A 57671-nucleotide genomic window follows, 5' to 3' on the forward strand; every position below is an offset into this window, starting at 1 on the left:
GTTTTTTATTGGGATTATATTTAATGGGTAAGGCTCTAGTAGTTGCATTACAATCTGGTTAATTCTGTAATAACTGCGAAGCTATTGCTTGATCAACAGTATACTCATATTCGTCAACGCCAGTTTGTTCATATACGTCATGCTCATCTAAAAAATAGTTGCTATATTAATGTCGTTGGTCCTGATTTTAATAACTCCGTTTTAATTCCCAGTGAATGCAAAGGTTAACGCACCAGATGCGTTAATAGCATTAGGTAATTAATCTCAATACCGTGTTAACCCTTCTAGGGTTATTATGGCAAAAAGTTAAAGTGGGTTGAATTTATTGCTAATAAATAGACTGCCGTATATGCAGTCTATTTTTTTGTTGCCATTTTTAATTGCGCATTTCGAATGATGATTCATCAAGAAACATATTTGACTTTATGTTTTCTGTAAATTTATCTGCTCTCGCTTTAATGTTATCTATGTTGTAATCTATTTTTTTATTGTCTGTTTGAATATTTATTTCATCGCTAATTATATATTCTATGTTTGATTTAAGAATAAATTCATCATGGTTTTTGTTGAGGTTTTCTTCAATAAACATATAATATATAGCTTTGGTTTTATCTTTAATAACACCTTGTGATCCATCAGTGTATGCTATAGATAATGTAGCAGCTGCTCGTGAATAACCTAAGTTAATTGCTTTAAAACACCATTCTAATCTCTCATCTAAGCTTAATATGTTCTTATAATAAAATAAGCTTGTCATAGCTGGTGCATATCCATGATTAGCTGCTGTTAATAAGTGTTTATATCTTGTTTCTTTAGAACTTAACAAGCTTATTGTTCTTGTCAATGTGTATCCACCTAAAGGTATTGCTTTTTCAAATAGCTTATTGTATCTATACTGATTATAGAATGGAATTATTTGCCATAAAGGTGACTCTCTGAGTAATAACATACTCATGGCTTTACCGCTTCCATTCGCTGCTTGTTTATTCCAAATTGATATGGCCTTATCTTCCCATGCCTGATCACAAGGCCAGCTTAAATAGCTACACGGACTGCCATCTCTAGGCACAAGTCTATCCATTGCCCAAGGATTCCCCTTTTTCGCTGCTTTTAAGAATGTATGACCAGCTTCAAACATTTTATCTGTTCGATACTGTGATGCGCCAAGCCAATATGTTGCTTCTATATCGCCACTGTTAGATAGAGACTCAAAAATAGGCATTGCTTGCTTATATTCTCTCTGATTGAATAGTTCAATACCATCGCTCAAAGTATTTGCTCCAGCTGAAAGAGAATAAAATGTAGTTATAAATGCTAAATATTTAAAGGAGTAGGTCATGTGTCCCCCAATCAATTTCTTTGTAACCTAGTTTATAAGCATGTGATACTTTTATGTAGTCTTCTCTGTTTAATGTGACGTAATCAATGATGGACTGTTTGGAATATCCTCTCGTTCGTGATGGAATATAGAATAGGGTCATTTTAGTTGTACCTATTTCTAAGAGTGATAAAAATCTACCGAAGCAACTTTTAGCTTGCCTTAAATATAAGTCACGTTCATTTGGATTATCGAATGAATTATAGTTCTCTTCTTTTCCTCTTAAGAAAAAAAGGTGAAGTTCGATTAAATTTATTTTGTAAAATGTCCACTTTTCATTACTATCTAAATTTTTATTGCTGTTCATGCGTTGCACTGCATTTTCAAATTTCCTTATTCCAGATTCTCTTTTTCCATGCAGTATTTCTCTCAGTATTAATAGAATTGCATTTCGTTGTGAGTTGTTTTTATCAGCAGATATTCTCACTTCTTCAATATCTCTTTTACCTAGTTTCCACATGTTAGGCTCTTGATATACTATAAGCGAAGTTAATAGCTTAGATAATGTTTCTGCTGGCATGTTTTTTATCCATGCCTTATTCTTCTTATATTCCTCTTTGTTTATGAATTCAGCAATAAGATGTGAATTCCTTTCTCTCATAGATTCTCTATCTAATTCTAAAAGCATGTTATATGGCATTTTTGCGACTTCTGCAAAAGTGAACCCAAACGAAATAGATATTGCTATAATTGTGTTAAATAAGCTAAATGAACTGATACCATCTACTTCTTCTTCATCAAAGAAGGCGAAACGGTGAAAGTCATCTCTGCTCATCAATTCCATTAGCGCAATGAAAAGATCATCTATAGCATCGAAATTAACTTCAGTTGAAATCTTACCACCAAGTCCAACACCTTTAGTTAAGCCTAGATTAAATATAAAAATCAATTTTCTATTATGAACTGCGATTTTAAAAAATAACTCGCAACCGACACCCATGGTCGCTCTTACACCAGCACCAGCTTTTATTATGTTAGTAGCGGCTGTATTTTCATCTTTCTGCCAATTAAAGGCTGCTTCTAAACATCCACCAACTTCAATACCAGCAAAAGTCTTCGTATGAGTTGCAAAACCGGATCTTAGTTCCTTTCTATTCATTGTCTGATTTCGAGCTATAACTTCGGTGAAACTGGTATCAATGCTGTCGCTTCCACGTACACCAAGTTTACCATCTCGCCTGTCATTTATTGTGAGCTCTGAGCTGAGGTGTACACTGGCTGCGATAGCGCCATATATTTTGCCAGTAAAGACAAATGTAAATAGACCAAGTGAAACTTCTGCTTTTTCAAAACTTCCGTCTGGCTTTCTTTTTAAGTATGGAACCATAAACTCACTTTTTTCTTTATCTGGAAAAGTAAGCTTTAATTCTTGTGTAGCTGTCGCTAAATTTACCCCTGTTTTGTAATCCGCTTTGACTCTTAAAGAGGCAGTACTCGGCCCAAATAAATCATTATCTGCTGCTACTGACCCTTCTGAAACAAAACGAAAAAATTGTGCGCCACCATTCGTTTCATATTGACCTTTTACACCAAAAAGATCGAACTCATCTTTTGTCCAAGGAAAAAGAGTGTTTTCTGGGATGTTATCTGGCCCTATGTATGCGCTATTTTCAGCAAATTTGAATTCATAATATTTAACTTCGTTGTTATTTTTAATTTTATTTACTAATTGAGCTGAGTCACTAGCAATTCTGCCATCTCCAGTTGCACCACCTGCTGATGGCACTTCATACTTTTTGCTGCAACCTTTGTTTTTCGATTTGTTATCACTTAGTATAGGGCAATTACTTCTAATAAATAGCCTTGATAAACAGTCAGATGCAAGGGAACATTCGACTATAGATATATCATTATTACCTGAATCAGGTAATATGTTATTGTTTAGGTTTATCGGTAGCCATGATTTTAGATTTAGAATAACATTGTTAGGAAGTTTTTGTTGAATAACACCATTGTATGAAGGTGAGTAATTATGAATTGCATACTCTAACAGTGGCGATTCTTTTTTTAGTTCAATTGTTTTTTTTATATTTTTTATGTCTTCATCAAGAATTGATACATATAAAAATATTTTCCTTATATGCTGAATGTAGTCTTGATTTTTTTCAATTATGGTGCTGAATTCTTTAATTCTAATAACGATGGTCTTTAATATAATAAGTCTTAGAGCATAAATAGAATAATACCCTAATTGGATTTCATTTGAATGGACCATTTTTTCCAGAAACTCAAGTAAAATGCTGATGGTTGAGTTTTCTTTGAGTGCTATATCCCTGAATTGTTCAACTTCTTTATGACCGGAAAATAATTCTTTTTCATTAAGTATTTGTTCTAAAAGCACRAAGCCATTACTGTTTATGTTCTTTAAGCATTCGATGAATTTTGCTTCATGACTTTTAATACCGCTACTTTTAAGTAATAGAGTAAATCTAATTCCAACGTTTTTACTTAAAAGACTTGTTGCATTTGGATGAATACGATCTTTCCATTTGCTATAAAATTTATTTGCTTTATATAAATCAATTATTTTTGACTCATGGTTTAATCCACTTTCATCTAATTCAATATTCAATCCAACTTTGTTTTTATATTTTAGTAACTTACTGAGGCTTTTTTCTACATTAAGTTGTCGTTTGGATGTGTAATAGCCTCCAGCACTAGAAAATTGATAGGTGTCATCACTATTCCCTATGAAAATTTTAGTTGCATTTGTTTTTGCTTTGTTTTCAAATTCTTTAATTTTTTCAGCAATCTGTCTTTTTATTATTTGTTGAAGGTTTATGATTTTATTTTTATTTTTTGTGTTTGCTCTTAAAATTTGTTCTCTTTTATTCGCTATTATTGCGCCATTATATGTTGCTACAAATTTGGTGTCTTTATCTCCAAACTCTTGCTCAATCTTTGATAAATCTATTTTGTGTTTTGCATTTATGCTTTTTGTATTTTCGTTGGCATCAATTATGCCTATAGATTCATCATTAAATGGAATATCTAGTAGCTCTTGATAGATTACCATTTCAAGCCATTTTTCTTTTAAAAGAGCTCTCTTGTAATTTATCTTGTCTCCGCGCTCTAGGAATCTTTCGTGAACAACGCTATTATATTTATCTAAAATTCCAAGCTTGGAAAAATTTTTCAACCTTGTTTCTTTATCACCAATATTGGCATCTCTACATAATTTGCTTTCTTGAAGTACACATTTTTTACCTTCTTCTGTAAGAAGTAAATATTCGGATTTTCCGCTATTAGGGTGTTCTGGAATGTAAAGCGCATCAACAATTAGTTTTTCCTTTGCTTCACATAAAGCGGATGATAGGTATTTGTCATTAAGCTCTGGAGATGCGTCTCTTTTATCCACTTTATGATCGGGTAGTTTTGATGTTACGATTGTATTTCCATCAAAAATAGAATCAATGTTTTTTATTTGCTGGCTGTTCAATGATTGAAGATTACTGACTGAAGTATTGAATTTTAGAGCAAGTTCACTAAGTGTATCTCCTTTTTGAATTATGTAAGTGTTTTTCAAAATATCAGCTCCTTGATCATTTCTGGGCTAAAGCAATTTCTTGTATTTGAGTTTGTTATATCTATTTTAAATATAAGGTTTTTATTGATTTTGTTTGAAGCGTTTTTCGATATATAAATACGGTTTGCGTAGCAAGTAAAGTGAGTTATTATATCTTCAGTCAATTTGCTTAGCGCTTTATATAATGCTTTAGGTGAATAGTATCTGACTAAATATAATTTGCCATCATTACTGTAAGTAGTAATGTTATTCTTAAATTGTTCAATTACTTCCTGATGGGGGGTATCTACATATTGATAGATTATTCCGCTATTACCCCAAGTTTCATTGTGGTTCCATTTTTCCCATATATAGCAATCTGGTGTAACTTTTATCCAAAGTGGACTTAATGTTATTTGTGAAGCCCATTCTGTGCCAGAATAAAGGGAACCATACTCATAGTTATATTTCTCAAGAATAGGCTCAATATTCCCTATTCTAATGGAGTCGATTATTAAATAATAATTAGCCTGTTTCATTTATTTACACTTACATTCTTTATTAGGACAACTACCGTCATTTTTCTTCTGACATATCTCCGTAAGTGGAATATCATTTGCGGCTATAGCTTCAAGGTGAGCAGTCATTTCGGGAGTAGGTATGGTGGCTAGAGCTTGCGGGTCACTTGTTTCGCCATAACCGTTATTATTACCTCCAGCTGGGCCGCTACATTGTTCACCGATGAGCACAGTTCCATTACCTGCAATAATTTTACCACCGTGTGAGGTTGAATCGCCCATGCGTGCGGCTGGTTTACCATTAATGAATACACCTGATGATCCTGATGAAATGCTATCTGGTGGACCGATACATACAAGTTTGTCACCTTTACGTGCAGCTGGCATTCCACCTATAAATACGTTTGGTGAACCCACAGCTACGGGCCCACCGACGTGAGGGATTTTCCCAGTACGATCAGGGCATGTATGATAACAGCCAATAAATGCGGCGGGTTTACCCAAAGTAAGCCTCTTTCATTAAATAATAACGATTTAAACAATTATAAAATTTTATCAATCTAATGGAGGGCTAACAATTTTGCAGTGAGGGATTTTTAATAATAAGATTATTTTATGGATTTATATCGCAAATTTTTGAAATGTGTAATTAACAAGAAAGGTAATTAAAATAATTGAAGTTCTATAGTATAGATATCAATAATCACCTTCCATGGTGATATTGTTTAGATCTATTGTTTATTTAGCTTTTATTATATTGGTCCACATCAAATAGCTTATCGCGGATTGCCCAGAAACGACCGCTCTTCCTGGCGATAATGATTTCAGGTGGGCGCAATCTGTGTTCATTACTCGCGACTTTTGTTGGTGCTGTATCAGTAAAAGGGCGGTGCCTATCGACTAAATGTGGATTAATGAATTTTTTCAAAAAAGTTTCTTTTTGGCCTTTATTTGAAAGTGTCCAAATTTCACTGATCTCAGACCCTTCATCGCCAATATAAATAACTTTAAGCTGGGGTTTACCGAACTTATTCTTTCCTGGCTCTAAGCGCAAATCATGGCATTTCATGATCATGGCATCTTTAAGTTTTAATGCATCACGCAGTTTTTTATCAGGATCTACCATAACCGCATCGCAAAGGTGGCAACGCCTTGCAGCAATATCATTATCTGCACCACATTCTTCACAGTATTTGGCGCGGAAGCGGTAGCCACATTCTTCGCGCTCGCCTGTTTCGTCGTCTTCAAAATAGCCTTGGCAGCGACGGCCATAGTGTTCAATCAAAAAACCAGCAGGGTCTAGCTTACCCCAAAAGCTGTTTTTAAAACCGCAGGCAGGGCAGGGAACCATGATGACTTCACTATCACTGTTTGGCTTGGGATCACCAACATCAGGTTGAAATAAGTCGTAGCAGTTGCCAGCGTACTCTAAAACGAGGCATTCCTTTTTTCCTTCAAATAAGCGAAGACCACGCCCGACAATTTGTTGATACAAGCTAATTGACTCGGTTGGCCGCAAAATAGCGATTAAGTCGACATGTGGTGCATCGAACCCTGTTGTCAGTACAGACACATTTACAAGATACTTTATTTCTTGTTGTTTAAAAGCCGTGATAATACGGTCGCGTTCTTCGATGGGGGTATCACCCACAACCAGCGCTGCGTTTTCATTGGCAAGGTAACCCATGATCTCTTTGGCATGATTAACCGTTGATGCGAAGATCATGATACCGCGACGATCTTTAGCATATTCAATAACTTGATCTATGATCATCGGGGTAGCACGTGCTGATTTCTCAATAACGCTATCGAGGTCGGCTTCTTTGTAATGGCCGTTCGCGGAAGGTGTTAGACTTGAAAAGTCATAGCCCATTACAGCCATATCCATCATCTTAGGTTCGGTTAAGAAGCCTTCATCGAGTAGGTAACGAATAGGCAGTTCAAAGATACAGTCGCGGAAAAAGCGGTCTTGCTCGGTACGGACTTGACCACGAGTATGGTATTTGTAAATCCAGCCCATGCCGAGTCGATAAGGTGTTGCCGTTAACCCAAGGATCTTAATCCCTGGGTTAATGTTTTGAAGGTGGCTAATGGCTTTTCGGTATGCGCTGTTTTCATCTTCAGGCACGCGATGACATTCATCGATAACAAGCAGTGAAAATTCATTTTTAAACGCATCTAAGCTATTTGCCATTGATTGCACAGAGGCAAAGACAACTTGCTGATCGGTCTCTTTTCGACCAAGGCCCGCTGAAAAGATAGAGGCTTTAAGACCATAGCTTTCATACTTAGCATGGTTTTGTTCTACTAATTCTTTTACGTGGGTAAGCACTAATACACGTCCACGAGCGATACGTGCAAGTTCAGCAACCACAAGGCTTTTACCTGCGCCTGTAGGTAAAGTGAGCACTGCGGGTGTTGAGTGTTTGCGAAAGTAATGGATGGTCGCTTTGACACTGTCTTGCTGGTAGGGGCGAAGGGTGTACATGTGGAATGGCTGCCAGTATGAAGAAACGCAGCGAGTGTAACATAGGTCCACTGTATAGATGAACAGTGAACCTAAGATGATTTACGATGCAATATGCAAAGAGATTTCTTCTTGCTTGATAGATTTCGTCATCATGCAGAATTGGCGACGTGGGATAAATCCTTGCTTTTCATAGAAGCTGCGTGCGCCTGCATTGCCGATATTCACTTCTAGCGATAGGGCTTTAACACCATTTTGCGAAAGATGTTGTTCTATTTGAGGAAGCAATTGTGTGCCAATTCCTTGTTGGCGCCATTCTGGCTTCAAATAAAATTGATCGATTAAGCCAACTCGTCCGCCATGTTCAAGGCTAAAGCTGTAACTAATAATGATATGACCGACCAGCATTTTGTTACCAGCTTCGTCAGCTTCAATACACCAAGCTTGACCGAGTTCGGGTGTGGTAAGTAGCTGTTGTATAGCTTGTTGAGTTTGCTCTACTTTTTGAGGAAGAGCTTCATAATCAAATAATTCCTCTACTAAATTCAGTAGTTTATCAATAGATGACGTGTTTGGCGCAACAAGAGAGATGTTCATAGTCTGACCTTCATTGTTAGGCGTTCTGCTTGTAGTTATACGCGAATTATTAAGGTAAAGGTTACTCTTTTATGACCAATAAATGTCATGAATGTTCTATTTTTTGATGTGTATATCAAAGCTAAGAATATTCTTGCTTATATCAAACGTAGCGTATATCGAGTGAGTTCACACTGAAACAGATGCCGATATCGATAAGTTTTTGATGCAAGTTATAGTCCAGCTTTCTATAATGGCAGCCCATTTTGTAACACGCGGAGCCACCAATGAGGCTGGATAAATTTCTTGGTACGACATTAGGTATTACACGTCGAGAAGCCGGTAAACTACTTAGAGATAAAATGATTGAAGTGAACGGCGCTGTCGTTAAGAGTGCTTCGATGCAAATTACCGACGATTGCGATGTGGAGTTTAATGGTCGCTCATTGGCGTTAACGGGTCCTCAGTACTACATGCTTAACAAACCAGAAGGTTTTGTGTGTTCACATGTTGATGATCACAACCCAACTGTGTTTGTACTGTTAGATATTGTAAGCCCCGAGAAACTGCATGTTGCGGGGCGTTTAGATGGTGATACCACTGGCCTTGTGCTGTTGACTGACGATGGTCAATGGTCACATCGTATTACGTCACCGCGACGTGTGTGTGAGAAAACATATTACGTCGAAGTTGCAGATCCACTTGAAGAGTCTGCCATTGAGTTATTTGCAAACGGTGTTGAATTACGCGGTGAGAAAGACCTTACACGTCCAGCGAAGCTGGAGATTGTTGGTGAGCGTGAAGCGTTCATTACGATTACTGAAGGTAAGTACCACCAAGTGAAACGCATGTTTGCTGCGATTGGTAATAAGGTTGAAGCGCTGCACCGTGATCGCATTGGTGCAGTTGAACTGGATGAAGATCTAGAGCCTGGTGAATACCGTAAGCTGACAGCTGAAGAAATCGAGTCATTCAACAAATAAATCTCGCATTAATTGAGTACATAATTCGTATAATGCGTTAAGCCTTCATCCATCTTTATTGATGGGTGGGGGCTTTTTTATATCGAGCTGTTTTTTACTTAGCCTAAAATAAGAAATGTACTCTTTCTTATAAAGAAAGAGTAATCCTGTAAATATATCGTACAATAGAGAGTTCGCTGATATTTATGCATTGAAAGAGACGGTATGACCAAAGAAGAAACTCAAAAGCTTAGCTTTATGCTGATACTTATCTTAGGCGCAATTTCTGCCTTAACGCCATTGGCGATAGATATGTATCTTCCTGCCATGCCTACAATTGCCCGCGATTTGGCTGTGTCACCTAGCCTAGTCCAGAGCACATTAACGGCGTATACCGCAGGCTTTGCTATTGGTCAGTTACTACATGGTCCATTGGCCGATAGCTATGGACGCAAACCAATCATTATTATCGGTACTATTTTATTTGGTATTGCCGCGGTATTTAGTGCATTAAGTCAGAATATTGTGGAATTGACTTGGATCCGTGCTGCGCAAGGTTTTGCTGGCGCATCTGCCGCTGTGATTGTACAGGCGCTAGTTCGTGATATGTTCGAGCGTGAAGAGTTTGCCCGTACCATGTCTTTTATCACCTTGGTGATGACTGTCGCACCTCTAGCGGCACCTATGATAGGTGGTCACATTGCCGTTTGGTTTGGTTGGCGTGCCATTTTTTGGGTGTTGGCTATTTTTGCGGTGGTAGTATTGCTTGCCGTTGTTTCTAAAATTCCTGAAACGCTACCGAAAGAAAAGCGGTTACCTTTTCACCTCGGCTCAACATTACGAAATTACGCCCGATTATTAACGAATAAAACTGCGGTAGGGCTTATTTTTTGTAGTGGCTTTTCGTTTGCGGGCATGTTTACTTTTTTGACGGTTGGTTCGTTTGTATATATCGATCTCTATCATGTCAGCACTCAAAACTTCGGCTACTTATTTGGCCTTAACGTTGTTTGCCTTATCTTGATGACCAGCATTAATGGTCGAATGGTTAAGCAAAAAGGTTCGCATTGGATGCTGCGCTTTGGCTTGACTGTTCAGTTAGTAGCAGGATTTGGCTTAATTATTGGTCAGTTGTTTGGTTTAGGCTTGTGGGGTGTAGTTGTGCCTGTCATGCTTTTTGTTGGTACTATCTCTATTATTGGTAGTAACACCATGGCTTGTCTACTGTCTAAATACCCCCATATGGCGGGAACGGCTTCCTCTTTAGCAGGAACAATGCGCTTTGGTACTGGTACACTTGTTGGTGGCGCGGTGGCTCTAATGCCTGATGCAACAGTGTGGCCAATGGCATTGAGTATGGCGGCTTGTGCAGTATTATCTGCAGGTTTTTACATCTTTTTATCTCGTGATGCGTAAGTGAAGAAAATGACGCTGTTTTATCAAGAATTATACAAATTAGTGACTGAGGGCTTAGCTGAATTGCAAGCCTCTCAAGATGCAGGAAAAACCCCTGTTAACCCCGTTAGCGAAGCGCATTACATTAGCGCATGGGTAACAAAAGCTATAAAGCAACATCGTTTTGACCACTGTATGGCTAAAACCTTGATGCACTGGCAACAACAAGCACGAAGCATGGGCCAACATGCACAATTACGCTTGTTGTTTGAAAATCTTGCAGAGACTTACGCTGGGGTTATGGATGATCAGCAAGTTGCTCACACCATTACAGATAGCAATTTTCAGGCTTTTTATCAGCAGCTTGAACAGCAAGATTGGCAAGTTACGACTGAATATGAAATTAACCGTAAGGTGAAACACCACACAGATGGACAAGCATCTTTGGTGGTTTGTTGTAAGAAGTTAGACGAAGCCTTTGATGTGATTGAAGGGCAAACTGAGAAGCGCTTAATGAAGCCGCTGTCTATTTTCATTCGTGGCAATACACAGGCGTTGATTGATGCCGCATTTGCTAATGGTCTGTTGCTCTATAAAGTGACTGACTATAAATCAATTGTAAAGTATCACGGTGAGTACATTATTCACCCTGACAACAATGGTAATCATTTACCTGAGTTACCGACGCGTCAGTAATGATTAACCATGTATGTTAAAAGCGGGCTTATCCCGCTTTTTTAATGCCTGCAATTTGGAGAATTTGGGCGATCTAGTGTTACTGCGTTATTGTTTTACCGTCTTTAGCCTGTGCTTTACAGGCTTTAACCAGCGCGAAGGTCATTCCTCTGAATATGAACAGGTGCGCTGGCATCATGGCAAACCAGTAGAGTAACCCCATAAAACCTGCTGGGTGCCACCAAGCACGAATATCGATCGTGCGATGATCGCCATGATCTTCTATCGTAAATTCGAGCCGACCTAGCCCCGGCGCTTTCATGCCGAAGAGCAGGGATAAAAAATGGTTCTTACGGATTTGGATCACTTTCCAAGAATCAATGTAATCACCTAATTTGAGGTTTCCTTCAATTCGGGCGGTACGTTTTAAAGCATTGCCACCGACCAGCGCATCTAGCCATTCTCTAATTCGCCACAATCCATTGGCATAGAAATAGCCATGTTTGCCACCTAGCTGCGTGACGGCATGCCATAAATCTTCAGCACAGGCATCTGTTTTTAATGTATAGCCAGCATGTTTTGGGTAATAGCCAAAGCCTTTATTCCAGCGAGCAAGAGCATCTGGGTCGAAGCCCCAAATTTCACTTCGTACCACTTCTTCTTCATGTGCCAACGCCTCTTCAACGGCTTCATCATAAGTTAATAAATATTGCGGAATTAATGCTTGTATTGCTTCACCGTGAGCCGTTAGATCATGCTGTAAGCCACCGATTAAGGCTTTAGCTATGTCGGTAGGAACAGAGGTAATCACGCGGAGCCATTGCGCGGCTAATTGTGGTGATAAAAATGGCAGCGGTACTATGTGGATATTCTTGCCCATTAGCTTGCCAAGTTGTTTCATTTGCTGTGAATAGGTCAGCGGTTCAGGGCCTGACACATCCAATATCTGGTGGCGGCTAGGCATGAAGTGGAGTAATTCAGTTAAGTAATAAAGCAAGTTTCTAAGTGCAATTGGCGAGTTGCGTGAACGGACCCATTTAGGTGTGAGCATAATAGGTAAGTGATAGACAAAGTCGCGCATGACTTCAAAAGCGGCAGAGCCCGGGCCAATAATAATGCCAGAGCGAAGCTCGGTGATAATTTTGCCTGATCCGCGTAAAACTTCCCCTGTCGCTTTACGTGCAGCCAGGTGTTTAGACTGTCCTTTATCGGGCTGTAGTGCGCCGAGGTAGATCACGCGTTGTACTTGACTTTGTTTAAGAGCTTGGCTGAAGTGACGCGCAACATCGAGTTCATATTCGATAAAGTCGTGGCCATGTGCCATACCATGAACTAAAAAGAACACTGCATCTACGTCTTCGAGTACTGGGGTAAGGTCGGTTTTAAGGCTTAAATCGAGCTCAATAAGTTCGATATTTTGAATATTTCCCCATCCTCGTTTTTGCATGAGTGGCAAGCTTCGTCCTGTGGCTTTTACCTGATATCCGCTATTGGCTAATTCAGGTACAAGGTGACTCCCAATGTAACCCGAAGCACCGACAACAAGAACGGTTTTTATCATTACATCATGCTCCATGCGCGGCCCCAAAAGCCCCAAATAGTGTGTTTATCCGATGCTATCCTTAGCCATCCTAAACAATTAACCAACTGATGAATTATATCTTACTAAACCTTGTAAAATAGGTTGTTATTACAACTGTAGTGGATAAAATTCGACCTGTCTTTCCTTAAGGGGTCCTCCTTAACTTTTCAACCATTCAAGCTGTATGTGAGGCGACTAATGCGTCATCTGGTTATTCAGCAGTTATGTGGCGATTTTCTGCGTCGCTTACTGCTTATTGCTCTGCCTATTGCGTTACAAACCATGCTGTTTTCGAGCCGAAGTTTGGTCGATATATTAATGCTAGGCCAACTAGGTGAGCTAGAAGTTGCCGCTATTGGTATTGCGGGGAAAGCACTTTTTGTTGCGACTATCATGTTATTTGGTGTCACAACAGGTGGTGCTTTATTAACTGCGCAGTACTGGGGAGCGGGCAATCGCTCTGGTGTACAAAAAAGTACGGCACTCACTGTGGTAATGACGACCATTACTGCAAGTATTAGCGGTGGTCTTTTCTTATTTGCACCTGAATTTGTTGTTGGCTTAGCGACAGACTCACCCGAAGTAATTCACTTAGGCGCTGAGTATTTAGCGATTACTTCAGGCAGCTTATTTGCAGTGGCGTGGGGTAGCAGCATGGCTGTTGGTTTACGTGCCATGCACCAGCCAGGGATTAGTACGTTTTTTAGTGCTATCGGCATTGCTTTAAACATGCTTTTAAACTGGCTGCTTATTTTTGGTCATTGGGGCTTCCCGGCAATGGGTATTGCAGGGGCGGCATGGGCCACCTTGATCAGTGGATTAGTTGAAGTCGGCCTGTTATTTACGTATCTGTACGGTAAGAAGCATTTATTGGCATTTGATCTTTCTTTATTAAAAGAGGCTTGCCAGTGGCCTTTGGTTAAACGCTTTTTGACCTTGTCGCTGCCAACCACGTTTAATCACTTGGCTTGGTCTATGGGTATTTTTGTTTACCATGCCATTATTGGTCAAGTGAGTGTGCAAGGTTTAGCGGCTTTGTCGGTGATCACACCGATTGAGTCTTTTGCTTTGGCTATGCTGATTGGGGTGTCAAATGCAGCTGCTGTAATGATAGGTAATCAGCTTGGTGCCAATAAAATGGATGAGGCTTACCAACAAGCATGGGCGGTATCTATTTTCAATGTCGCTTGTGGTGTCGTGATTGCTGTAATTATGCTGCTGACTAAAAATACCGTTTTAGATTTGTTCTCAGCGCTGTCGCCAGAGACGCGCGCACTAACAGAGAACTTTTTCTCGATCTTAGCTGTAATGGTGATTATACGCAGTATTCCAATGACCATGATTGTGGGGGTATTACGTGCTGGTGGCGATATTCGATTCTGTTTTTACCAAGATCTTGCTGCGCAGTGGTTAATAGGGATCCCTATTACCGCGATGATGGCACTGGTGTTTAAATTACCGTTAGAATGGATTTATGCCGCGTTGGTGATTGAAGAGTTAGTGAAATGGGTCGGGTGTTTTTTCCGAGTTCGCTCTAAGGCTTGGATGAATAATCTAGTCGCATAAATGGGTTCAGTCATAAAGGGCTGAGGCAAAAAAAGCCAATATGCCCTAAGATGTTAGTGTGCTGTAAGGCGGATGGTTTTTTTGTAGGAGGTTTGTAAAACCTTGCATTTTAATCGCGACCAAACTCTCAAAGTGCTTCCTCGTTGTCTAGGTTTACGGTAAATTCACTGCCTACATATATTGACAGTATTTTGTTGAAGTGAGTATGGCACCTAGTCTTCTATTGGGTGTTCTACTGGCGTTTAAATTTCGAGGACATAGATGTTACGGCTTGCAGGACTCTGTAAAGGGTACAAAGATGGCAACGAGTATCACTCCGTCCTTCAAGGGGCAGAGTTATCGTTAAAGCAGGGTGAGCAACTGGCTTTAATGGGAGAGAGTGGTTCAGGTAAAAGTACGTTACTTAACTTAATTGCTGGCCTTGATTCTGTCGATAGCGGTGAAGTGTGGGTGGGTGAGACCGCTTTGCATGCTATCTCTGAGCGTGAGCGGACTGCTTTTCGTCGAAATAATATCGGCCTTGTCTTTCAACAATTTAATTTGCTGCCAACCTTATCAACGGAAGATAACATCCGTTTTTGTCGACAGCTAAAAGGGCTTGACGACGATCAAGCACTCTGGCGTCAAATTGTATCCGCACTTGATCTCCGTCCATTATTAGAACGTTATCCCGAAGAAATGTCAGGCGGCCAGCAGCAGCGTGCTGCAATTGCGCGTGCTTTATACATGGAACCCGATATTTTGCTGGCAGATGAGCCAACAGGCAGCTTAGATGAGCGCAATGCCAGTGCCGTGATTCGGTTGTTGACCCAATTGGCGAGTAAACTTGATTGTACATTATTGCTTGTAACGCACAGTGAGCAAGTTGCTTCCCATATGCAAGGTTGTATTCGCTTGCAAGGAGGGCAACTGCATGTCCAATCCAGTCGCTAAGGCGCTCTGGGGGCATTATCGTCGCCACCCGTTCCAAATTTTGCTGGTCTGGTTAGGCCTAACATTAGGTATCGCGTTACTTATTGGTGTAATGGCAATTAACCAGCAAGCTCGTGAAAGTTATCGTCAAGGCGAACAGCTGTTCGATAACCCGTTTCCTTACCGTATTCGCTCACTGCAATCGGGTATGAAAGTCCCACAGGGTTTATATATCGATCTGCGTCGTGCTGGCTTTAAAGAATGCGTCCCGATTGATGAATACCGTATTACGACTGATCAACAGCGTGATTTTGAGCTGCTTGGGGTTGATCCTATTGCGATGTATTCAACGCTGAAACAAACGGGTCCTGCACAATCTCAGCTGTTTGATCTGATTAGTCCTCCATATCCTATTTTAATTGGCGAGCAGTTAGCGCGTTATATTGGCATTGAAAGTGGTGAGATGATCACACTTGATAATGGTAATAAAATTGGCCCATTGATGCTGGTAGAAGACGAACGTATTGGTGGCCCGCGCATGATTGCCGATATGGCATTATTGCGCCAACTAAATAAGAGTTCTGGTTTTACTGCGGTTATTTGCCGTGATCTTTCCACAAAACGTCAAGACGATTTAGAGCAAGCCTTACCATCAGGTGTCACGCTTGAAAAAAATCAAAGTGCGACACTTGAACCTCTGACCAACGCTTTTCACATGAACCTGTTAGCGATGGGGATGTTGTCATTTGTGGTCGGTTTATTCATTTTTTATCAAGCAATGTCTTTGTCGTTATCACAACGACAGCCTTTAGTTGGCGTGCTAAGGCAGTTGGGCGTGTCAGGTTTCCAACTCGCTCGTGCCTTGATTATCGAAATTATGCTGTGGGTGGTCCTTGGACTGCTTGGTGGTAATGCGCTTGGTTTATTACTGGCCCAACAACTATTGCCTTCTGTGGCTGCGACTTTAAGTGATTTATATGGCGCAAATGTATCACTCGCCGTCGAGTGGCATTGGCAGTGGGGGCTCGCGAGTTTAGCCATTGCGGTATTTGGCTCTGTGCTGGCTTGCGGCTGGCCTGCTTTACGTTTGATCAATACACAGCCATCACGCCTTGCGACACACATGTCACTTATTCGCATCAGTGGGCGAGAGTTTGGCTTACAAGCGATTATCTCTTGTTTCTTTATTGGTGCGGCTTTTGCTGTCTATCAATTACCGCACGGACAAACGGCGGGCTTTGTGCTGATCGCATTCATTTTGATCGCAAGCGGTCTGATGATGCCTTTCATTTTATGGCAGCTTTTCCGTTTGAGCGCCAAGGTCGTTAAGGCGGCAAGGTTACGCTGGTTCTTCTCTGATGCTGCTGCAAGCTTAAGTTATCGTGGTGTTGCTGCTATGGCATTCATGTTAGCACTTGCAGCTAATATTGGGATGGAGACTATGGTGGGGAGCTTCCGTTACACCACTGAAAATTGGCTAGGACAGCGCTTAGCCGCAGATATTTATGTCCGTCCACCACTGAATGTCGCCTCACGTCTTGAAACTTGGCTTGAAGAACAGCCCGAAGTGGATCAAGTTTGGCGTCGTTGGCGTAAAGAACTGGATACTCATAAAGGCATTGTGGAAGTGCGTAGCATGGGGGCGTCACAAGGTGAAAAAGAAGCGCTTACTGTAAAAGTCGCTGTTCCTGAATATTGGGCAACAACCCACAATAAGCGTGCTGTTATGGTGAGTGAATCTATGGCACTGCGTGAAAATTGGAAGCCTGGTCAAATTGTTGATTTACCTGCACCACTAGGTAAAAACTGGCTAATAAGTGCTGTTTATTATGATTATGGCAACCCTTATGGGCAATTGATGTTGTCACAGACTTATTGGCAAAAGGTATGGCGGAAAAAAGGCGCAGTCAGTTTTGCAATCCACCTTGGCGAAGGTGTTAAGCCTGAGCCGCTTATGGCACGAATGGGTGAACGCTTTCGATTACAACCAGAACGCGTCCGAAACAATGCTGAATTAATGAATCAGGCAATGCGGGTGTTCGACCGTACCTTTGTGGTGACATCGACATTGGGTAAGCTCACGCTCTTTATTTCAGTTTGTGGGTTATTTGTTGCCACTGTCGCGGGAGAGGTGTCACGACAGCGTCAGTTTGCTTTACTGCGCTGTATGGGAATGACAGGGCGTGAGCTCGCACTATTAGGCGGTGGTCAGTTATTTATTATTGGGCTAATGACAGCATTAATTGCCTTGCCTATGGGCTTAGTGTTAGCGCAATTACTGATTGACGTAATATTAAAGTACTCTTTTGGCTGGACGATGGAACTGTATTTCTTCCCAACGCAATACCTGTTTTCACTGGGAATGGCCTTAGTAGTCTTACTTGCTGCTGGTGCTTGGCCTGTGTGGCGTTTAGTTAAGCGTTCAGCTATTACATCATTACGGGAGTCGTTCTAATGTCTTTAAAATATCTCCTGTGGGCCTTTGGTTTAAGTTTCTTACTAATGGGGTGCGATAAGCCTGAAATAAAATCACCAACGGTCGGGGTGCTAACCCAGTCCTCTACTGATAGTTTTGAAAAAGTAACGCCGAATAACAGGCTACATTTCCCTGAAGATCATGGCGAGCACCCAACTTTTAAAACCGAATGGTGGTATTTAACGGCTAACCTAACGGCTGAAAATGGTGAGCGGTATGGTGTCCAATGGACGCAGTTTCGTATTGCGACGGGCAGCCATGATCAAAGCGGGTGGGGGACTCCACAGGTTTATATGGCGCATGTTGTTATTAGCAGCAATCAGGGAACGCAGCATGCAGAGCGTTTTGCTCGAGGTGGTATTGGTCAAGCGGGTATACAAGCATCACCTTATCGCGCGTGGTTAGATAACTGGACGTGGCAGTCAGCAACAGATAGTCCATTTCCTGGCGTGCTGACTTTTGAAGATAATGGCATGCTTGGCGAATTATCTATCGTTAACAACGGCGAGCTAGTGCTACATGGTGATAAAGGCTATAGCAAAAAGCATCCAGCAGAAGATCGCGCATCGTATTATTTCAGTGCACCTTTTTTGCAGCTTCAAGGCACACTGATGCTCAATGGAAAAACGGTAAAGGTTACTGGACAAGGCTGGTATGATCGCGAATGGAGCAGCAGTATGCTGTCAACTGAACAGCAGGGTTGGGATTGGTTTTCTATCCATTTAGATGATGGCAGTGCTTTGATGGCAGCTCAAATTCGTTCAGAAGATAAAAAAAATTATTCATTTGGCTCGCGCAGTTGGCCTGATGGACGTGTAACAGCGTTAAGCAGTAGTGAAATATATTTAACCCCGATCAGTTACTCGACCATAGATGGAAAAGTATTACCGCTCAAATGGCGTATCGATATTCCATCACAAGATATCAAACTATCTGTTGGGGTCGAAAGAAAACAGCGATGGCTACCTTTTAGCTTCCCATACTGGGAGGGACCAATATTTGTTAATGGTAGTCACAATGGTCGTGGTTTTATGGAATTAACAGGGTATTAGCACACGGGGTGTATTGTTCGAATGTACAGGCAATACACTGTGTACCTATAAGGACAGTAGGAAAGTAACGTGGCAACAATTCAATTTGATGAGCAATCTTTATCACAGCGTTTAATGAATTATCGCCGTGAACTTCACCGTTATCCAGAAGCGGCATGGTGTGAATTTTTTACCACTAGCCGAATTGCAGCGCATCTTGCACATCTCAATTATCAACTCGCCTATTCAGATGAAATCATTCATCGTGATGCCATTATGGGGCGTGATCAAGCACAAATTCCCAAAGCCCAAGAGCGAGCATTACGTTGGGGGGCGGATAATCAAAGCTTAGAATTAATGAATGGCGTGACAGGAGTGGGTGCCGTTCTCGATACAGGAAAACCAGGCCCCGTGTTTGCTTTCCGCTTTGATATGGATGCTGTTGAAGTCATGGAGAGTCATGATGACTCCCATCGTCCGCATTTTTTAGGCTTTTCCTCGCTATCTGACGGTGTTGCCCATGCGTGTGGGCATGATGCACATGTCGCGATTGGGCTTGGGTTGGCCGAAGTGTTGGCTGAAAATCGCGAACAGTTAACAGGTAAATTCAAATTACTTTTTCAACCAGCAGAGGAAGGTTGCCGTGCAGGTAAAGCCATTGCCGAAAGCGGCTGGTTAGATGATGTCGATTACTTATTTGCCGCACATATAGGAATGAATGTGCCCAGTGGCACACTGGTGTGTAACCCGCAGCATTTCTTGTGCAGTTCGAAGTTTGATTTACATTTCACGGGCAAACCTGCCCATGCCGGGATTGAACCGAATGTAGGACGCAATGCCCTCGCTGCGGCTTGTACCGCTGTCAATCAGATGCTGGCAATACCGCGCCATCGAGATGGTATGACCCGCGTTAATGTTGGGCAACTTATGTCGGGTGAAGGGCGTAATGTTATTCCAGAGAAAGCAGTACTCAAAGGCGAGACGCGAGGCGAAAACCGTGAACTCAACTCTTATATGTATCAGCATGTTGAACAAATCGCTCACGCTTCAGCAATGATGCACGGGGTCAATGTCGATATAAAAGCGCAAGGTGAAGCGATAGGCTTGAAAAATGACAGTGCGCTGGTGGATTTACTTTATCAGGTTGGTAGCGAAAGTGGTTTTACTAGCGTGATTAAGAAAAAAGATTTTGGCGCCAGTGAAGATGCAGGCTATTTAGTTGATCGTGTCCAGCAGTGTGGTGGCCAGGCCGTCTATTGCTTAGTTGGATCAGATTTGACTGCGGGCCACCATAATGGCGACTTTGATATTGATGAAACACGTATGTTACCAGCGGTAAAATTGTACTTAAATCTCATTCAGTTAATTACTAAAGAAGTTTAAATCAATGGCCTACTCTGTAGCTATAGAGCTCGAGTAGGTTGTTTATTGTTCTGTTGCATTTTGTTACATTGATTTTTTGAAGCAGGGTATCGCTAATGTTTTATAAGATCGCTATAAATTAATAATATTCGCTGGGTGCTATAAAAAAATCGCGCCAAAAACATGACAAAAGAATAAAGATTATTAATATTACCGCAATGTTTTTTCTTTAGGGCGTTTTTGCTGGTGTTTTAAAGGTGGCGAAATAGAATTGCTTTAACAATTTACGACAAGATGTATTAAATATGCACAAGATGATTACTTCGGAAGTGCCCAATACCGTTAGAGTTGAATCATTACTTAATCCTAGCTTATATGCTGAGCTTACTTTTCTGTTGCAACCCATAGTAATACCGAATAGTGGTGAAATTGTTGCTTTTGAAGCATTGTCTAAAGTCATTTCACAATCTGGTGATCAGCTTAATAACGAAGATTTCTTTGAACTTGCAGGTACTGAGCTATTAAAAAGCTTAGTTATTGCGCAAATCAATTCCTTTAAAAAAACAGTTTATACCAAAAGACGCGCTTTAATTTCTTATAATTTGCCGCTTTGCTGCATGGAGGATGACTGCTTTGTTGAAAAGTTGCTTGCCACTTGCACGCAGAAAATTGCCCTTGAGTTTACGGATTTAAACGTTAATTTAAAATCAAGAAAAATCATGGATAATTTAGCTAAAATTCAAAAAAATGGTCATCAACTATGGCTAGATGACTATCTACATCAGTCAAGAGTTGCAAATTTAACTCTGGGGTATATAGAATGGGATATCATAAAAGTTGATAAATCATACCTTTACTTTAATACGGAAGAAGAGTCGCTATTGCAGTCACTAACATCAGTATTACAAAGTTACGTGAAAAAAGGGGTTATATTTGAAGGGGTAGAAACGGAGTTACAACGACGATTAATCTGTAGAGAGAAAACATTTGCTCAAGGTTACTATTTCTCTTACCCAAGATGCATCAACGAAGTGATACAAAAAATGAAATTTACGCCTTGGAAAGCATTACATAATGAAAGAAGCCAACGAATTGAGTATGCAGGTGAAGCAACACTCCCTGTGTAATGACTCATCACTCACTAATTTTTACTCCATCGATTATAAATTAATTAGAATTAAAAATGCGGTTGGCTTCGTATCGATGAAAGGAGTAATAAATGAAATTGACGGTAAAGGGCTTATTTACATTCCTTGCCATACAAATGTGGCTTGTTCTGTAAAACCGCTAGATAATAAGCGAGCAGAACTGGATGTATTGTCGTTCAAAAAGGAGCACTTTTTACAAATAATACAGGGCTTGAAGCCTTTCATCGTGTACGAGCAATTTTCGAATGCATCACAAATGTACTTTCGATACGACGATGAGTTTGATGAAGAATTTGATAGTTTAATCGCTGTTAGTCATTTACTTGAATCTCATAAATCGACAGTGATGACATCGTTATCTCAGTCAATTATATACAAATTGCTTTCAATTTATGCACCACAATTACTTACACGAACATTAAGTGATAAATGTATTGTTGATTATATCGTTGATAAAATTTGCCAAGATTTATCACGTAAGTGGAAGCTTGCTGATTTAGCGGGCTCACTCAATATGTCTAACTCTAAGTTACAACGTAAATTAAAAGAAGAAGACATTGATTTTTCGAAACTGATCAATGATGTTAAATTGAAAAAGGCAAGAGATTATTTAACATACTCAGACTTGAGCATCACTCAAGTTGCTAATAAATCAGGCTTTGATAATTTGGCTTATTTTTCTAATTTATTTAAGAAGCATTATCAGCTTACACCATCGCAGTTCAGGCGTTCTGTTAGGGTGTAATAAAAAAACATTTGAGCAATCAATGTTTGCCTGTTGATTTATTTACCCCTTGGATGTTGATATAAATGGTGTTTTATTATTGTAAAGGTATATTTTCTTTTAATGTTAACTAACACGAAAACACATTATTGATATTTTACACTTTAATTATGACTCATTTAATATTGCCGCCGTCAAAAAAGAGGTGATACTAATGTTCGGTAAATTAAAAGAAAAAGCAACTCAGTTAGCAGCAGATAAAGTTGGCGGTAGCAATATTGATGAGATCATGCAGGCGCATTGGCCAAAAGTTGAAGCTATTCTTGTTGAGAAGTTAGTCGCTGTTGCAGGTGATAAACTCAATCAACCTGGCTATATCGATTCATTTTTCGAGAACGGCTACGAGTTTCTTCCTGCACCAGTTCGAATGATGTTGCCTAAAGAGAAATTCGTCGCTTACTGTGTGACTAAGAAAGAACCTTTACTTCTTAAAGCGAATGAGAAGTTAGCAGAACTCGCATAACTGACAAGGCGTAATATAAGTTATTACGCCTATTGATAGCGGTAAAGAGACGTTAATTGCTAAAACTGTGTATTAGCGTCTTTTTATTTTCCTCGATACAACCTCTACACCCGCTCTATACCTACCAGCAACTGCATTCAATGCTAGCTCTAAGGCATTTTCTGCAATCAACTCAAATTGCTGGGGGAGAGATTGAATTTTATTGGGGAGAAAGTCTAACAATCGATTATCACCAAAGGTGGCCAGCTGTGTTTTGGTTAGCAGCTCTGGCTGGGTGAGCAATCCATCGAGTATCCCTTCAAATAGCGTGTAAGACGTTGCCAAAATAGCATCTGGCATAGTGCCTTGTGCAATCCACTCTTTGATGATGCGAAATCCTTCTTGTTGGCTGAAATGATCGCCGTAAGCGGTTATCACTTTGATTTCATCAGCATTCGCACGCAGGGCAGAAAAGAATCCTTGTTCACGTTCAACTGAAACGCCAAGATCTTTAACGGCGCCTATAATACCAATACTTGTAAGCGGTTTGCGTAGTAGAGATTGAGTGAGCTCAAAAGCACCTTCTAGATCTTCACTGATCACGCTGGCAAAGACTTCATCATCTAACGCACGGTCAATCGCGATGACAGGGACACCACCAGTTTGGATTTTTTTATAGAAATCATTGTCGGGTGGTAGGGCACTCGCCACAATCAGCGCATCAATGCGTCGACTCAGTAGGGTATCCGCAACTTTCATTTCAGTATCTGCATCGTCATCTGAACATGAAATAATGAGCTGATAACCTGCTTTTCTAGCATCGCGCTCGAGTAATTTAGCTAATTTTGCATAACTGCTGTTTTCAAGATCAGGGATGATCAAGCCAAAAGAGCGACTGCTACCAGCGCGTAAAGAAGTGGCGGCATGATCTGGCCTGAAATTATGCTCATTAACCACCGCCATAACTTTAAGCTGTGTTTTTTCACTGATGCGGTATTTACTGGCCTTCCCATTGATAACATAACTTGCTGTTGTTCGTGACACCCCCGCAAGTTTTGCAATTTCATCTAGCGTCATTTTTTATCTCTAACAGGAATAATTGTGCGGTTGATCAAAATTTGATAACTGATCACCCTACTAGTGTTTGCAATCATAGCTGAATCCATTCAGCATGTCAGCTGAAAGGTTTCAGCAGAACTAAGAGCTAGCTCATTTTGTGCTGAAACTTTTAATTTACCATTTTGCTGAATCGTTTCAGCTTGTGTGTCAGCGACGAGAAGTTGCTTTCAATCGAGGGTTCAATTGGAGCATGCAAGGTTAGAGGAACGTTTCACTATTATCAGTATTACAACGTGTAGTGACTGACTTTGATTAAGTGCAGTACTAAAACGTAAGAGGATGAACACATGTTATCGCTTTCGATAAACGATATTCAGCTAGAGCAATCTGCCGGCAATAAAGAACAAGCAATTAAGGCACTGGCGAGTGCATTAGAGCAAAGTGGCCTAGTTGCGACTGGGTATGTGAATGGCATGCTAGCGCGTGAAGCACAAAACTCTACCTTTCTAGGTAATGGTATTGCCATTCCACACGGCACGACAGACACACGAGGTCTAGTAAATCAAACGGGTGTCAAAATTCATCATTTTCCGCAAGGCGTGAACTGGGGAGATGGAAAGACTGTTTATCTTGCTATTGGTATTGCCGCTAAATCTGACGAACATTTAGGGATCTTAAAACAACTGACGAAGGTTCTTTCTGCTGATGGGGTTGAACAAAAACTGAAAGAGAGTAAGAGCGCTGAAGGGGTTATTGCCATTTTAAACGGTGAGGATCAAATCGATGCTGATTTTGATACTCAGTTAGTGCAGCTTGATTTTCCTGCGACCGATTTATTGCAATTGACTGCTGTCGCGGCGGGCATGATTAAAAATAAGCAAGCGCTGGGCACAGAGGGTGTTGCAAGCATGGTCGCTGCAGAGCCAACGTATTTAGGTCAGGGGTTATGGGTGGCTAAAACAGATACCGCCGTAACGCGTACGACCTTGTCTTTTGTTAAACCGTCACAGCCGTTTGAACACTATGGTCAGCCGGTTAATGCATTGCTAGCGGTTGCGGCATGTAACAGCGCTCACGTACAAAATCTAAAGCATTTAACCAGTCTGCTTTATAACCAGCAAGTCAATAAACTACTAACGGCTGATAACGATAAGGTTGTTTCACTTCTAACGGAAGAAACGTTAGAGGGTTCTGAAGCGACATTCCAGATCCGCAACCCTCACGGTTTACATGCACGCCCTGGCGCTATGTTAGTAAGCACTGCAAAAGGATTTGAATCGAATATTCTTGTTGCCAACCTAGACGGCGAAGGTAAGTCGGTGAATGCGAAAAGTTTAATGAAAGTCATCGCGTTAGGCGTTAAACATAGCCACAAATTACATTTTGTTGCACAAGGCCCAGATGCAGATGCTGCACTTGCAGCCATTGGTGAGGCTATTGCAAATGGTTTAGGGGAGGGCAAGTAATGTCTGCCATTAATCTTAAAGTTGTCACTGTTACTTTAAACCCTGCACTCGATTTAACGGGATCACTTGCAAGCTTAAATGCAGGTAGTGTGAACTTAATTAAGCAAGGGTCATTACACCCTGCTGGCAAAGGGGTGAATGTAGCCAAAGTGCTGGCGGAACTTGGCGCAGATGTCACGGTGACAGGCCTATTAGGTGCAGATAACCAAGAACCGTTTTGCCAGCTGTTTGAATCGCTAGGTTTGAACGATGCTTTTGTGCGTGTTGCAGGAGCGACGCGTATCAATGTCAAAGTTGTTGAAGAGTCTGGACAAGTAACCGATCTAAATTTTCCTGGCGTGAATGTCACGGAAACAGATATCGCTCGTTTCGAGCAAACACTGGTGACATTGGCACAAACCCATGATGTGTTTGTTCTTGCAGGAAGTTTACCGCAGGGCGTATCACCACAAAAATGCGCCCAGTGGATCCGTTTGTTACAAGATCAAGGTAAGCAAGTGCTGTTTGATAGCTCAAAAGCGGCGTTAACCGAAGGGCTTGAAGCAACGCCTTGGCTGATTAAACCGAATGATGATGAACTGGCTGATTGGGCTGGAAAACCGTTAACGACAATCGATTCAATAACTGAAGTTGCTGAGCAACTATCACAGCAAGGCATCAGTAATGTGGTTGTATCACGCGGTGAACAGGGTGTTATGTGGCTTGATCAAAATGGCTGGCTAAGTGCTCAACCACCAAAAATGAATGTCGTGAGCACAGTAGGTGCGGGCGACACGCTTGTCGCTGGTATGTGTTGGGGCCATTTAAATCAGTGGAATAAAGAACAAACATTAACGTTTGCGACGGCTTTATCGGCGTTAGCTGTGGCACAAGTGGGTGTGGGCGTTAATAACCTAGAGCAAGTCGAGCAATGTATGGAACAAGTACAGCTCGCGTAGGGCGTTAGTTAGCTTTACACCAACATATATTTATCCAGTAACGTAAATGTAATTACGTAAAAAATAAAAGAATCAGAGGGTTTTGATAATGAAAGTAGCCATAGTGACAGCTTGCCCTAGCGGCATTGCAAATAGCGTCATTGCTGCAGGTTTGCTTGAAAAAGCAGTAGCAGAATTAAAGTGGACAGCCAATATTGAGTGTCAGTCGAGTGTAGTTAGTGGTGATACATTAACGGCTGACCAAATAGATGCAGCAGACTATGTCATTGTTGCCACTAGCCGTGCAATTGACCTGAGCCGTTTTAAATCGAAAAAAGTATATCAGTCTGATATTGCCGCTTGTTTAGTATCGCCAAAAACATACTTAGAAAATGCGATTAACCAAGCTGAAACCTTGACTGTTATTCCACAAGCTGAAGAAAGCCAAAGTGGAGCAAACGCAGCAAAGAAAATTGTGGCAATCACTGCTTGTCCAACAGGTGTTGCACATACCTTTATGGCGGCTGAAGCACTTGAAGAAGAAGGTCAGCGTCTTGGTCACCAGATTAAGGTTGAAACCCGTGGATCTGTTGGTGCGAAGAATCAACTGACTGAAGACGAAATTGCCGATGCCGATCTGGTGATTATTGCGGCTGATATCGAAATCGACATGGCGCGTTTTTCAGGCAAAAAGGTGTACAAAACCAGTACTGGGCTTGCACTGAAGAAAACGAAACAAGAATTTGAAAATGCCTTTGCGAAAGGGACAACCTATCAACACGATGCTAGCTCATCAAGCAATGCTAGCGCTTCAACTGAAAAAACAGGTGCATACAAACACTTAATGACGGGTGTTTCTCACATGTTACCGCTTGTTGTAGCTGGTGGCTTGTCGATTGCCTTGTCGTTTGTATTCGGCATCGAAGCATTTAAAGAGGAAGGCACATTAGCCGCTGCTTTAATGACCATAGGTGGTGGTTCTGCATTTGCTTTGATGGTACCAGTACTGGCGGGCTTTATTGCATTTTCTATTGCTGATCGCCCTGGTCTTGCTCCTGGTTTAATTGGTGGTATGTTAGCAAGCTCAACAGGGGCGGGTTTCCTTGGTGGTATCGTTGCTGGTTTCTTAGCGGGCTATAGCGCTAAAATGGTTGCCGATAATGTTAAGCTGCCACAATCGATGGAAGCGCTTAAACCTATTTTGATCATTCCGCTTGCCGCGAGTTTAATCACTGGCCTGATCATGATTTATGTGGTTGGCGGCCCTGTATCTGCCGCGATGACAGGCCTGACGGATTTCCTCAATAACATGGGCTCTGCAAACGCTGTGCTCTTGGGTATTATTCTTGGCTGTATGATGTGTTTCGACCTTGGTGGCCCTGTAAATAAAGCGGCGTATACTTTTGGTGTTGGCTTACTTGCATCACAAACTTATGCGCCAATGGCTGCGGTTATGGCTGCGGGTATGGTACCAGCATTGGGTATGGGCTTAGCGACTTTCCTTGCAAAACGTAAATTCACGAACAGTGAATCAGAAGCGGGTAAAGCATCGTTTGTGCTGGGCTTATGTTTTATTTCTGAAGGTGCAATTCCATTTGCGGCACGCGATCCAATGCGCGTGATTCCAAGTTGTATGGCAGGTGGCGCATTAACTGGCGCATTGTCTATGCTATTTGGTGCGAAACTGATGGCACCACACGGCGGCTTATTTGTGCTGTTTATTCCAAATGCAATCACACCAGTCTTTATGTACTTAGTTGCGATTGCGGCTGGTACTTTAGTAACGGGTGTGACTTACGCATTCTTAAAGCGTGCTGATGAAACACAAACAGCAACGGCCTAAACGATAAACATAGTGATATTTAGCCACTAACTTGTTTATTTGAAATAAAAGAAGCCCCGATATTGCTACGATATCGGGGCTATTTTTTGCCACCGCTGCCTACTTTATATTGTTCTGTATTCACTAAACGCTATTCTTTTATTTCCCCAAGCGCAACAGAGTTGCAAAGCACATCAAGAATAGGGTTAATCAATACAGCGAATGTTCGTAGGCTCTCCTTGCGTATTCAAAAAAGCATTACTGCTAAAGCGCATTAGTTATTATTATCCCAAATGTTTACTACTTTATTATTGTAATTCTTAAATACTATTACTCTTCTGCTGCCATCAACAACTCTTCACCGTCAGTAATTAACAGGTAAGATTTGCCAATTTCAAGCTGACATATATCAATGTTCTCAGGTCCAAAATATAAATCGCCACTACAGTTATCGACGGTTATGTAAGGGGTGACAACACCTTGTTTGGCTTCATTAATTGAGACCGACGCAGTAGTAATAATTTGCGCATCTTTTTGGCTAAATACACGAACGCGATACTTACCAGCCATATCTGAACGTGACCGTTTTAATGCACTGAGCTTAAAGAGTTTGCTTTTAGCATCATCTAACCAAGCGACAACCCATAAATCGGCATTTTCACGAATTAGCATATTCTCTATTTTGGCTGTAATGCTCTTAGTGTTGGCGTCTTGGATGCCCAATTGAACAGTGACGTTGTCACTTACATTCCAACGATACATATAGGGTGTGACATCTTTATCCATGTTTTCCGTGGCTTTGTTTGTGCTGGCAAAAAGTGAACTTTCACTCAAAGTGTTACGGATATGGTAGTCAACAGCCTCACTGGTTGAATTTACGAAGTGTAAATCGGCTTGACGTGTGCGAGCTATGCCATCAACAGCATTACTGATTGCGTCAATATCACTGTCTCCATCCCCTGAACCACCACAACCCAATAGCACAATTGGTAATGCGGTTAATAGCACTGTCCTAAACATGTTAGAACCTCTTTTGTAATTATTTTATGAATCTAATGTAAGCATATTGCAAGATCCCACTCCTATTTGATGAATTCTGATGGATAAATTGAACTTGTATTTAACTAATTGAAATAAAGTTAAAAATCAGCCTCTCATTCATGAGAATACTAAAAAGGTGATAGGTATGAGAAATAAGTTGGATAAAGAAGTGGCAAAATTGACCACTTCTTAGCTGAGTGAGGGAAAAGACGTGCCAGTTAATTCTCGCCGAGAAATATCAGCACATACGGCGCTTTAAACCGCTTAATTCAAGTAGCCTTGTCGAAATTTCTTCCACAGAGAGTGAGCTGGTATTCAAGTAGGGAATGGCTTCGCGTCGGAACATGCTTTCGACCTTACCCAATTCAGTTTCACATTGATGTTGGCTCGCGTATTCGCTGTCGGCCATGCGTTCATGCCGAATCGTGTGCAGGCGCTCAGGATCAATCGTTAGACCAAAGGTCTTATATCTATATGGTTCAATAGCTTGTGGAAGCTTTAAGCGCTTCATGTCTTCTGCGATAAAAGGGTAATTAACAGCTCTAATGCCAAATTGCATTGCTAGATATAAACTTGTTGGGGTTTTACCACATCGAGAGACCCCAAGTAGGATAATATCAGCCTGATCAAGATTATTCAGTGAGATACCATCGTCGTGGGCAAGGGTATATTCGATAGCTGCAATACGATCCATGTAGCTTGCAGCATCTTTATTTATGCTATGCGAGCGCTGTAATTTGGGCGCTGGCTCAAGGTTTAGGTCTTGACGCAGTGGTTCAACAAGGACATTCAAAACATCATAAAGTAAAGCGTTGCTTTGTTCTAAAATTAACTTTACCTCAGGAACAACCACAGAGTAAAAGACAATAGGTTGCACGCCTGAATTTATACCTGCTTGTTCTATAAGGTTTTTTACGTATTTTGCCCGCTCTGTTGTTTCAACAAAAGGCAATGTCATTTGCTTAGTTTCTAAAGGAAATTGGCCTAAAACAGCGTGTCCAAGCGTCTCAGATGTGATTGCAGTACCGTCAGAAACGTAAAATACGTCACGAAATTGAGTTTTGCGCTGCATAAAAAGTTGAATCCTTAAAATTATTTTGTAATCGTGTGAGGTATCAGAGTTATTACAATAACCTAAAAAGGAATATCCTCCAGATCAACCCTGCAACGTGTGTATTTTTTTGTGACTTAATGCAAACGTTTGCCTTGGTGGCTATATTCTTAATTACTGCTGTATCCAATACAAGGAGACTTCCCCGTGCAACAGAATGTTGTTTGGTATGACGCTTTATCAATGAATGACGTTGACAAAGTAGGTGGAAAGAACGCATCACTCGGCGAAATGGTCGCGAATTTGGCGAACGCTGGTGTGAAGGTACCCAATGGTTATGCAACAACATCGTTTGCTTTTAATGCTTTTTTAGAAGCTGATGGGTTGAATGATCGTATCTATCAGCTACTTGATAAGTTGGATGTTGAAGATGTAAACGCGCTGAAAGCGGCTGGTGAAACCATTCGTGGCTGGGTTCATGAAGCGCCTTTCCCTGCCGATTTAGAGGAAGATATTCGTCGTTGCTACGCTGAACTTGGTGAAGGTGACGAAATGTTATCTGTTGCGGTGCGCTCATCTGCGACAGCAGAAGATTTACCCGATGCTTCATTTGCAGGTCAACAAGAAACCTTCCTAAACGTACGTGGCATTGATTCTGTTATTGAAGCGGTTAAGCATGTTTTTGCATCTTTGTTTAATGACCGTGCAATCTCATACCGTGTGCACCAAGGCTTTGAACACCAGGGTGTTGCATTGTCTGCGGGTATTCAACGTATGGTTCGTTCTGACATAGCATCGTCAGGCGTGATGTTCACTCTGGATACTGAGTCTGGCTTTGACCAAGTTGTATTTATTACATCTTCTTGGGGCTTGGGTGAAATGGTTGTTCAGGGCGCAGTTAACCCTGATGAGTTTTATGTACATAAGCCAACCTTAGCTGCTGGTAACTCAGCAGTTGTGCGTCGTACGATTGGATCGAAAATGATCAAAATGGTGTACGCTGGCGGTGAAGAGCTAGGTACGCAAGTTGAAACAATTGAGACATCGGTAGAAGAACGTACCCAGTTCTCTTTAACTGATGCTGAAATTGAAGAGTTGGCGAAACAAGCGCTGATCATTGAAAAACACTACGGCCGTCCGATGGACATCGAGTGGGCGAAAGATGGCGTAACTGGCGAACTCTTGATTGTTCAAGCCCGCCCTGAAACAGTACGTTCGCGTGATGATCAAAATGTGATGGAGCGTTTCCATTTAAATGCGCAAGCACAAGCCATTATTGAGGGTCGAGCGATTGGCCAGCGTATTGGTACGGGCGTTGTTCGTGTTGTCACCAGTCTTGATCAAATGGATCAAGTAAAAGACGGTGACGTATTAGTCGCTGACATGACAGACCCAGATTGGGAACCTGTGATGAAAAAAGCCTCTGCTATCGTCACTAACCGTGGTGGCCGTACCTGTCATGCTGCGATTATTGCACGTGAACTTGGTATTCCTGCTGTTGTGGGGTGTGGTAAAGCGACTGAGCAGTTAGTAGATGGTCAGCAGGTCACTGTTTCTTGTGCGCAAGGTGAAACCGGCTTTATTTATGAAGGTGAGTTAGACTTTGAAATTCGCCGTTCAGAAGTTGATTCACTGCCTGAACTGCCTTTGAAAGTTATGATGAACGTGGGTAACCCAGACCGTGCATTTGATTTCGCTTGTATTCCAAACGAAGGTGTTGGTCTTGCTCGTTTAGAGTTCATCATCAATAAGATGATCGGTATTCACCCGAAAGCATTACTGAACTACGATCAACAATCTGATGAGTTAAAAGCAGAAATTGACCACCGTATCGCGGGTTATGAAAGCCCTGTTGAGTTTTACATTCAAAAACTAACAGAAGGTATTTCAACGCTTGCGTCGGCATTCTGGCCAAAACGCGTTATCGTTCGTATGTCTGACTTTAAGTCAAACGAATACCGTAACTTGGTGGGTGGGGTTAACTTCGAACCTACAGAAGAAAACCCAATGCTTGGTTTCCGCGGTGCATCACGCTACGTGTCTGAACAATTCCAAGATTGTTTTGCACTAGAGTGTGAAGCCATTAAGCGTGTACGTAATAAAATGGGGCTGAAAAATGTCGAGATTATGATCCCATTTGTTCGCACGGTTAGCGAAGCCGCTTCGGTCATTGATCTGCTTGCGAAATTTGACTTACGCCGTGGTGAAGAAGGCCTTAAAGTCATCATGATGTGTGAGCTACCTTCTAACGCTATCTTGGCGGAAGACTTCTTGAAGTACTTTGATGGCTTCTCGATTGGCTCGAACGATATGACGCAGCTTACACTTGGTCTTGATCGAGATTCTGGTGAAATCGCCCACATGTTTGATGAACGTAATGACGCAGTAAAAGCTATGCTTTCTATGGCGATCAAAGCTGCAAACAAGGCAGGGAAATACGTGGGTATTTGTGGTCAGGGCCCTTCAGACCATGAAGATTTAGCGGACTGGTTGATGGAGCAGGGGATTGACTCTGTATCGCTAAACCCAGATACCGTTGTTGAAACATGGCTACACCTCGGTAAGAAAGATGTTTAATTAGCCGATAATCTACTAACAATAAAACCCGCAGCGATGCGGGTTTTTTTATATCAATATTAACCCCATCAATGATATTTTTTCTCATACAGATTTACATGCAGAAAGTTGATCTTAATTACGACTTGGCATATAAAGAGGTAACCGATGACTTACTTCATGATTATATTAATTTTTTCAAACCTTTAATAACATGGAGAAAAGAAGGTGGTTAAGGCAAAATCAGAAGGAAAACGTTGGATCGATGTGGTGCTATTTCGCCATGTTTACAGTGATGCCGATTTTGATATTACTTCACGCGATCTGGTTGTTAGAGGTGATAGCTATAAGTTAAGTAAGATAAAACAGCTGCAAATACGTAAGTTAAGTGTAAAAGATAATCTCGTTCGGTTAGCGTCAATTGTATTTGCCTTGTCTGCTGCAACGTGGGCTTTTGTACCTCAATTTGGCTTTTTGGCACTCATAGTTTCGTTGTTTATCGCACTGCTATCATTTAAGAAATACGAATTGCGTGCGGAGTTTCGAGGGTGTGATGAAACTGGTGACCAATGGGTATCACTTGTACGTTGCTGCACCAAAAATGAGTACAGTACGTTGAAAGAAATCTATTCGAGCGTTCAGCCAAAGCTATAACGAAAAACCGCCCTGAATATTCAGAGCGGTAAATAGGCAAGAGGTTTAGTTATTATTATAAGTACAGTGTTTTACTTAGCGGGATAGGTTTTGTAGCGTACACCCATCATTTGTTCCATACAGTGAACAACTTGGCAGCTATAACCGAACTCGTTATCGTACCAAATGTAGAGTACACAACGATTATCTTGCGCTATGGTCGCAACACCATCGACAACGCCTGCAACACGTGAACCCACAATATCGCTAGACACAACTTCGGTCGAATCTGTGAAATCAATTTGGCCAGAAAGCGGCGAGTTAAGTGCCATTTCACGAAGATAATGGTTCATTTCTTCTGCAGTGACATTCTCGTTAAGGTTCAGGTTAGCAACTGCCATTGAGACATTGGGTGTTGGAACGCGAATTGAGTTCCCAGATAGCTTGCCTGCAAGTTCAGGTAGCGCTTTAGCAACGGCTTTAGCAGCGCCCGTTGAAGTTAGCACCATATTTAAAGATGCAGAACGACCGCGTCTATCACCTGAGTGGAAATTATCGATTAAGTTCTGATCATTGGTGTATGAGTGTACGGTTTCAATGTGGCCAGACACGACACCATACTTATCGTTTACTGCTTTAAGTACAGGTGTAATGGCGTTCGTTGTACAGCTCGCTGCTGAGATGATGGTGTCTTCAGGCTGAATAACGGATTCATTAACACCAAATACGATATTTTTGATGTCACCTTTACCCGGTGCCGTGAGTAGTACTTTACTTGTACCAGGACATGCTAGGTGATTGCCTAAGCCTTCACTATCACGCCAAATACCTGTGTTATCAACAACAAGCGCATTGTTGATGCCATATTGGGTGTAATCAACATCAGCAGGGCTATTCGCATAAATCACTTGAATGAAGTTACCATTGACAATGATGGCTTTGCGTTCTTCATCAACCGTAATGCTACCGTTGAATGGACCATGTACCGAATCACGACGAAGTAAGCTCGCACGTTTCTCTAAATCACCGTGCTTACCGCCACGAACAACGATTGCTTTTAGGCGAAGTGGGTAACCCGCGCCACTTTTTTCAATAAGCAGTCGCGCTAAAAGGCGCCCAATACGACCAAAGCCGTAAAGTACAACATCACGAGATTCCAGTGATTGGGTGCTGCTTAGTGATTCAGCTAGTGCGGTTTGAAGAAAGTCTTTTAGACCGTTTTCATCATCTTGATTCTTCCAATATTCGTAAGCAAGTTGACCGACATCGATTCGACAAGGTGATAAATCTAACTCAGTCATTTGCTGAATCAGTGGAAGCGTTTGAGCTGGTGATAAAGCCTCACCTGTGTACTTACGTGCCACACGGTGCGCTTTGATAATATCGACAGTTGAAGCGTTAACCAATTGACGACCAAACAGTAAGATTTCGACACCTTTCTGTCGGTACAGTTGACCAAGAAGTGGTGAGATGGATTCTGAATTCGTTTGGCTAGTTTGCCAATCAAGAAGGTATTTTTCCGGACTCATCTTTACTAGGACCTTTCACGTTTTTGGGGGAATGAAGCAGGCGGGAACCTGCATGAAGCTATGTTGTTTTTATGGCAGAAAGTGTAACGTTTGCGTCGTTTTTAACCTAGTAAAATTAAGCAGTTATAATTGTGATCTTAGGCTGTTTTGTCGCGTGATCAAACTCGCAATTTATTTTTGTAGGACGTCTTTATTGTGCTGTAACAAGAGACTTATTTTTCACTATGCATTTAAGGGAAAGTCTTATATTTCATCAAGTTGCTGCTTGTAATAAAAACGCAAAATAAAAGATGCTACAGACTTAGCTGATAAAACTAACGATATAAAGGCTTGGCGCTTGTTCAGAAAGGCAGATGCGAGGTTTAGCTAACATGAAAGTAAGGCTAGCGATAATGAGATAGCCTTACTGGTGATTGAGTTCATTACAGTGATGGTTTCAATTTTACTAAGCTGGATATATAGCGCCTAAAGTAATCGCATGAGTTGCACCTGTAACATCAGGTAGGTTACCCGGTAAATGATGCAAAGTTCGATAAGCCAACCATGCAAAGGCCATCGCTTCCAGGTTATCGCTATCGACCCCGCGCTCTGACGTACTCAAGATCTGCCACTGTGGCAACGCTGCTTGAAGTCGAGTGATCAAGAGTGGGTTATGCACACCACCACCGCACACGAGCAGTTCATTAGGGAGAGTTGGGTGTGTAAAAGTACGTACATCGTTAGCGATGGTTTGGGCCGTAAATTCTACCAATGTAGCTTGTACATCTTGTGGCGAGATAAGGCGCTGCTCCTCAGTGAGTAGATCATCGAGATGCTTCTGCAACCAAGGAAGATTAAAGAGTTCACGCCCAGTGCTTTTGGGGGCTGATAACGCAAGGAATGGCTCAGTAAGCAGGCGTGTTAAAAGTTTAGTGTTGATAGCGCCTGTTAGTGCCCATGCTGCATCTTTGTCAAACGCTTGATCATGATGCTGTGCTATCCAAGCGTCCATCAGCATATTCCCTGGACCTGTATCGTAACCAACAACGTGCTGATCTGGCTGCAGTACCGTAATATTTGAAATGCCGCCGATGTTTAAAATAACACGCGAAGTATCTGGGCTGCTAAATAACTGTTGGTGAAAAGCGGGCACTAACGGGGCGCCTTGCCCACCAAAGGCCATATCTTTGCGTCTAAAGTCAGCGACGGTGCAAATTCCTGTTTTTGCTGAAATGATATTGGCATCGCCGAGTTGCATCGTAAATGCGTATTCGCATTCCGGGGCATGAAATACAGTTTGTCCATGACTACCAATTGCACAGACTTCTTCAGGCTGTATCTGTGCTTTAGCTAGCAGAGCGTTAACAGCATCGGCAAATAAGTGGCCTAAACGATGATCGAGTTCGCCGATGGTTTGCAGATTCGTTGGCTGGCCAAGGCAGACTTCCAATAATGAACGCTTGAGGTTTTCCCCTATTGGAAAGCTGATTGATTCGATTAAATGCGTTTTCGTGGAATCTATTTCTACTATAACCGCATCTACACCATCCATACTGGTGCCAGACATGAGGCCTATGTATTTTTCAGTCATTGTTTGATACCTGTTAGGGACGTAGAAAACGTCAGTTTATTTTACACATTGCAGCCTATTGTCGCGTCATTATATTTCAACTTATTGAAAAAGAAGATTTAAAAAAAGTGGTATCTCTTTTGCTTACTCTAATGTGCAACTTCTTAATAATATTTGAGGGATTATCATGAAAAAGTTAACTATTGCAGCTCTAGTTACATCATCTTTTTTTGCCGCTAATGCAAGTGCTACGATTATTTCAGTAAGTTCTGGTACTTCTTCTGCTGGTTTTTCTGGTCAAATTACACCGCCTCCTGCACTAGTGACCGATACTGCCGTCACAAATCAGGCTCAGCAGGGGTTCAATGAGCAGCAACTTGTTTCGTTGGCGGCTGATTTAGCTGTTGATGGCGGAACGATTGCCCAGGGTACTAATGTCGCAAGTCACATGATTTTCCTAAATAAAGCAACAAATGTGAAAGGTGTGTTGTCCCATCTGGGTGTTGAGTGGACGTTTGATGGCAATATTTTAGGCGTTATGTCAGATTCGGGTGGTAACTTAGAAGCTGCAAGTAATAGCCTATTTGGCGCAGTAGGAACGATTTACCCTGGTGCATTTGGTGCTCGTGGTATGGAAGGGAGCGATAGCTATACAATTAATGGTGATAAGCTAACCGTTTCTATGCGAGTGACACAGCCTGGTGACTGGATTCGCGTTATTACCGATGTGCCAGAGCCTGCATCAATGGCACTATTTGGTTTAGGTTTAATGGGGTTAGGTTTCTCTCGTCGTCGTAAAAACCAAGCATAATCAAACGACAGCCTTCTAAATATTAACAACTTTGTTTGATTTATATAAACCGCTGCACTTGTGTCGCGGTTTTAGTTTATCGTTCGAATTAGGGGTGATGCAGCTCACGATTTCTGTTATAATGCGCTCCATTATCTCTAAGTCATGGCAAGAACACTCTCTAAGTAATGAGAATTATCTTAGTTCTGCGTACTTAGATGAACATACAAATTGAAGCTGCCACCATCATGGCGGCTTTTTTAATGCTTGATACATCAATCAATTTGGAACAGTACATTGATTTCTACAGCTAACATTACAATGCAGTTTGGCGATAAGCCATTGTTTGAAAACATTTCAGTTAAATTCGGTGGCGGTAACCGCTACGGCCTTATCGGTGCGAATGGCTGCGGTAAGTCAACGTTCATGAAAATCCTTGGCGGCGAATTAGAGCAATCAGGCGGTACTGTTTCACTCGATCCTAACGAGCGTATGGCTAAGTTAGGTCAGGATCAGTTTGCTTTCGAAGAGTACTCAGTTGTTGATACCGTTATTATGGGTCACAAAGAGCTTTGGAAAGTAAAAGAAGAACGTGATCACATTTACTCTCTACCAGAAATGTCTGATGAAGATGGTATGCGTGTTGGCGATCTTGAAACTGAATTCGCGGAAATGGACGGTTACTCTGCAGAAGCACGTGCAGGTGAGTTACTTCTTGGTCTTGGTATTCCAGAAGAGCAACACTTTGGCTTAATGAGCGAAGTTGCTCCTGGCCTTAAAGTTCGTGTACTTTTGGCGCAAGTTTTATTCGCAGACCCTGAAGTAATGCTTCTTGACGAACCAACGAACAACTTGGACATTCACACAATTAGCTGGTTAGAAGAGATCCTGTTGGCACGTAACTGTACAATGATCATCATCTCGCACGACCGTCACTTCCTAAACAGTGTTTGTACACACATGGCTGACTTGGATTACGGTGAACTTCGCCTATTCCCTGGTAACTATGACGAATACATGATGGCTGCTGAGCAGGCACGTGAACAGCTTCACGCTGATAATGCGAAGAAGAAAGCACAGATTGCTGAACTACAAACGTTCGTAAGCCGTTTCTCTGCTAACGCATCTAAAGCGAAGCAAGCAACTTCTCGTCAGAAGCAACTTGATAAAATTCAATTGAGCGAAGTGAAGGCATCAAGCCGTCAGTCTCCGTTCATTCGTTTTGATCAGGAAAAGCCACTTTTCCGTAATGCATTAGAAGTTGAAGGCCTAAAACAAGGCTACGGCGAAAACATTTTGATCAATGGTGTAAACCTAATGGTTGAAGTGGGTGAGCGTATCGCTATCATCGGTGAGAATGGTATCGGTAAATCAACATTCCTAAACACGCTAGCGGGTGTAATGGAACCAATGGAAGGCATGGTTAAGTGGTCTGAAAACCATAACATTGGTTTCTATGCTCAGGATCACAGCGCTGATTTTGAACAAGATATGACACTACTTGACTGGATGGGTCAGTGGAAAAAAGAAGGTGATGACGAGCAAGTTGTTCGCGGTATCCTAGGTCGTATGCTGTTCTCACAAAATGACATTAAGAAATCTGTAAAAGTAATTTCTGGTGGTGAGCAAGGTCGTATGTTGTTTGGTAAGCTTATTATGCAACGACCAAACATCCTACTAATGGACGAACCAACAAACCACATGGACATGGAGTCAATCGAAGCACTTAACTTAGCGCTTGAAAACTTCAAAGGTACATTGATGTTTGTATCTCATGATCGTCAGTTTGTATCATCGGTTGCGACACGTATCATTGAAATTACTAAGAACGGTGTTGAAGATTTCCACGGTTCTTACGATGAATATTTACGTAAACAAGGCCTAACAGGCTAATAGCTGTTTGCTGAATAAGAGCCGCCAATTTAGGCGGCTTTTTTCTGTCTATGGTTTAATTGTGATTATATTCATACCAATTGCAACGCTTTGGAGAATAAGATGAAAATTTGGGTAGATGCAGATGCGTGTCCAAATGTAATTAAAGAAATTTTATTTCGAGTGGCTAACCGTGTCGGTGTATCTGTAACGCTGGTGGCAAATCACCATGTACGCGTACCACCGTCACCGCATATTCGTTCGCTACAAGTCGAAAGTGGCTTTGATGTTGCGGATGATTTTATTGTGCAGCAGGTCGAAGCGGGTGATCTTGTTATCACTGCTGATATACCACTAGCCGATGAAGTTATCACTAAAGATGGGCATGCCCTTAATCCACGTGGTGAGCTATATACCAAAGAAACGATAAAGCAGCGCCTGCAGATGCGTGATTTCATGGATACAATGCGGAGTTCAGGCGTACAAACGGGTGGGCCTCCACCATTAAGCCAGTCTGACCGTCAAAATTTCGCAAATAAATTAGATACATTTGTAGCGAAAAACTTTAAAAAGTAGCATTCCTTCTTGTTTTAACGGGCTTATAATAAGCTCGTTATTTTGCTGAATTATTCTTTCTCTTTCTCTTTCTCTTTCTCTTTCTTGTCTTTGTTATCCTCTTTATTAGCAGAGGCTTCTTTCGCTGCTTTTTCCTGTTCTTCTAATAGTTTTTTTGGCGTGGCTTTTTTCTTCTTGGCAATTCGGTATTCGGTTGCAGCGTACCACTCAGACTTCTTGCTTGTTAACATTGTTTCTAATGCTTTTGAGTCAACGTCCATAAATTTTCCCATCGCAGTCGCGGGTAGCTCTGTTTTCCCAATTTTTTCATCGCTGGCTAGATCGACCATAACAGTGGCAGCTTCTGTTAATGCGGCGGCAAATTCATCACGATTGTTAAAGTTATACTCATCGGCATTCATTTTTTTACGCAAAGTGAGAGACCACTGTAATGCAAGATAGGGAACACGCGGATAAGGTTCTTTGGTGTTTGGATCAGTTTTTTTCTGTGGTAAATCATAGCTAATTCCTTGCAGGAAATAGGCGAGCGACAAGTATTTATCTTCTTTTAGTTGCTTGGATCCAATGAAGTCAGGTAAGTCAGATGGAGATAGTTTTTTTCCTTTATTATCAAATAGCCAGACCTCATTATCGTTACTCATCTCAGGCCAGAAATCATCACCAGAGCCCAGTAAATTGAAAGTGACTTTAAGGTTAATAGGTACACTGGTTCCGCCGTTAGGCATATCCCAAAAACTAGAGAGTAGGTGATGCTGGGTTGTGAGGTAGAGTAACCCTTCTTCAGGGCCAACCACGACACTGGCTAAATCTTTCGTTTGTGAACCGAGTTTTTTAGAGCAAGTGTAGCTTTCAAGATCAGTAGGTGAAGAGTTCTCATCCCATTTTTTTAGTTTGCCTCCACCATTCAATTTGCAAAGCGCGCCAAAAACATTCTTTTCGTTCTTCTTGTAGTGGTAAAGCAGCGCATACTCTTTGTCGTAACTCATCACTGCTTGGGTCGGTAGCAGTTGGTCGAGCGTCACGGTTATTACGTCACCATTTTTCAGCTCAGCGTAAGAGATCTTATCGGCGAGCGTTGAAAAAGAGAGGGAGGGTAGCAATAACAGGAATAAGCGTAAACTAGCGAGCATAGCCAGCCTCAAAAATTGGCACAGCTGATTGTGTTGAATGGATAAAAAACGCGGAGAAGCTACCCGTAGAACATGCACAGTATGATCTGCAATCATAATCAAGGCCTTTATTGCGTGAACTGCTGTGAGTTTAGCAAAGCTCTATCGTGCGGGAGAGAAAAGAAAGAAGAGTCTAAATAACGAGGCGGTGTTAAAAAGCTAACACCGCCGAAAGCAGCAAGGCTTAATTGGTATGACTTAGCATGCCTTAACGGTGAATTTGCCGACAGCAACGCTGACAACTTTGACGGTACTTCCTGCTGGAAGCTCTTGTTCAGTGGATGTTGGATCTAGCAATAGCTGCCATTGGACGCCCGAGTGTTTAACGTATACTGGGTTATCCTGCGCACTTAATGCCGAATTCAGAGTGAAAGTCAGACCCATAAAGTCACTGTGAACATTACTACTTTCCACTTTACTTTGCTGTAATCGCTTAAGAGGTTTCCATAGTAAGACAGTGATAAGACCTGCGCTAATACCGGTTGCACTGACAAGGCTTAAAAATGTCTCTGGCAGTATGCCCGCCCATGCAAGACTTCCCACGATAACCGCTGCAACACCGACAGCTAATAGCACTATGGTTGATAGACCTAATATTAACGTCTCAACAGAGAGCAATATCAAGCCAACAATAATGGTTAACTGTGCAGGGCTAATACCAAAAACATCCATACCATTTACCTTTAATTACTTACTTTGGTTAAGCTTATTAATGATTGTCATTGCTTCAGCAACCATTGTCGACGCATTCGATTGGCTGTCGGGAAGCAGAACCACCGACGATTCTTTAGCGATAGCCAGTTTTGCTTCAATTGCTTTGCCTGCGAGCTCTAGCTGTATCGCTTTTTGGCCTTCCTCTGTGGATGCGGTACGACCTACGACTTCAATCGCCTCTGCTTGCGCTTGAGCAACGGCTAGAATGGCTTGTGCTTCACCTTCAGCTTTTAATACTTGCTCTGAACGCTCTGCTTCTGCGGCTAATACGCGGGCTTGCTTTTCACCTTCGGCAATATTGATGTCTGATTGACGTTGACCTTCAGACTCTAAAATAACCGCACGTTTTTCACGTTCGGCCTTCATTTGGCGTTCCATTGCATCAAGTACCGAGCGTGGTGGCTCAATATCTTTAATCTCATAACGTAGTACCTGTACACCCCAAGGTTCAGAGGCTTCGTTGATAGAGGATACAATCGCAGTATTGAGGTTTTCGCGTTCCTCGAAGGTTTTATCGAGTTCAAGCTTACCGACTTCACTACGCATGGTTGTTTGCGCTAGCTGGGTCACTGAGAATACATAGTCATCAACCCCGTAGCAGGCTTTTGCAGGATCAAGTACTTTTAAGTACAGCACACCATCAACAACAAGTGAGATATTGTCTTTAGTAATGGCGGATTGTTGCGGAACATCGTATGCCTGCTCCTTTAACGAGCGCGTATAAGCAATGCGATCGATAAAAGGAATGATGAAGTTTAAACCTGCTTCCATTGTTTTGTTGTACTTACCAAAACGCTCGACAATAAATGCGGAGTTTTGTGGTACAAATTTGACGGATGAGCGAATGAAAATGATGATAAAAATGGCAAGGAATATCCAGCCATTAAACAGGTTTGGTAATAGTTCGATAATGTCCATATTGACTCTTCTAATAATAAATTGAATTGCGTTTTATTACTTTACCGAAAAGAGTCATCAGAGGTCTAGTTAAGTAGGCAATTAAATCGTAAAACGCGATCAAAAACTTAGATTAGAAAAAGAACCGGGGTGGATACCAGCGCTGAGATTGTGGCGAATGATAAAAGGGTAGATTTGAGATAAAGCGGGTGAGTCATAAAGAAAAAGCCAGCTCGATGAGCTGGCTATATAGTTAGCTGTTAGCTGTTAGCTGTTAGCTGTTAGCTGTTAGCTGTTAGCTGTTAGCTGTTAGCTTTAACTGTTTCTGGCTCTTTAGGGTGCCAAGCGCCATCTAGCTCTTCAAGTTCAGGGAACTTAGAACGGTCAAATACTGGTGTTTTGCCTGCTTTGATTTGCACTTCGTAGTCTTTGATGACTTTAATTGCAAGTTTAGACAACAATAGTAGAGCAACAATATTAATCAGCGCCATCATACCCATTGAAGCATCTGCAAGGTTCCAGACAACAGGAAGAGAGGTGACAGAACCAAACATAACCATGGCAAGAACAAGTAGACGGAAAGCAAATAGGCCTTTCTTGGTATTACCATTCAAGAACATGATGTTTGTTTCAGCATAGCTGTAGTTAGCAATAATTGACGTAAAGCAGAATAGCAAGATTGCAGCCGCCATAAAGTAAGCTGTCCAGCTACCTAGCTCGTTTGTTAGGGCTTGTTGTAGCAAACCAATACCAGAAGCAGCATCAGGTTGATCCATAACACCAGAAAGCATAATCATTGCAGCAGAAGCAGTACAAATAACAATAGTATCCGCAAATACACCTAGCATTTGAACAAAACCTTGTGATGCAGGGTGGTTTGGGTTGGGTGTAGCAGATGCAGCAACGTTAGCTGCAGAACCCATACCCGCTTCGTTTGAGAACAAACCACGAGCAATACCACTTTGCATTGCCTGTGCGATAGTGTAAGCAACACCACCTGCCGCAGCTTCTTGCCAGCCAAATGCGCTTTTAACAATTAATGCTAGTGCTGCGGGTAGTTCAGAAATATTCAATACGACTACTACCATTGCAATTGCTAGGTAGCTAATAGCCATAATCGGAACAATGCTTGCTGACGCTTGAGCAACCTTACGTAGGCCACCCATGATGAAAAACGCAGAAGCGGCAACAATAATAACACCCATAATTGTTTCATCGAAACCGAATGAGTGGTTTAGAGCATCAGTAATTGTGTTTGCTTGAACGGCGTTAAATACTAGACCAAAGGCAATGATTAGGAACACTGAGAATAGTGAGCCCATCCAACGTTGTCCAAGGCCTTTTTCCATGTAGTAAGCTGGGCCACCACGGTACTGACCGTCAACGTCTTTTACTTTGTATACTTGAGCAAGGGTTGATTCAACAAAAGCTGTAGACATACCAAATAGGGCAATCAACCACATCCAAAAGATAGCACCTGGGCCACCAGCAGCGAGAGCTACGGCAACACCGGCCATATTACCAGTACCTACTCGAGCAGCCATAGAGGTGCAAAATACTTGGTAAGAGCTTAAGCCGTTTTCGATATTTTTACCGCTCTTTAGCACGTCTATTGCGTGTCTAAACTGGCGGATTTGAATAAAACCTAAACGAAGTGTGAAGTAGATACCAACACCAACAAGAAGGTATATAAGAACTTGGCCCCAAAGAAGTCCATTAATAGTACCAATGATAGACATCAGCACGTTGTTTAGAGCATCTAACCAAGATTCGTTAGCAACATTCATTTTGTTTTCCTGTAACAAGGGCTCAATCGTAAAAATAATCGAGCGAACTGGAACATCCATTTAGTGACAGTTTGTCACAACGGTTTCAACTATATTTTGTTCTGGTTTCGTCTGTTTTATGCGGATTTAATCATCCGTAATTTAACATTATTGAAACATGAAACCGCAGATCAGCCTTTATAAAGGCGCTGCAAGGTAGCATGAAATACGAGAAAATCTACACGACACAGATCACATTTTGTCATGTATTGACTGCAAATTGAGAGGCTTTAAGTGGGTGCTTGAGCTAAACTGCCAATAATTCAATGGCTTGCTTACGGTATGTGCGTGCGGTTTATTTTGGGGTGAAACGCTGTCCAATTGAACAATAATGTGCATTTTACCGTTTAATGAGAATTTTTATAGAAGTAATTTATTAACATGATATGCAGAGGGGTTCATCTTTATGCAAGGAAATAGAAACATAAATCAACAACTATAATAATGAAGGTGCGAGCCTAATGGACAGCGTGTATCTGCTGTGTAGAGTTTTTCTTTTGTTGATGTGTTTCTTCGTGCTGTTCAACCACAAATTGGTAACCGCAAATACAGGTATAGGTGCCTGATTCACTAATAAGGAATTCATCACTTTGGTGACAGCGAACACAAGTATAAATAGTTTCCATGGGATATCTCTGTGTGAGTGGCTTGATGAATTATACATATCATGGTGTTAACAATGACATGTGGTTGTTTAAACTATGAAGTCCACCTAAATTATTGTCGAACAACTGAAATGAAGCTTGTTTCTATATTGCGCCTATGTTTGGTGCTCTAGTGAGGGTAGTCAGCCATATTTTTAGCAATGCTATAGCCCAAGAGGGGGAGATGAAGAGAGCAAGCCAGCGATCTTCCATCAATGATTGTGGTGGTTATCGCTACACTTGTTGTTAGCTGTAAATAGAGAAAATGTAGTAATCAATAGTGCTAATTCAGCTGAATTTTAAATATTTACACTTTGTTTCCATCAATAAGCTATCATTAAGTGTGTATCTAGTAGAACAAGTTATACTAAAGACGTTTGAAACAAGAGAAATTGATTCACTTATGTGAAAAGTGAGAGTATATTGCCTTTGTTGCTACTTGAGAGACATGCCACCTTCTCACTTATATAATAATTTAATGACCAACTTGGATCATTCTGTTAGTTGCTAGAGTAGCAAAGCCTCTTATCTGAGGTTTTGAGCCATATATAATTAAGACAGTTAATACTTTCCTATATTTAATAGTTATTTATAGAACGTGATTACTAAAGGGATCTCCTAATGCCATGATTGGAGCATCCCTCATATGAGTTAAGAGGTAATACATGGATAATTTTGCTGCTGCAGAAAAAGCATTAAGTGCAATGCTGAAAAGCGTAGATGCAGACGGTAACAAAAAAGTCGAACGTACAGACTATCGTCAAACATTAATTGATTTTGCTGATGAAGTACCAGGTCGTCAAAAAGCAGTAATTAAACGCATCCCTATTGATAAAATTAATAACCTTATTGCAGTATTACATGAGTTTCGTGATGAAGCTAAACATACTCGTATGGTTGAAATTTTAGCTATGATGGAAAAAGACGGCGTACACCCTGAAGATTTAATTGAGAAAGAATAACATTCTATTCTGCTCATATTAGCCTATAGGGTTCTGCTTCTGGTAATCTGAACTACTTTTGCTACTAGACTGACATTGTTGGTAATGTGCATTGGTAGGTAGTTATATGCCGTTGGCCTAATATAGAGTATGTCGTTCAAAATGTTTTTTAAAAGGTGCTTATTTCTAAGTGCCTTTTTGCCGTACCTGTAATTTGGATTAAAATCACGGAACTATTTGATCGCTTTGTTGCCTATAAAACTAGGTCTATTCGTTAAACAAATTGCACAGCGTAAAGTGCATTTTCAACAAGTGTAGAGTACGAACTTGGAAAATTTAGTTGAAGTATCCCGCCTGTCTAAAGCTTTTAATGATCATACCGCCATTACTGATATTAGCTTTACGCTTTCTTGCGGGCAAGTTTTAGGATTACTTGGTCATAACGGGGCTGGCAAGTCGACATTAATTAATACACTGCTAGGAACGCTACATTATGAAGGCAATGTATCACTTTTAGGGTTAGCTCCTGAAAAACATAGAGCTAAGGTTATGGAGAAGGTTGCGTATATTTCGGATGTTAGTGCTTTACCTAGCTGGATGACTATTAAGCAAATTATTAATTACATGAAAGGCGTTCACCCACAATTTGATGCGGATAAAGCAAAATCATATTTATTGGACACTGAACTTAAACTGAGAATGAAAATTGCTCAGCTTTCAAAAGGGATGAAGGTTCAATTGCATTTAGCTTTAGTGATGGCCACAGATGCTCAAGTCTTGATATTAGATGAACCAACACTTGGTTTGGATTTAATTTATCGGGAAAGATTTTATCGTGATATTAAACTTTGGGTGCAGCAAAATCATCGCGCGATGATAATTGCTAGCCATGAAGTCAGCGAAATTGAACATTTGATAACAGATGTGCTGGTTCTTAAATCTGGTGAAGTTGTTTTACAAGGTTCACTCGATTCTCTATATGCACAGTACACCAGTATTCGTATTCCACATGAAAATCGAGAAAAGGCCGAACAGTACAGCCCTATATATATCAAAGAAGATAAAGGACAGGCGGTAATGCTGTTTAATGATGAATCAAGCGAAGCACTTTTTGGTCTTGGGCAGGTATTCCAAACCCGACTGTCAGATCTTTTCTTAGCAAAACAATTGGGGCTTAGCGCATGAATCGCATTTTATGCTTAATTAGAAAAGAATGGATAGAGTATCCATTTATATATCGCTTTCCGCTTGTGATTGCTTGTGTCGTATTGCTGGCTCTTGCCATGTTTATGTCTGGGAATGATGTGTCGGTAACCTGGCAAGTTAATGGAAGCAGTGTGATCCCAGATATCGGGGACTTTTTAGGTTTTGCGGGTGTCTTAGGTAACTTTAATGTCTGGGTCGCCAGTATTGTGGCTGTTATATTATTTTTGGTATATACCCCGAAGGCATTAAGTAAAGAAAGAGAAGAAGGTAGTTTGATGTTTTGGCGATCGATGCCAGTGTCGGACTGGGAAACCGTGTGGGTGAAAATGTTGTTCACATTGGTTGTGTTGCCAGTTCTGGCTTCAACGGTTCTCGCTTTTTCTGATTTAATTGTGTGGCTACTGTCATCGTTATGGACAACACAGTCACTTGATATACAGTCATCGGTTACGCTATGGGCACTTTTACTGCACTGGCTTGCATTTATTGGTCGAATGGCAGCAGTGAGTATCGTGTTAGTTCCATTTGTGAGTGTTATTTTCCTGCTATCACAAGTGACACGAGCACCATTAGTTGTGCTTTTAGTGGCTGTTTTGCTGTTAAATATAACAACATCATTAGTTTTTAGTTCTACAGCATTAGGGGATTCAATAAAAGCGCTTTATCAGTTACCTGTTACGGTTTTATTTAGCGATAATCCAATCGGTACCTTGTTTTCAGTTAGTCTCTTCTCGTGGTTTGGATTAGTTGCAGTAAGCGTGATCTGTTTGATATTAACGGTTAAGATGCGGCAAACTGATGATTTTTGGGCTAGATTGAGTCACCGTTAATCAAAAGGAGAGCATAAGCTCTCCTTTTTTATTGCAAACCATATTCTGATGAAGAGTGTATGGTATTCAATGCATCAATAGGCATTTGTAAGCAAGTTGGACTTGAAGTAGTACGCCATACAGGTTGAATATAGTTGGCCACATTTGATTATGCAGCTGCTACAGAAGAGATGTAATCTGCTTCGTTCTTGTACTTACGAACATTGCGAGAAAGCGTACCTTTTGGCACATCGAAACGTTTCTCTGCTTCATAGCTAGATAGGCCATCAAAGATAACAGCTTCTACTGCGATACGTTGGTTTTGAGATTTGAAAATGCGCTGTGCAATGAATTGAAATTGATTACGGTTCATAGAAATACTCACAAATTATTCTTAGTGAACATGAAAGATGTCTTTCATGCATGCCTTGTTATTGAATAATTCTATAATACCTACTTAAACCCTAACGGTAGCTTAATGGCTAGTGTCAAAATGCCGCTACTAACAGTAACAATATGTTTGTAAATGTTACGCAGGGCAATTTGACACTTTTTTAGTGAGATTAGTGCTTAATTAGCTGTAATCCAGCGGGTAAAGCATCGCCAAATGCACGTTTAGTTTCTTCTTCTGTTAAGACTTTCACCTCAGTGACCATTTGGATCCAGCTTGCAGGTGCTTTGCTCGATTTTAGTTTTTCTATCACTTCTGCACGAGCTGTATCATCAATATCTAGTGTACGGTCACCTGTCATTCGACACATCATGACTGCGGCAAAACCTATATTTGGGTCAGTTCGCCAATCCAACTCCATGAGTTCTGGTAAGCAATATGAAATATGTTGTGCAGTTAATAGGTTATGGGCGCTACCGTAAAAGGGACTACGTGTGCCAATACGACCAATGGCCCACCAGTGTGCTTGAGAAAACTGATTTTTCTGCAAACGACCAAACAACCATTCGATAAGTTGAAGCTTATTTTCAAATGGAAGGTGCTCAAGCGATGCCGCTAAACGCACCATGTCTTGATAACTACGTTCTTGAAGTTCTTTATTCAGCTTGCTGTTACGGGTGGCACTTGGGTTAATGTATTTTGCGATATCTTTATAAATAACAAGTTGCTGTTCTTGAGTCAGTCCGCCAGCTACGCGGCGCCAAAATGTCCACCAATCACTCCATGTTTGAACATTAGATTCAAATTGAATGCCTTGTTGGTATAGCTGCCAAACTTGCTCCATACGCCATTCATCGGAAGGGTAGCCAAAACCAGGGCGTAGCGTAAAACCTGCCAACTTTAGCCAAGTTCTTTCATGAAGATCTGAACGACGACGGCGTTTTTTACTATCAACTAGTGCGGACGCAAGTTCACGTAAGCAAGGCGTTTCCCATGAATCACGCTTGCCTAGCATTTTCTCGAGATCTTTTTGTAGTGTTTTTAGTGTTTTGTTATCGGTTACTTTCGCGCTTCCGCCATAGACTAACTTGATGGCTGCGATTGCCTCGTCTATGCGTGCTGGTAAGATAGATTTAGCTTGTGTCGCATCTTTGTCTTTGTTGCGATGTAATTTAGCCAAATCTTTACGAACAGTAAATTCTACCTTCCAACGTTTAGATTTATCTGTTGCTGATACACATTCAACTTGCAGTGTGCCAACCTCGGTCAGCTGACAGGCAAGGGTGACAACCTCACGTTCTTTTTGGTTTGCCGCCAGAGAAGAGCGATCAGTATCACTGTCTAATGTGGCGATAAACGGTGGTAAACTGACAAAGCTGTCATTATCGATATCAACAATCTGACCGACTTCAGCGTGAGTATCATCGGTTGATGAAACCAAATTAAAGCGAACGGGTTCGCCAAGGGTTAGCGCAAAGTAACGATCTTCAAGGTGAATATCGTTCCCTTCATCTGTACCTTTGGGCAATAGGCATAAACCTTGTTTTGCGGATTTCTTATCTTCAATGGTTAAGAAGTAAGAACGGGCTGAGCCACCACCAATTTTCAATTGGGCACCATGACGTGCTTTTGCGTAAGCGACTGCGCCATACGCGACTGATAAATCGGGATGTGGGTTCACTAACTGAGTGACACTGTCACCCTTCCATTTCTTGAAGATATCAAGCGTTCGGTTGCTCAAAAGTGGGCTGTTGAATACGCCACCATTTAGTAACACAGCGGTTGGAATCGGTGGTATATCCCTGAGTTCCGTTTCACCATTTTGGTTTAGCGCATCGCGACAAACTTCATCGTGCAACTCAATAAATTGTGCAAGGTGTTTACTGATGGCAGGATCTGCAGCGTAGGGTAGGCCAAACTCAACCACTGCTGCTTGGCGTTGGTTAGGTTGATCTGAAAATTCAGTCAGCGGGAAAAAACCATCTAGTGCGATGGTATGTACTTCATCTTTGGTGAGTTCAACGCTTTTAGCGCCGCCAATTAAACGAGAGCCGCTGCCAAGTAGTGTGACTTTGGCTGTGTCTGGTGCATTGCCTGATAGTAATTGCTCTTTAACTTTGCGCGTTTGCTGAATAAGCTTTGATAAGCCTGCTGCGGTTAGTTTTTTATTGCCGCCATGAAGGCGAAGTTCTGCTTGATGGGCGAGAGCAAGGTCAAGGTTATCGCCACCTAACATTAGGTGATCACCGACGCCGATGCGATCAAGTTGGAGTTGCCCTTGATCTGAACTTACTTTTATTAAACTTAGATCGGTTGTACCACCGCCGACATCACATACCATAAGTAATGGTATGTCTTGGAGTAAAGAGTCTGCATTGTCTTTGTTTTGCGCATACCAGTCGTAGCAAACAGCTTGAGGCTCTTCAAGCAGTAAAACTTTCGGTAGTCCAGCCAGTTTGGCTGCTTCTAGTGTTAATGCACGAGCGGCTTCATCAAATGATGCGGGAACTGTGATCACGACTTCTTGGTGTTCAAGTTTGTTCTCTTGGTTGTGGTAGTTCCATGCTTGACGAACATGGTTTAGATAACTCGCACTGGCAACCACTGGTGATACTTTCTCAACCCCTTGGCTCGATGACCAAGGTAGAATCGCTTCATTACGATCAACATTGGGGTGTGATAACCAGCTTTTCGCACTAACAACTTGTCGACCTTCAACTTTAGCGCCGAGTTCACGCGCATACTCGCCAACAATAACCAGTGGAATATCACCGTCCACTAAGGCAGGCTGCCACGGCAAGATTAATTCAGATGCATTAATTTCGCTGGCGGCAGGGTGGTACCGAAAAGAGGGGAGTAGCGGTTTACGCGCAACTTCACCCGGGGCGATGAGCTGATCGATATCAAAAATATGGGTCGGGCTGTTTTCAAGATTATCTGTAATTTCGGTATAAGCGACAACGGTGTGGGTTGTACCTAAATCAATACCGACAAGAAAGCGAGGGGAAGCCATTTATCACTCCAGATAGTTATACCAATGTGAATGCTGATTGGTAGCGAAGTGGTAGCCGCAATAATAATTGTTTGAATTGTTCGTACAGCGTTTGCGGGGTACCAGTTAATAAATAAGGTAATGTCCGATACGAAAACAAACGGCGCATCGAGGATGCGCCGTTTGGGTGTTAACTATGATTACTTTTCACGTACATCGAATTCAACTTGCCACTTCTGACCGCCATCGGTAGGGATAGCTTCTAGGCAGAGTGTACCTAGCTCAGTAACGCGAGATGCAAGACGAACCGGAACAACTTCACCTGCGGTACGGCCTTCAGAAACAGGCAGTGTTACCTGAATAGTTGGTAGTTCTTCCATTTCTTCTGGCTGCCACCAATCAAGGTGTGTACCTGCGGCATCGTCACGGCGAACCGTTGAACCAAAGAATTGGAACTGTACCGGTTGACCAATTACTAGGCCGAACTCTTGGCTAGGGACGTCAGCGTGAGAACCTTCTTCCATACCAAATGGTGCCACACACAGTGCTTCTAGTGGTGGTTCCATACCTGGGATGGCAGGCATTGCACTTTCGATACCGACATAATAGCTACTTGCGATACCACCACGGATACGAACGCCTTTACCTTTGCGCACTGAGCCGTAGTAAGACGCACCACTTGCCACGGCAAGGTCGAGGTCTAAGCCTTCAAGTAATTTAGCTTCTTCTGAACCTGCTGTTGTTAACCAGCTATTGATAATAGCCAACAAGCGATCAGAGATAAGCTGAGATTTCAGTACGCCACCGTTAAACAAAATAGCGGTAGGGCGGATGAAATCTTCGTGAATTTGTTCGAACTTCTCAAACAGTTCATCAACAGCGGAAGCTTGACGGCTTAAGAAGCTTGCAACATGGCGGCTAACTGCGGCATCTTGTGCGTACGGTAAGCCCATTTGAGTCAGTGCGCCACGTGCGGTTTGTACAGGGTGTTCTTCAATACCTGTGCGAGGGAAGAAACCTTCAACCAGTGTTTGTTGCACTTCTTCTTGCGTTAGCTCAGTTTGAAGTGTACCACCAAGCAGTTTAGAACCACGGCTTGGTACAACAATAGGGACAGCTTGTAGCTCAGCATCGCTTAGCAGTGCTTCTTTAGCATCACGGCAGGCGTGAGTAATTGCTTGGATCTGCCAAGGTTGCAGTTGCTTACCTTCTTGCGCTAGTTTCATTTTCAAGCGGTAGGCAAGGGCTAAATCCATGTTGTCACCACCCAGAAGGATGTGATCGCCAACTGCGACACGATTTAGCGTTAGGTTACCTTCTTCTTCCGTCACAGCAACTAAAGAAAGGTCGGTAGTACCACCACCGATATCGACAACCAGCACGATGTCACCAACAGAAACTTGGTCACGCCATGTGTCATCGTTATTCTTGATCCAGCTGTAAACCGCAGCTTGTGGTTCTTCAAGCAGGGTAAGGTGTTTAAAGCCAACGTGACGCGCCGCTTCTGCTGTTAGGTCACGTGCTGCTGGGTCAAAAGATGCAGGTACGGTGATAGTTACATCTTGATCACACAGCGGCGTTTCAGGGTTATTGTGGTTCCATGCATCAACAAGATGCTCTAGGTAGCAGCGCGTTGCTTCTAGTGGTGATGCTTTAACGACTTCTTCTGGGCTATTTAGCGGAAGAAAAGCGTCACGACGGTTCACACCACCGTGGCATAACCAGCTTTTAGCACTTGCGATTAAACGAATAGGGGTTTTGCTGCCTAGGTTACGGGCCATTGCACCTACAATTGCTTTTGGTTGCGTGTTCCAAGGTAAAGCGGTATCACCTGGTGCAAGCTCAGATTCATGTGCTTGGTACATGAATGAAGGCAATTGGTCTTTTTCTTCAACGTGACCAGGTGTGGTCAGTTGAGAAATTGGCATAACTTTAACGCTGGCTTCTTCATCTTGAAGGTCTACATACGACAATACGCAGTGAGTCGTACCTAAGTCGATACCAACGCTATAACGGTGTTCTTGTGTCTCTTGCATTACAGTTCTACCTCAGCGGCGGCAATAATCTGAGCATCGTGTCCTTCTGCCATTTTTGGCAGCTTGATATCAGTTACTTTCCAACCGCGATGGATCAGTGTTCCAGTAAATGGTGCTTCGCCAATAACATTACCTGTTAGACGAACTTCAGAGGCATTAAAGCCTGCTGGTAGCGTTACGCGTGTTTCTTCTTCTTCAGAACGAACAGGCGCAAAGCTAAAGTATTCGTTCAGCACTTTTTGGCCGCCTTCGTGAATCACACGAGCAGCTGCACCGATATCTGCGTCAGCAAAACCTTTAAGGTCTTCTTGCATGAAATCGATAAAACGCGCTTCTTGTTGTAGCAAAGATAGTAGTTGAAGGGCAGCGTCAGGTGTTGATGTTTTCAGCTTAGGTTCAACTTCAACAATTTTTTCGACGATTTTTTCGACTTCGACGATTTTCTCGACAGGAATTTCAACAATCTTCTCTACTTCAACGATTTTTTCGACAGGTTTTTCAACCTCGACGATTTTTTCTACTTCGACTTGTTTCTCAACGATTTTTTCAACTTCAACTGGTTTGCCTTTTTTAGCGATGTAAAGCACTAGCAGTACTAACACTAAACCACCTAACCAAGCGTGTCCCATATCGATAGTTGTCGGCATCGCCGATAGATCAACAGTCATTTTAGAAAAATCAAAAGCCATATTCGTCTACTCTTTGCAGTGAAAAATCGATTCACTATGAATAATTTAGCCAGAATACTACCATAACAAAGCCCCATTACACCTAGGCTGACAGCATTTTTTAGCCGAATTGCAAGAAGAATCGGGGTCTTCGTGTATTTTACAACCAATCAATACGCTGACATTGCGTTGTCATAGTGTTCTGATGATTATGATAGGACATTTTTTCCTATTTATTACGGTATTAGCTCTAATGCAGCATCCGCAGTGTGATATTCATTGCTATTAAGGGTAATTCAACGATCCTCTGATCTCAGCGATATGCTCTTTTACCCATGTTTTATTAACGGCACCCCAGTCTTTAATCACATAATGGCCACTATGATTGCGTTCGCCTTGCGTCTGTTCAAATTCACAAACAATGTCGAGTTCAGCAAGACTTTTGATGGTGTCTTGGGCTGTCCGTCGGGGCATACCACTGAATTCAATGATGGCAGGCACGCTTGATATACCCGTTTCGATGAGATGGGCAATATAAAGGCGGCGATAAAAACTAGATTTGGTTTTGCTAATGTTCATGTTAGCGGGGTGTCCATGTGATTAATCCTTGATTTTCCAAGCTTATCATATAATGGGCTTGGGATGATTTAAGCACTTTATTTGTCAGCTTTTTTTACAGCTGTTGGTCAGAGAAAAACGTATCCTTTATTAACCCTTTGAATTTATATGATTATAAAAGTTGGCAACACTTATGCATTAAACCAGTGAGTCCTAGTTCAAAGATTTTTCTTATTTAGAGGTAGGCGATTGAGATAGCACGGGCTTAGGGGGATAAGCGCTAGTGCGCTAATGTTGAGATCGTAATACCTTACTAGCCACCAATTATGGTGGCTTTTCTTTGCCTGCCGTTTCATTTAATGAGATCAATCGGTTAAAACACCATCGGTAAATAATGTCTATTTGATGCTTTCTTGCTATAGCCCGCTTCAAATCATAAAATACGGAGTCAAATACCTGAATGGTCGCATCCTACGATCATGATAAAAAGGGACATATTGTACAATATGAGTAAGTTTACCCCGCCACGCTTTACGAAATCGTTGCTACATCCGCGTTACTGGCCAACGTTAATTTTGATTGGTGTAATGTACCTGATCAGTTGGCTTCCTTATTTCATTCAATTTCGTATGGGGCAAGGCATTGGGCGCTTAGCGATTAAGCTAATGAAGAAGCGTCGTTCAACGATGAAACGAAATCTAGAATTATGTTTCCCTGATATGTCGGATCAAGATCGTGAAGCATTAATTAAGAAGAACATCGACAGCACAGGTCTTGCATTGTTTGAAACCGGTATGGCGTGGTTTTGGCCTGATTTACGGGTTACTCGACATGTTGATTGTGAAGGTGTAGAGATCCTTCAAAAGTTAGAAAGCGAAGGGAAAGGGGCGCTACTTGTTGCGGTACATTCGCTCAACTTAGAGCTAGGTGCACGCGCAATGGGGATCCGAATTTCAGGTACTGGCGTATACCGTCCAAATGATAATCCATGCTTTGATTATTTTCAGTACCATGGACGCACGCGCTCTAATCGTAGCTTGATTGATCGCAAAGATGTTAAGGGCATGCTGAAGGCACTTCGAAATGGTGCACGTGTTTGGTATGCCCCTGATCATGATTATGGCCTTCGTCGCTCTGCGTTTGCGCCACTTTTTGCCGTTGAAAAAGCTTGCACTACTACAGGTACGAGTTTATTAGTCGACTCTTCAGAATGTGCAGTTGTACCATTTGCGATGGTGCGACACGGTGAGACAGGTAAGTACACGGTTAAAGTATTCGAGCCGTTGACAGAGTTTCCTCATAATGACCCTGAAGCGGCTGCAATTTACATGAATAAAACGGTCGAGCGATTAATAATGGAAGCGCCCGATCAATATATGTGGTTGCATCGCCGTTTTAAAACACGCCCAGAAGGTGAACCATCGCTTTATGATTAGTACTAGCTATCTAGGTTAGCACTTATGTAGAGAAGCTCGCCAAGCTTAATGCTTATGAATAACAAAAAAATGCCAACCGAATCGGTTGGCATTTTTGTATGTGAAGACAAACGTTATAGCTGTTAGCGTTATTTCTATTCTGTTGGCTCAGGCACCAGCAGGTAAAGTAATGCCGCACAGCATGTAGAAGCGATGAGATCGCTAGGCCAGTGCATACCAAGCCAAATTCGACTCATTGCAACCCCTAAGCCCCAGCCTAACAATATAGCGATGGGAATATAGCGTTTATTGCGCAGTAAAAAACCACCCCAAAATACGATACAGACAGCAACAAAAATTGTGTGACCAGAAGGCAGTGAATAATTGGTTTCACCTTCCCAATGCTGAATACGCCATTCACTGACGTTGACTTTTGCGTGCTCAATAACAACCTCTTTTTGTTCGGTTGTTAATTGATAAAAATCTGGGGCTGAATCCACTAATTTAAGCGCCGCAAGTTCATGCGTATAAGGGCGAGGCACTTCCGTAATATGCTTCATTATTGACTTGGCCGCAAAACTCAGTATCAAAATAAAAGCGAATTGGCACCATAATGTTAAACACGCTTTTTTGTCTTTTTTATAGATTAATGGCAATAGGCATAACAATGCGACAGCCAAGAGGAACCATGGGTTACCTGCTGAATTCGATAGTAAAGTAAAAAGCAGGCCAGTGCTGTCGCTGGCTGGAGCAATTAAAGATGGTGAAGGGAATACTGCTAATACCGCGAGCAGTAATAGCGCGAACAAACCAAGCACCTTATAGCTAGGTAATTTACGTTTTAGGTGGGTGCGTAACATGACTATCGCTTTCGTTGTGCAAAAAAAGAGGCCAACTATAGCAAACCTATGATCATTGAGTGTAAAAAAAGCGTCATTTTATTTGTGAGTATATTTAGCGAAAAATTAAAAAGATTAAGTATTGTTAATCTTCCGAAAAGGTCTGCTTTAAAGCCGCTCAAGTAAGGTATCTCGCAATAGAGTGATATTTTATGGAGTGAGATATGAACATACTGGGCTACTTTCAAAAACTCGGTAAGGCATTAATGTTGCCTATCGCCGTGCTACCTGTCGCAGGTTTGCTGCTGCGATTTGGTCAACCTGATTTACTTGATGTGGCATTTATGGCGCAAGCCGGTCAGGCTATTTTCGATAACATCGCCTTACTTTTCGCTATGGGTGTTGCTGCGGGTTTATCAAAAGATGGATCCGCGGCAGCGGCTATCGCAGCCGTTGTTGGCCATACAGTGATGTTGGCTGCGCTGGGGACAATGAATGCCGATATCGACCCTGGTGTAGCAGGTGGGATAATTGCCGGCATTACAGCGGGGCACCTATACAATCGTTTTTATACCATTACGTTACCTGACTTTTTGGGTTTCTTTGCTGGAAAACGTTTTGTACCAATCATCACTGGTCTTGTTTCGCTAGGGCTGGCGATTTCATTTAGCCTGATATGGCCACCGATCCAAAGTGCAATCAATATGCTAGGTGAGTGGATGCTAGGCAGCGGCGTTGCAGGCACTTTCACCTACGGGTTTGCTAATCGCCTTCTTATTCCTTTCGGGCTACATCACATATTGAACACCATGGTGTGGTTTGTCTTTGGTGAATATAACGGTGTCACTGGCGAAATATCACGTTTTTGGGCTGAAGACCCTCAAGCTGGCTTAATGCTAGCGGGTTTCTTCCCTATTATGATGTTT

At 41.8% G+C, this 57671-nt stretch carries 46 protein-coding genes and 1 pseudogene (1 of these 47 running past the window's edge); 24 read left to right on the forward strand and 23 right to left on the reverse strand.

What is annotated here, in order from left to right:
• Positions 1-376: 376 nt before the first annotated feature.
• The 6 genes and pseudogenes from L4C35_RS00555 to L4C35_RS00580 form a co-directional block, all read right to left on the reverse strand.
• Positions 377-1339, reverse strand: a complete 963-nt coding sequence (locus L4C35_RS00555) for an SEL1-like repeat protein (RefSeq protein WP_428461050.1) — start codon at positions 1337-1339, stop codon at positions 377-379.
• Entirely contained in the window at positions 1323-4904 is a 3582-nt protein-coding gene (locus L4C35_RS00560) for a LysM peptidoglycan-binding domain-containing protein (protein ID WP_428461051.1), read from the reverse strand. Before L4C35_RS00560 ends, L4C35_RS00555 begins: the two co-directional genes overlap by 17 nt.
• Complete coding sequence (locus L4C35_RS00565) at positions 4901-5422, reverse strand: DUF4123 domain-containing protein (RefSeq protein WP_428461052.1); 522 nt, start codon at positions 5420-5422, stop codon at positions 4901-4903. The genes L4C35_RS00560 and L4C35_RS00565 overlap by 4 nt, the downstream gene beginning before the upstream one ends.
• A 198-nt stretch (positions 5423-5620) precedes the next feature.
• Positions 5621-5905: pseudogene (locus L4C35_RS00570) on the reverse strand (PAAR domain-containing protein); the annotation flags it as partial.
• Positions 5906-6143: 238 nt separating this feature from the next.
• Positions 6144-7889 carry a DNA repair helicase RadD gene (radD, locus tag L4C35_RS00575; RefSeq protein ID WP_428461053.1) on the reverse strand — a complete coding sequence of 582 codons (1746 nt, stop codon included), beginning with the start codon at positions 7887-7889 and terminating at the stop codon, positions 6144-6146.
• 81 nt (positions 7890-7970) lie between these two features.
• Positions 7971-8465: a GNAT family N-acetyltransferase gene (locus L4C35_RS00580; RefSeq protein WP_428461054.1), complete on the reverse strand. Its 495-nt coding sequence runs from the start codon at positions 8463-8465 to the stop codon at positions 7971-7973.
• 266 nt (positions 8466-8731) lie between these two features.
• Here L4C35_RS00580 and rsuA point away from each other — a divergent pair, with 266 nt between their 5' ends.
• The 3 genes from rsuA to L4C35_RS00595 all read left to right on the forward strand — a co-directional run bounded on the left by rsuA (position 8732) and on the right by L4C35_RS00595 (position 11497).
• Positions 8732-9427 (forward strand): 16S rRNA pseudouridine(516) synthase RsuA, encoded by a 696-nt coding sequence (gene rsuA / locus L4C35_RS00585; RefSeq protein WP_428461055.1) that lies wholly within the window; start codon positions 8732-8734, stop codon positions 9425-9427.
• 204 nt (positions 9428-9631) lie between these two features.
• The gene (locus tag L4C35_RS00590; RefSeq protein ID WP_428461056.1) at positions 9632-10822 is read left to right on the forward strand and encodes a Bcr/CflA family multidrug efflux MFS transporter; all 1191 of its coding nucleotides are present in this window, start codon (positions 9632-9634) and stop codon (positions 10820-10822) included.
• A 9-nt stretch (positions 10823-10831) separates the two neighbouring features.
• On the forward strand, positions 10832-11497 hold the full coding sequence (locus L4C35_RS00595) for a DUF2913 family protein (RefSeq protein ID WP_428461057.1): 666 nt from the start codon (positions 10832-10834) through the stop codon (positions 11495-11497).
• Between the two features lie 79 nt (positions 11498-11576).
• Here the strand turns inward: L4C35_RS00595 and L4C35_RS00600 are convergent, their stop codons facing one another.
• Complete coding sequence (locus L4C35_RS00600; RefSeq protein WP_428461058.1) at positions 11577-13037, reverse strand: DUF2867 domain-containing protein; 1461 nt, start codon at positions 13035-13037, stop codon at positions 11577-11579.
• Positions 13038-13256: 219 nt separating this feature from the next.
• On the opposite strand from L4C35_RS00600, the gene L4C35_RS00605 reads away from it, so the two are divergent.
• From L4C35_RS00605 to L4C35_RS00640, 8 genes are all read left to right on the forward strand, one after another.
• Positions 13257-14624, forward strand: coding sequence for an MATE family efflux transporter (locus L4C35_RS00605; RefSeq protein ID WP_428461059.1), 1368 nt, complete (start codon positions 13257-13259; stop codon positions 14622-14624).
• A gap of 261 nt (positions 14625-14885) precedes the next feature.
• Entirely contained in the window at positions 14886-15557 is a 672-nt protein-coding gene (locus tag L4C35_RS00610; RefSeq protein WP_428461060.1) for an ABC transporter ATP-binding protein, read from the forward strand.
• Complete coding sequence (locus tag L4C35_RS00615; RefSeq protein ID WP_428461061.1) at positions 15538-17991, forward strand: ABC transporter permease; 2454 nt, start codon at positions 15538-15540, stop codon at positions 17989-17991. The genes L4C35_RS00610 and L4C35_RS00615 overlap by 20 nt, the downstream gene beginning before the upstream one ends.
• Positions 17991-19064 carry a lipocalin-like domain-containing protein gene (locus L4C35_RS00620; RefSeq protein ID WP_428461062.1) on the forward strand — a complete coding sequence of 358 codons (1074 nt, stop codon included), beginning with the start codon at positions 17991-17993 and terminating at the stop codon, positions 19062-19064. The genes L4C35_RS00615 and L4C35_RS00620 overlap by 1 nt, the downstream gene beginning before the upstream one ends.
• 69 nt (positions 19065-19133) lie before the next feature.
• The gene (locus L4C35_RS00625; RefSeq protein ID WP_428461063.1) at positions 19134-20426 is read left to right on the forward strand and encodes an amidohydrolase; all 1293 of its coding nucleotides are present in this window, start codon (positions 19134-19136) and stop codon (positions 20424-20426) included.
• A gap of 284 nt (positions 20427-20710) precedes the next feature.
• Entirely contained in the window at positions 20711-21532 is an 822-nt protein-coding gene (locus L4C35_RS00630) for an EAL domain-containing protein (RefSeq protein WP_428461064.1), read from the forward strand.
• Complete coding sequence (locus tag L4C35_RS00635; RefSeq protein WP_428461065.1) at positions 21480-22298, forward strand: helix-turn-helix domain-containing protein; 819 nt, start codon at positions 21480-21482, stop codon at positions 22296-22298. Before L4C35_RS00630 ends, L4C35_RS00635 begins: the two co-directional genes overlap by 53 nt.
• 193 nt (positions 22299-22491) lie before the next feature.
• Positions 22492-22800 (forward strand): hypothetical protein, encoded by a 309-nt coding sequence (locus tag L4C35_RS00640; protein WP_428461066.1) that lies wholly within the window; start codon positions 22492-22494, stop codon positions 22798-22800.
• A gap of 72 nt (positions 22801-22872) precedes the next feature.
• Here the strand turns inward: L4C35_RS00640 and cra are convergent, their stop codons facing one another.
• Complete coding sequence (gene cra / locus L4C35_RS00645; RefSeq protein ID WP_428461067.1) at positions 22873-23856, reverse strand: catabolite repressor/activator; 984 nt, start codon at positions 23854-23856, stop codon at positions 22873-22875.
• 329 nt (positions 23857-24185) lie between these two features.
• Between cra and fruB the strand changes: the two genes are divergently transcribed.
• The 3 genes from fruB to fruA all read left to right on the forward strand — a co-directional run bounded on the left by fruB (position 24186) and on the right by fruA (position 28064).
• Entirely contained in the window at positions 24186-25304 is a 1119-nt protein-coding gene (fruB, locus tag L4C35_RS00650) for a fused PTS fructose transporter subunit IIA/HPr protein (protein WP_428461068.1), read from the forward strand.
• On the forward strand, positions 25304-26242 hold the full coding sequence (gene pfkB / locus L4C35_RS00655) for a 1-phosphofructokinase (protein ID WP_428461069.1): 939 nt from the start codon (positions 25304-25306) through the stop codon (positions 26240-26242). Before fruB ends, pfkB begins: the two co-directional genes overlap by 1 nt.
• Before the next feature lie 88 nt (positions 26243-26330).
• Positions 26331-28064 (forward strand): PTS fructose transporter subunit IIBC, encoded by a 1734-nt coding sequence (gene fruA, locus L4C35_RS00660; RefSeq protein ID WP_428461070.1) that lies wholly within the window; start codon positions 26331-26333, stop codon positions 28062-28064.
• Between the two features lie 309 nt (positions 28065-28373).
• Here the strand turns inward: fruA and L4C35_RS00665 are convergent, their stop codons facing one another.
• Positions 28374-29063 carry a hypothetical protein gene (locus tag L4C35_RS00665; RefSeq protein ID WP_428461071.1) on the reverse strand — a complete coding sequence of 230 codons (690 nt, stop codon included), beginning with the start codon at positions 29061-29063 and terminating at the stop codon, positions 28374-28376.
• Between the two features lie 259 nt (positions 29064-29322).
• On the reverse strand, positions 29323-30156 hold the full coding sequence (gene ppsR / locus L4C35_RS00670; RefSeq protein WP_428461072.1) for a posphoenolpyruvate synthetase regulatory kinase/phosphorylase PpsR: 834 nt from the start codon (positions 30154-30156) through the stop codon (positions 29323-29325).
• A gap of 186 nt (positions 30157-30342) precedes the next feature.
• Between ppsR and ppsA the strand changes: the two genes are divergently transcribed.
• Positions 30343-32712, forward strand: coding sequence for a phosphoenolpyruvate synthase (gene ppsA, locus L4C35_RS00675; RefSeq protein WP_428461073.1), 2370 nt, complete (start codon positions 30343-30345; stop codon positions 32710-32712).
• A 207-nt stretch (positions 32713-32919) separates the two neighbouring features.
• Positions 32920-33345 carry a hypothetical protein gene (locus tag L4C35_RS00680; RefSeq protein WP_428461074.1) on the forward strand — a complete coding sequence of 142 codons (426 nt, stop codon included), beginning with the start codon at positions 32920-32922 and terminating at the stop codon, positions 33343-33345.
• Between the two features lie 71 nt (positions 33346-33416).
• Here the strand turns inward: L4C35_RS00680 and L4C35_RS00685 are convergent, their stop codons facing one another.
• Together L4C35_RS00685 and L4C35_RS00690 are read right to left on the reverse strand one after the other, a co-directional pair.
• Complete coding sequence (locus L4C35_RS00685) at positions 33417-34853, reverse strand: glyceraldehyde-3-phosphate dehydrogenase (RefSeq protein WP_428461075.1); 1437 nt, start codon at positions 34851-34853, stop codon at positions 33417-33419.
• 445 nt (positions 34854-35298) lie between these two features.
• On the reverse strand, positions 35299-36423 hold the full coding sequence (locus tag L4C35_RS00690; protein ID WP_428461076.1) for an anhydro-N-acetylmuramic acid kinase: 1125 nt from the start codon (positions 36421-36423) through the stop codon (positions 35299-35301).
• Between the two features lie 166 nt (positions 36424-36589).
• Here L4C35_RS00690 and L4C35_RS00695 point away from each other — a divergent pair, with 166 nt between their 5' ends.
• The 3 genes from L4C35_RS00695 to L4C35_RS00705 all read left to right on the forward strand — a co-directional run bounded on the left by L4C35_RS00695 (position 36590) and on the right by L4C35_RS00705 (position 39640).
• The gene (locus tag L4C35_RS00695; protein ID WP_428461077.1) at positions 36590-37213 is read left to right on the forward strand and encodes a PEP-CTERM sorting domain-containing protein; all 624 of its coding nucleotides are present in this window, start codon (positions 36590-36592) and stop codon (positions 37211-37213) included.
• Positions 37214-37489: 276 nt separating this feature from the next.
• The gene (locus L4C35_RS00700) at positions 37490-39085 is read left to right on the forward strand and encodes an ABC-F family ATPase (protein ID WP_428461078.1); all 1596 of its coding nucleotides are present in this window, start codon (positions 37490-37492) and stop codon (positions 39083-39085) included.
• Between the two features lie 102 nt (positions 39086-39187).
• On the forward strand, positions 39188-39640 hold the full coding sequence (locus tag L4C35_RS00705) for a YaiI/YqxD family protein (protein WP_428461079.1): 453 nt from the start codon (positions 39188-39190) through the stop codon (positions 39638-39640).
• Positions 39641-39690: 50 nt separating this feature from the next.
• On the opposite strand, the gene L4C35_RS00710 is transcribed toward L4C35_RS00705, so the two are convergent.
• The 5 genes from L4C35_RS00710 to L4C35_RS00730 all read right to left on the reverse strand — a co-directional run bounded on the left by L4C35_RS00710 (position 39691) and on the right by L4C35_RS00730 (position 44872).
• Positions 39691-40770 (reverse strand): ParB/Srx family N-terminal domain-containing protein, encoded by a 1080-nt coding sequence (locus tag L4C35_RS00710; protein WP_428461080.1) that lies wholly within the window; start codon positions 40768-40770, stop codon positions 39691-39693.
• 237 nt (positions 40771-41007) lie between these two features.
• Positions 41008-41481 (reverse strand): NfeD family protein, encoded by a 474-nt coding sequence (locus L4C35_RS00715; RefSeq protein ID WP_428461081.1) that lies wholly within the window; start codon positions 41479-41481, stop codon positions 41008-41010.
• Positions 41482-41496: 15 nt separating this feature from the next.
• Entirely contained in the window at positions 41497-42441 is a 945-nt protein-coding gene (locus tag L4C35_RS00720; protein ID WP_428461082.1) for an SPFH domain-containing protein, read from the reverse strand.
• A gap of 281 nt (positions 42442-42722) precedes the next feature.
• Positions 42723-44207, reverse strand: coding sequence for an alanine/glycine:cation symporter family protein (locus L4C35_RS00725; protein WP_428461083.1), 1485 nt, complete (start codon positions 44205-44207; stop codon positions 42723-42725).
• Positions 44208-44704: 497 nt separating this feature from the next.
• Entirely contained in the window at positions 44705-44872 is a 168-nt protein-coding gene (locus tag L4C35_RS00730; protein WP_428461084.1) for a hypothetical protein, read from the reverse strand.
• Between the two features lie 683 nt (positions 44873-45555).
• Here L4C35_RS00730 and L4C35_RS00735 point away from each other — a divergent pair.
• The 3 genes from L4C35_RS00735 to L4C35_RS00745 all read left to right on the forward strand — a co-directional run bounded on the left by L4C35_RS00735 (position 45556) and on the right by L4C35_RS00745 (position 47867).
• Entirely contained in the window at positions 45556-45852 is a 297-nt protein-coding gene (locus L4C35_RS00735; protein ID WP_428461085.1) for a hypothetical protein, read from the forward strand.
• Positions 45853-46158: 306 nt separating this feature from the next.
• Complete coding sequence (locus tag L4C35_RS00740) at positions 46159-47016, forward strand: ABC transporter ATP-binding protein (RefSeq protein ID WP_428461086.1); 858 nt, start codon at positions 46159-46161, stop codon at positions 47014-47016.
• Entirely contained in the window at positions 47013-47867 is an 855-nt protein-coding gene (locus tag L4C35_RS00745; protein ID WP_428461087.1) for an ABC transporter, read from the forward strand. Before L4C35_RS00740 ends, L4C35_RS00745 begins: the two co-directional genes overlap by 4 nt.
• Before the next feature lie 148 nt (positions 47868-48015).
• Here L4C35_RS00745 and L4C35_RS00750 read toward each other — a convergent pair whose 3' ends face one another.
• The 5 genes from L4C35_RS00750 to L4C35_RS00770 form a co-directional block, all read right to left on the reverse strand.
• Positions 48016-48231 (reverse strand): helix-turn-helix domain-containing protein, encoded by a 216-nt coding sequence (locus L4C35_RS00750; protein WP_428461088.1) that lies wholly within the window; start codon positions 48229-48231, stop codon positions 48016-48018.
• 178 nt (positions 48232-48409) lie between these two features.
• Positions 48410-51250, reverse strand: coding sequence for an Hsp70 family protein (locus tag L4C35_RS00755; RefSeq protein ID WP_428461089.1), 2841 nt, complete (start codon positions 51248-51250; stop codon positions 48410-48412).
• 179 nt (positions 51251-51429) lie between these two features.
• Positions 51430-53265: an Hsp70 family protein gene (locus L4C35_RS00760; RefSeq protein WP_428461090.1), complete on the reverse strand. Its 1836-nt coding sequence runs from the start codon at positions 53263-53265 to the stop codon at positions 51430-51432.
• On the reverse strand, positions 53265-53933 hold the full coding sequence (locus L4C35_RS00765) for a DUF2760 domain-containing protein (RefSeq protein ID WP_428461541.1): 669 nt from the start codon (positions 53931-53933) through the stop codon (positions 53265-53267). The genes L4C35_RS00760 and L4C35_RS00765 overlap by 1 nt, the downstream gene beginning before the upstream one ends.
• 285 nt (positions 53934-54218) lie before the next feature.
• Complete coding sequence (locus L4C35_RS00770) at positions 54219-54512, reverse strand: winged helix-turn-helix domain-containing protein (protein WP_428461091.1); 294 nt, start codon at positions 54510-54512, stop codon at positions 54219-54221.
• A gap of 485 nt (positions 54513-54997) precedes the next feature.
• Between L4C35_RS00770 and lpxL the strand changes: the two genes are divergently transcribed.
• Positions 54998-55927 (forward strand): LpxL/LpxP family Kdo(2)-lipid IV(A) lauroyl/palmitoleoyl acyltransferase, encoded by a 930-nt coding sequence (gene lpxL, locus L4C35_RS00775; protein ID WP_428461092.1) that lies wholly within the window; start codon positions 54998-55000, stop codon positions 55925-55927.
• A gap of 134 nt (positions 55928-56061) precedes the next feature.
• Here lpxL and L4C35_RS00780 read toward each other — a convergent pair whose 3' ends face one another.
• Positions 56062-56766, reverse strand: a complete 705-nt coding sequence (locus tag L4C35_RS00780; protein ID WP_428461093.1) for a phosphatase PAP2 family protein — start codon at positions 56764-56766, stop codon at positions 56062-56064.
• Between the two features lie 203 nt (positions 56767-56969).
• Between L4C35_RS00780 and nagE the strand changes: the two genes are divergently transcribed.
• A protein-coding gene (gene nagE, locus L4C35_RS00785) for an N-acetylglucosamine-specific PTS transporter subunit IIBC (RefSeq protein ID WP_428461094.1) crosses the window boundary here: on the forward strand, positions 56970-57671 show its 5' portion. Its footprint extends 666 nt past the window's final position; 702 of the gene's 1368 nt are visible here — the first part of the coding sequence; its start codon is at positions 56970-56972; its stop codon lies off the right edge, out of view.

The sequence above is a fragment of the Photobacterium kagoshimensis genome (genome assembly GCF_050337045.1).
Lineage (GTDB): Bacteria > Pseudomonadota > Gammaproteobacteria > Enterobacterales > Vibrionaceae > Photobacterium > Photobacterium kagoshimensis.

What these genes read in the sequence shown, in the direction of transcription:
- L4C35_RS00555 (WP_428461050.1), bottom strand. Translation starts at nt 1,339, where the DNA reads ATGACCTACTCCTTTAAATATTTAGCATTTATAACTACATTTTATTCT.
- L4C35_RS00565 (WP_428461052.1), bottom strand. Translation starts at nt 5,422, where the DNA reads ATGAAACAGGCTAATTATTATTTAATAATCGACTCCATTAGAATAGGG.
- radD (WP_428461053.1), bottom strand. Translation starts at nt 7,889, where the DNA reads ATGTACACCCTTCGCCCCTACCAGCAAGACAGTGTCAAAGCGACCATC.
- L4C35_RS00580 (WP_428461054.1), bottom strand. Translation starts at nt 8,465, where the DNA reads ATGAACATCTCTCTTGTTGCGCCAAACACGTCATCTATTGATAAACTA.
- rsuA (WP_428461055.1), top strand. Translation starts at nt 8,732, where the DNA reads ATGAGGCTGGATAAATTTCTTGGTACGACATTAGGTATTACACGTCGA.
- L4C35_RS00590 (WP_428461056.1), top strand. Translation starts at nt 9,632, where the DNA reads ATGACCAAAGAAGAAACTCAAAAGCTTAGCTTTATGCTGATACTTATC.
- L4C35_RS00595 (WP_428461057.1), top strand. Translation starts at nt 10,832, where the DNA reads ATGACGCTGTTTTATCAAGAATTATACAAATTAGTGACTGAGGGCTTA.
- L4C35_RS00600 (WP_428461058.1), bottom strand. Translation starts at nt 13,037, where the DNA reads ATGATAAAAACCGTTCTTGTTGTCGGTGCTTCGGGTTACATTGGGAGT.
- L4C35_RS00605 (WP_428461059.1), top strand. Translation starts at nt 13,257, where the DNA reads ATGCGTCATCTGGTTATTCAGCAGTTATGTGGCGATTTTCTGCGTCGC.
- L4C35_RS00610 (WP_428461060.1), top strand. Translation starts at nt 14,886, where the DNA reads ATGTTACGGCTTGCAGGACTCTGTAAAGGGTACAAAGATGGCAACGAG.
- L4C35_RS00615 (WP_428461061.1), top strand. Translation starts at nt 15,538, where the DNA reads ATGTCCAATCCAGTCGCTAAGGCGCTCTGGGGGCATTATCGTCGCCAC.
- L4C35_RS00620 (WP_428461062.1), top strand. Translation starts at nt 17,991, where the DNA reads ATGTCTTTAAAATATCTCCTGTGGGCCTTTGGTTTAAGTTTCTTACTA.
- L4C35_RS00630 (WP_428461064.1), top strand. Translation starts at nt 20,711, where the DNA reads ATGCACAAGATGATTACTTCGGAAGTGCCCAATACCGTTAGAGTTGAA.
- L4C35_RS00635 (WP_428461065.1), top strand. Translation starts at nt 21,480, where the DNA reads ATGAAAGAAGCCAACGAATTGAGTATGCAGGTGAAGCAACACTCCCTG.
- L4C35_RS00640 (WP_428461066.1), top strand. Translation starts at nt 22,492, where the DNA reads ATGTTCGGTAAATTAAAAGAAAAAGCAACTCAGTTAGCAGCAGATAAA.
- cra (WP_428461067.1), bottom strand. Translation starts at nt 23,856, where the DNA reads ATGACGCTAGATGAAATTGCAAAACTTGCGGGGGTGTCACGAACAACA.
- fruB (WP_428461068.1), top strand. Translation starts at nt 24,186, where the DNA reads ATGTTATCGCTTTCGATAAACGATATTCAGCTAGAGCAATCTGCCGGC.
- pfkB (WP_428461069.1), top strand. Translation starts at nt 25,304, where the DNA reads ATGTCTGCCATTAATCTTAAAGTTGTCACTGTTACTTTAAACCCTGCA.
- fruA (WP_428461070.1), top strand. Translation starts at nt 26,331, where the DNA reads ATGAAAGTAGCCATAGTGACAGCTTGCCCTAGCGGCATTGCAAATAGC.
- L4C35_RS00665 (WP_428461071.1), bottom strand. Translation starts at nt 29,063, where the DNA reads ATGTTTAGGACAGTGCTATTAACCGCATTACCAATTGTGCTATTGGGT.
- ppsR (WP_428461072.1), bottom strand. Translation starts at nt 30,156, where the DNA reads ATGCAGCGCAAAACTCAATTTCGTGACGTATTTTACGTTTCTGACGGT.
- L4C35_RS00685 (WP_428461075.1), bottom strand. Translation starts at nt 34,853, where the DNA reads ATGAGTCCGGAAAAATACCTTCTTGATTGGCAAACTAGCCAAACGAAT.
- L4C35_RS00690 (WP_428461076.1), bottom strand. Translation starts at nt 36,423, where the DNA reads ATGACTGAAAAATACATAGGCCTCATGTCTGGCACCAGTATGGATGGT.
- L4C35_RS00695 (WP_428461077.1), top strand. Translation starts at nt 36,590, where the DNA reads ATGAAAAAGTTAACTATTGCAGCTCTAGTTACATCATCTTTTTTTGCC.
- L4C35_RS00705 (WP_428461079.1), top strand. Translation starts at nt 39,188, where the DNA reads ATGAAAATTTGGGTAGATGCAGATGCGTGTCCAAATGTAATTAAAGAA.
- L4C35_RS00710 (WP_428461080.1), bottom strand. Translation starts at nt 40,770, where the DNA reads ATGCTCGCTAGTTTACGCTTATTCCTGTTATTGCTACCCTCCCTCTCT.
- L4C35_RS00715 (WP_428461081.1), bottom strand. Translation starts at nt 41,481, where the DNA reads ATGGATGTTTTTGGTATTAGCCCTGCACAGTTAACCATTATTGTTGGC.
- L4C35_RS00720 (WP_428461082.1), bottom strand. Translation starts at nt 42,441, where the DNA reads ATGGACATTATCGAACTATTACCAAACCTGTTTAATGGCTGGATATTC.
- L4C35_RS00725 (WP_428461083.1), bottom strand. Translation starts at nt 44,207, where the DNA reads ATGAATGTTGCTAACGAATCTTGGTTAGATGCTCTAAACAACGTGCTG.
- L4C35_RS00730 (WP_428461084.1), bottom strand. Translation starts at nt 44,872, where the DNA reads ATGGAAACTATTTATACTTGTGTTCGCTGTCACCAAAGTGATGAATTC.
- L4C35_RS00735 (WP_428461085.1), top strand. Translation starts at nt 45,556, where the DNA reads ATGGATAATTTTGCTGCTGCAGAAAAAGCATTAAGTGCAATGCTGAAA.
- L4C35_RS00745 (WP_428461087.1), top strand. Translation starts at nt 47,013, where the DNA reads ATGAATCGCATTTTATGCTTAATTAGAAAAGAATGGATAGAGTATCCA.
- L4C35_RS00755 (WP_428461089.1), bottom strand. Translation starts at nt 51,250, where the DNA reads ATGGCTTCCCCTCGCTTTCTTGTCGGTATTGATTTAGGTACAACCCAC.
- L4C35_RS00760 (WP_428461090.1), bottom strand. Translation starts at nt 53,265, where the DNA reads ATGCAAGAGACACAAGAACACCGTTATAGCGTTGGTATCGACTTAGGT.
- L4C35_RS00765 (WP_428461541.1), bottom strand. Translation starts at nt 53,933, where the DNA reads ATGACTGTTGATCTATCGGCGATGCCGACAACTATCGATATGGGACAC.
- L4C35_RS00770 (WP_428461091.1), bottom strand. Translation starts at nt 54,512, where the DNA reads ATGAACATTAGCAAAACCAAATCTAGTTTTTATCGCCGCCTTTATATT.
- lpxL (WP_428461092.1), top strand. Translation starts at nt 54,998, where the DNA reads ATGAGTAAGTTTACCCCGCCACGCTTTACGAAATCGTTGCTACATCCG.
- L4C35_RS00780 (WP_428461093.1), bottom strand. Translation starts at nt 56,766, where the DNA reads ATGTTACGCACCCACCTAAAACGTAAATTACCTAGCTATAAGGTGCTT.